47 protein-coding genes and 1 pseudogene (2 of these 48 cut by a window edge) are annotated in these 57,671 nt (G+C 42.1%); 15 read left to right on the forward strand and 33 right to left on the reverse strand.

Annotation, left to right across the window (positions count from 1 at the left end; all coding sequences use genetic code 11):
* Positions 1-78, reverse strand: the start of a protein-coding gene (locus L0B17_RS00275; RefSeq protein WP_235086779.1) for a hypothetical protein. It extends 327 nt beyond the left edge of the window; 78 of the gene's 405 nt are visible here — the first part of the coding sequence; its start codon is at positions 76-78; its stop codon lies beyond the left edge, outside the window.
* Positions 79-587: 509 nt separating this feature from the next.
* Between L0B17_RS00275 and L0B17_RS00280 the strand changes: the two genes are divergently transcribed.
* Positions 588-998 (forward strand): PAS-domain containing protein, encoded by a 411-nt coding sequence (locus L0B17_RS00280; protein ID WP_235086780.1) that lies wholly within the window; start codon positions 588-590, stop codon positions 996-998.
* Positions 998-1,510: a GGDEF domain-containing protein gene (locus L0B17_RS00285; RefSeq protein ID WP_235086781.1), complete on the forward strand. Its 513-nt coding sequence runs from the start codon at positions 998-1,000 to the stop codon at positions 1,508-1,510. The genes L0B17_RS00280 and L0B17_RS00285 overlap by 1 nt, the downstream gene beginning before the upstream one ends.
* 344 nt (positions 1,511-1,854) lie before the next feature.
* Here the strand turns inward: L0B17_RS00285 and L0B17_RS00290 are convergent, their stop codons facing one another.
* Positions 1,855-3,138, reverse strand: coding sequence for an acyltransferase family protein (locus tag L0B17_RS00290; protein WP_235086783.1), 1,284 nt, complete (start codon positions 3,136-3,138; stop codon positions 1,855-1,857).
* Between the two features lie 212 nt (positions 3,139-3,350).
* Between L0B17_RS00290 and L0B17_RS00295 the strand changes: the two genes are divergently transcribed.
* The 3 genes from L0B17_RS00295 (at position 3,351) to L0B17_RS00305 (ending at position 6,095) form a co-directional block, all read left to right on the forward strand.
* Complete coding sequence (locus L0B17_RS00295) at positions 3,351-4,217, forward strand: LytR/AlgR family response regulator transcription factor (RefSeq protein WP_235086784.1); 867 nt, start codon at positions 3,351-3,353, stop codon at positions 4,215-4,217.
* Between the two features lie 207 nt (positions 4,218-4,424).
* Entirely contained in the window at positions 4,425-4,916 is a 492-nt protein-coding gene (locus L0B17_RS00300) for a TIGR00645 family protein (RefSeq protein WP_235086786.1), read from the forward strand.
* Between the two features lie 96 nt (positions 4,917-5,012).
* Entirely contained in the window at positions 5,013-6,095 is a 1,083-nt protein-coding gene (locus L0B17_RS00305) for a GGDEF domain-containing protein (RefSeq protein WP_235086788.1), read from the forward strand.
* A 451-nt stretch (positions 6,096-6,546) separates the two neighbouring features.
* On the opposite strand, the gene L0B17_RS00310 is transcribed toward L0B17_RS00305, so the two are convergent.
* The 4 genes from L0B17_RS00310 to L0B17_RS00325 form a co-directional block, all read right to left on the reverse strand.
* On the reverse strand, positions 6,547-7,032 hold the full coding sequence (locus L0B17_RS00310; RefSeq protein WP_235086790.1) for a hypothetical protein: 486 nt from the start codon (positions 7,030-7,032) through the stop codon (positions 6,547-6,549).
* Positions 7,022-7,720: a glycoside hydrolase family 19 protein gene (locus tag L0B17_RS00315; protein ID WP_235086792.1), complete on the reverse strand. Its 699-nt coding sequence runs from the start codon at positions 7,718-7,720 to the stop codon at positions 7,022-7,024. The genes L0B17_RS00310 and L0B17_RS00315 overlap by 11 nt, the downstream gene beginning before the upstream one ends.
* A 493-nt stretch (positions 7,721-8,213) precedes the next feature.
* Complete coding sequence (gene groL, locus L0B17_RS00320; RefSeq protein ID WP_235086793.1) at positions 8,214-9,851, reverse strand: chaperonin GroEL; 1,638 nt, start codon at positions 9,849-9,851, stop codon at positions 8,214-8,216.
* Positions 9,852-9,907: 56 nt separating this feature from the next.
* Complete coding sequence (locus L0B17_RS00325) at positions 9,908-10,198, reverse strand: co-chaperone GroES (protein ID WP_235086795.1); 291 nt, start codon at positions 10,196-10,198, stop codon at positions 9,908-9,910.
* Positions 10,199-10,404: 206 nt separating this feature from the next.
* Here L0B17_RS00325 and L0B17_RS00330 point away from each other — a divergent pair, with 206 nt between their 5' ends.
* Positions 10,405-11,772: an MATE family efflux transporter gene (locus L0B17_RS00330; RefSeq protein WP_235086797.1), complete on the forward strand. Its 1,368-nt coding sequence runs from the start codon at positions 10,405-10,407 to the stop codon at positions 11,770-11,772.
* 180 nt (positions 11,773-11,952) lie between these two features.
* A complete protein-coding gene (locus L0B17_RS00335) occupies positions 11,953-12,270 on the forward strand; it encodes a hypothetical protein (protein ID WP_235086798.1) in 318 nt (105 codons plus the stop codon).
* 156 nt (positions 12,271-12,426) lie between these two features.
* Here the strand turns inward: L0B17_RS00335 and L0B17_RS00340 are convergent, their stop codons facing one another.
* Positions 12,427-12,981 carry an FxsA family protein gene (locus tag L0B17_RS00340; RefSeq protein ID WP_235086800.1) on the reverse strand — a complete coding sequence of 185 codons (555 nt, stop codon included), beginning with the start codon at positions 12,979-12,981 and terminating at the stop codon, positions 12,427-12,429.
* A gap of 205 nt (positions 12,982-13,186) precedes the next feature.
* Between L0B17_RS00340 and cutA the strand changes: the two genes are divergently transcribed.
* From cutA to L0B17_RS00365, 5 genes and pseudogenes are all read left to right on the forward strand, one after another.
* Entirely contained in the window at positions 13,187-13,510 is a 324-nt protein-coding gene (gene cutA / locus L0B17_RS00345) for a divalent-cation tolerance protein CutA (RefSeq protein ID WP_235086802.1), read from the forward strand.
* Positions 13,507-15,371: pseudogene (locus tag L0B17_RS00350) on the forward strand (protein-disulfide reductase DsbD). The gene cutA and the pseudogene L0B17_RS00350 overlap by 4 nt, the downstream one beginning before the upstream one ends.
* 140 nt (positions 15,372-15,511) lie before the next feature.
* A complete protein-coding gene (locus L0B17_RS00355; protein WP_235086805.1) occupies positions 15,512-17,179 on the forward strand; it encodes a cation:proton antiporter family protein in 1,668 nt (555 codons plus the stop codon).
* 194 nt (positions 17,180-17,373) lie between these two features.
* Entirely contained in the window at positions 17,374-18,519 is a 1,146-nt protein-coding gene (gene galK / locus L0B17_RS00360; protein ID WP_235086807.1) for a galactokinase, read from the forward strand.
* Between the two features lie 52 nt (positions 18,520-18,571).
* Complete coding sequence (locus L0B17_RS00365) at positions 18,572-19,600, forward strand: aldose epimerase family protein (RefSeq protein WP_235086809.1); 1,029 nt, start codon at positions 18,572-18,574, stop codon at positions 19,598-19,600.
* A 99-nt stretch (positions 19,601-19,699) separates the two neighbouring features.
* Here L0B17_RS00365 and pmbA read toward each other — a convergent pair whose 3' ends face one another.
* Entirely contained in the window at positions 19,700-21,058 is a 1,359-nt protein-coding gene (gene pmbA / locus L0B17_RS00370) for a metalloprotease PmbA (RefSeq protein ID WP_235086810.1), read from the reverse strand.
* A 147-nt stretch (positions 21,059-21,205) separates the two neighbouring features.
* Here pmbA and yjgA point away from each other — a divergent pair, with 147 nt between their 5' ends.
* The 3 genes from yjgA (at position 21,206) to L0B17_RS00385 (ending at position 24,930) form a co-directional block, all read left to right on the forward strand.
* Positions 21,206-21,736: a ribosome biogenesis factor YjgA gene (gene yjgA / locus L0B17_RS00375; RefSeq protein ID WP_235086812.1), complete on the forward strand. Its 531-nt coding sequence runs from the start codon at positions 21,206-21,208 to the stop codon at positions 21,734-21,736.
* Positions 21,737-21,882: 146 nt separating this feature from the next.
* On the forward strand, positions 21,883-24,321 hold the full coding sequence (locus tag L0B17_RS00380; protein WP_235089943.1) for an Ig-like domain-containing protein: 2,439 nt from the start codon (positions 21,883-21,885) through the stop codon (positions 24,319-24,321).
* 204 nt (positions 24,322-24,525) lie between these two features.
* The gene (locus tag L0B17_RS00385; protein ID WP_235086814.1) at positions 24,526-24,930 is read left to right on the forward strand and encodes a hypothetical protein; all 405 of its coding nucleotides are present in this window, start codon (positions 24,526-24,528) and stop codon (positions 24,928-24,930) included.
* A gap of 33 nt (positions 24,931-24,963) precedes the next feature.
* Here L0B17_RS00385 and L0B17_RS00390 read toward each other — a convergent pair whose 3' ends face one another.
* The 25 genes from L0B17_RS00390 to mshL all read right to left on the reverse strand — a co-directional run.
* The gene (locus L0B17_RS00390; RefSeq protein ID WP_235086816.1) at positions 24,964-26,109 is read right to left on the reverse strand and encodes an ABC transporter permease; all 1,146 of its coding nucleotides are present in this window, start codon (positions 26,107-26,109) and stop codon (positions 24,964-24,966) included.
* Positions 26,106-27,293, reverse strand: coding sequence for an ABC transporter permease (locus tag L0B17_RS00395; protein ID WP_235086817.1), 1,188 nt, complete (start codon positions 27,291-27,293; stop codon positions 26,106-26,108). The genes L0B17_RS00390 and L0B17_RS00395 overlap by 4 nt, the downstream gene beginning before the upstream one ends.
* 11 nt (positions 27,294-27,304) lie before the next feature.
* On the reverse strand, positions 27,305-28,285 hold the full coding sequence (locus L0B17_RS00400; RefSeq protein WP_235086819.1) for an HlyD family secretion protein: 981 nt from the start codon (positions 28,283-28,285) through the stop codon (positions 27,305-27,307).
* Complete coding sequence (locus tag L0B17_RS00405) at positions 28,285-29,619, reverse strand: TolC family protein (protein ID WP_235089944.1); 1,335 nt, start codon at positions 29,617-29,619, stop codon at positions 28,285-28,287. Before L0B17_RS00405 ends, L0B17_RS00400 begins: the two co-directional genes overlap by 1 nt.
* Positions 29,620-30,150: 531 nt before the next feature.
* A complete protein-coding gene (gene tldD, locus L0B17_RS00410) occupies positions 30,151-31,599 on the reverse strand; it encodes a metalloprotease TldD (protein ID WP_235086821.1) in 1,449 nt (482 codons plus the stop codon).
* 38 nt (positions 31,600-31,637) lie between these two features.
* Complete coding sequence (locus L0B17_RS00415) at positions 31,638-32,471, reverse strand: carbon-nitrogen hydrolase family protein (RefSeq protein ID WP_235086822.1); 834 nt, start codon at positions 32,469-32,471, stop codon at positions 31,638-31,640.
* Positions 32,395-36,672, reverse strand: a complete 4,278-nt coding sequence (locus L0B17_RS00420) for a YhdP family protein (RefSeq protein ID WP_235086824.1) — start codon at positions 36,670-36,672, stop codon at positions 32,395-32,397. The genes L0B17_RS00415 and L0B17_RS00420 overlap by 77 nt, the downstream gene beginning before the upstream one ends.
* Positions 36,672-38,162, reverse strand: a complete 1,491-nt coding sequence (gene rng / locus L0B17_RS00425; RefSeq protein ID WP_235086825.1) for a ribonuclease G — start codon at positions 38,160-38,162, stop codon at positions 36,672-36,674. Before rng ends, L0B17_RS00420 begins: the two co-directional genes overlap by 1 nt.
* A 118-nt stretch (positions 38,163-38,280) precedes the next feature.
* Positions 38,281-38,871, reverse strand: a complete 591-nt coding sequence (locus L0B17_RS00430) for a Maf family protein (RefSeq protein WP_235086828.1) — start codon at positions 38,869-38,871, stop codon at positions 38,281-38,283.
* A 79-nt stretch (positions 38,872-38,950) separates the two neighbouring features.
* Positions 38,951-39,442, reverse strand: coding sequence for a rod shape-determining protein MreD (gene mreD / locus L0B17_RS00435; RefSeq protein WP_235086830.1), 492 nt, complete (start codon positions 39,440-39,442; stop codon positions 38,951-38,953).
* A complete protein-coding gene (gene mreC / locus L0B17_RS00440) occupies positions 39,439-40,467 on the reverse strand; it encodes a rod shape-determining protein MreC (protein ID WP_235086832.1) in 1,029 nt (342 codons plus the stop codon). The genes mreD and mreC overlap by 4 nt, the downstream gene beginning before the upstream one ends.
* 81 nt (positions 40,468-40,548) lie before the next feature.
* On the reverse strand, positions 40,549-41,598 hold the full coding sequence (locus L0B17_RS00445; RefSeq protein ID WP_235086834.1) for a rod shape-determining protein: 1,050 nt from the start codon (positions 41,596-41,598) through the stop codon (positions 40,549-40,551).
* Between the two features lie 182 nt (positions 41,599-41,780).
* Positions 41,781-46,307: a DUF6701 domain-containing protein gene (locus L0B17_RS00450; RefSeq protein ID WP_235086835.1), complete on the reverse strand. Its 4,527-nt coding sequence runs from the start codon at positions 46,305-46,307 to the stop codon at positions 41,781-41,783.
* A 46-nt stretch (positions 46,308-46,353) separates the two neighbouring features.
* Complete coding sequence (locus L0B17_RS00455; protein ID WP_235086837.1) at positions 46,354-46,803, reverse strand: MSHA biogenesis protein MshP; 450 nt, start codon at positions 46,801-46,803, stop codon at positions 46,354-46,356.
* Entirely contained in the window at positions 46,793-47,632 is an 840-nt protein-coding gene (locus L0B17_RS00460) for a PilW family protein (RefSeq protein WP_235086838.1), read from the reverse strand. Before L0B17_RS00460 ends, L0B17_RS00455 begins: the two co-directional genes overlap by 11 nt.
* Positions 47,632-48,216, reverse strand: coding sequence for a type II secretion system protein (locus L0B17_RS00465; protein ID WP_235086840.1), 585 nt, complete (start codon positions 48,214-48,216; stop codon positions 47,632-47,634). Before L0B17_RS00465 ends, L0B17_RS00460 begins: the two co-directional genes overlap by 1 nt.
* Complete coding sequence (locus L0B17_RS00470; protein ID WP_235086842.1) at positions 48,206-48,691, reverse strand: type II secretion system protein; 486 nt, start codon at positions 48,689-48,691, stop codon at positions 48,206-48,208. The genes L0B17_RS00465 and L0B17_RS00470 overlap by 11 nt, the downstream gene beginning before the upstream one ends.
* 378 nt (positions 48,692-49,069) lie before the next feature.
* The gene (locus tag L0B17_RS00475) at positions 49,070-49,573 is read right to left on the reverse strand and encodes a type II secretion system protein (RefSeq protein WP_235089945.1); all 504 of its coding nucleotides are present in this window, start codon (positions 49,571-49,573) and stop codon (positions 49,070-49,072) included.
* Positions 49,574-49,664: 91 nt separating this feature from the next.
* Entirely contained in the window at positions 49,665-50,270 is a 606-nt protein-coding gene (locus L0B17_RS00480) for a pilin (RefSeq protein WP_268834024.1), read from the reverse strand.
* Positions 50,271-50,396: 126 nt separating this feature from the next.
* Positions 50,397-50,954 carry a hypothetical protein gene (locus L0B17_RS00485; RefSeq protein ID WP_235086843.1) on the reverse strand — a complete coding sequence of 186 codons (558 nt, stop codon included), beginning with the start codon at positions 50,952-50,954 and terminating at the stop codon, positions 50,397-50,399.
* Between the two features lie 33 nt (positions 50,955-50,987).
* Positions 50,988-52,202 (reverse strand): type II secretion system F family protein, encoded by a 1,215-nt coding sequence (locus L0B17_RS00490; protein ID WP_235086845.1) that lies wholly within the window; start codon positions 52,200-52,202, stop codon positions 50,988-50,990.
* Positions 52,203-52,204: 2 nt separating this feature from the next.
* The gene (locus tag L0B17_RS00495; protein WP_235086846.1) at positions 52,205-53,965 is read right to left on the reverse strand and encodes a GspE/PulE family protein; all 1,761 of its coding nucleotides are present in this window, start codon (positions 53,963-53,965) and stop codon (positions 52,205-52,207) included.
* Entirely contained in the window at positions 53,962-55,311 is a 1,350-nt protein-coding gene (locus L0B17_RS00500) for a tetratricopeptide repeat protein (protein ID WP_235086848.1), read from the reverse strand. The genes L0B17_RS00495 and L0B17_RS00500 overlap by 4 nt, the downstream gene beginning before the upstream one ends.
* Positions 55,308-56,264, reverse strand: coding sequence for an ExeA family protein (locus L0B17_RS00505; protein WP_235086850.1), 957 nt, complete (start codon positions 56,262-56,264; stop codon positions 55,308-55,310). Before L0B17_RS00505 ends, L0B17_RS00500 begins: the two co-directional genes overlap by 4 nt.
* A gap of 27 nt (positions 56,265-56,291) precedes the next feature.
* Positions 56,292-57,671, reverse strand: partial view of a pilus (MSHA type) biogenesis protein MshL gene (gene mshL / locus L0B17_RS00510; RefSeq protein WP_235086852.1) — the 3' portion only. 291 nt of this gene lie beyond the right edge of the window; only the last 1,380 of its 1,671 coding nucleotides appear in the window; its start codon lies off the right edge, out of view — the gene reads right to left on this strand; it ends in the stop codon at positions 56,292-56,294.

Raw genomic sequence — 57,671 nt, forward strand, 5'->3', positions numbered from 1 at the left:
AACAGCAACGATAGTTGCAATAACACTTATCGAAACCCAAGGCATTTTACCTGGCGAGTTTGAAGTATTTTTATTCATGATGGTAAGCCTCTATTTTTATTGTTGAAATACATAATCACGTTGTGCAGTGTAGTGAGTTAACCTGAGCGCAAGATTAAAAATTGTCGAACCTATTAGGAGAAGCTCATCAATAGGTTATTGATTACAGCAATAACCTTTACTTTGTAGCATCAGTATCTTGTGTCACTCTCGCTAACAGAAAACATTACTCACTCAATTATAACTGCTAAGATTATGATACTTACTGTTAACATTTTACTCTTACTATAAAAAATAACGATAAACTTGCTGAACATTATTTGGCTGAATTGAGTATTACTTGGTTGAGTTGAGCATTACTTGTCTTAATTAAGCTTTAGTTAAGCGTTAGCTAAAAATGAATAAACTAACTTTGCTTTACCTAGGTTGAGGCTGCCACTGTACACAAGGTACTATTTTTGCTTAATATTTAAATAAAATGCACTCAGCAGTAAACCAAACCATGTCTCATCTTTATTTGAACATCATAGTCAACAAGGACTAAATCAGTGGCTCAATTGTTAGATCATCATATTGAACAGATTATTATTGATTCACTATTACTCACAAAAGATGGTGTAGGCATTTTTGATCCCGAAGACAGGTTAATATTTTGCAATCTTGCCTTAGCGATGTTTTTATCCATGCCTGCTGAACAAGCCTTACATAAAACGTTTTCTGAATTGTGTTTTATCTGTTTTAGTAACAAAACAGGGATAAATATTGAAGCAGATTGTTTTGATACTTGGATAGCTGCTACAAATAAAAAAAGAAGACATAGTGATTACCGCACATTTGAAACCGACACAGTAGCAGGCAAGTACTTCATAGTAACCGAACAAATGGTGCAGAATAATTACTTGTATATGTATATCACTGACATTACAGAAAAAAAGAGAATGAAAAAAGGCTCAAGTTAATGTCGCAAAAGCTAGAAAAACTGGCCGCAACAGATTACTTAACCGGTATTCATAACCGTCGTCATTTTTACGAAACCGCCAAAGAGGAATTTAATAGAAGTTTAAGGCAAAATATCACTCTAACAGTACTGATGTTAGACCTAGATAAATTTAAACTTATCAACGATACCTATGGCCATAATGCTGGCGACCTAGTGTTGCAAACGTTTACCAAAACGGTCAGTAAATTGCTCAGGGACTATGATACTTTTGCGCGCATAGGCGGCGAAGAGTTCGCTATTTTACTGCCTTCAACAGACGCTACCATAGGCGCGATGATCGCTGAACGAATTAGAGCCGCGGTAGCAGCAATGACAATTATCTTTGAAAATGACACGCTAATGATTACAACATCGATAGGACTGTTACAACACTCAGATCAAATAACCTGTTTCGATCATATGATGCAAATAGCAGATGAACACCTGAACCTAGCCAAAAAAAATGGACGAAATAGAGTAAAAGTAGGTTAATCTTGGTACTTATGTAACATCCATAACTAACAGCCACTATGCAGCGTTTGCTCCCCACCTTCTACCAAGTAATTCGCAACTAAAACATAAAAAAATCAGCAAAACTGGGGGGAAATAGGCACCATACCGAACGGTACCATTCTGTTATATATGCACTTGAACACGCTACTCGAGAAGCCCTAAAGCTATCATATCCGTAAACCAATAATAAGCGACACTGAGTCAACGTTTATCATTGAATTACACGCAGCAACTTGGTTTGACAAGTGACTCAGTAAAAATTTTATCTTAATGTAGGCTTAGGTCGGCAATGATTTTTGTATTATCGTCGCAGGATAAATTGACTACAGCAGCAGACTTAGCGCCAACGGAAATATTAAAATACCCGCGCTAACGTAACCCAGTTTATTAACACTTTTAGAATACGCTTTTGCTTGTTTCATTCCAAATAACGGCCGCAACAAGGTGCTACGACGAATAAGTTCATAACAAAGCAAGCACCCGACAATAGTAATAACAATGACGGCTAATGGCTCAATAATGGGTCCAGCTGGACCTAAGTCAAATTGAGATAGTTGGTAGGCCGCTATAATAATAATACTTTGGTGCAAAATATAAAAAGCGTACACCCCCTCAGACCAATAACTCAGTTTGCTGGAGGCAACATTTAAATAATGATATGCCAAAGACAATAGCAACAAAGCACCCATTACCCTTGAAAGACTGTAGCTGAGCAAGCCCAGCAATTGCCAAGTATAATGTGCATTGTCACCCTGTGGCAGCCACATAAATTGATAGAAACACACAAAGCTGACGAGTACTAAAGGGGTTAGTTTGGCTAAAAAGGGCAACGCCTCTTTAACTCGTGACCAAAACAGCGGTGACCAACCAATTAAATAGCCGTATAGCATAAAGGCGAACCCAAGCGGGTATCTTACTGTGTCTGGCTCCCAGAACAGTTGCAGTAAAAAAATGGGTAGCGTTGCCATGCCTATAGCCAATGCACCTGGTAAACGAAATATCCAATTCAATACTTGTACTGTTTTATTCGCATTTAACAATGGCAGTAAACAAACCAACAGCAAAGAGAATTGCCATAACGAGCGTAAATACCACAGGTGGTTCACATCGATATGCGGCCATATACCGGCTTGATACTCTTTAAAGATGACGCTGTCTTCAGCAAAAAACTCAATCATAAACTGCCAATACGACATATCTAGTGCTGATTTCTGAGTCATCTCAATATACAGTTGCGGCGGCACAACAACCAAAATACCAAATAACAAAGGCAGCAAAATACGCACCGAACGTAAAAATACAAACCGCTCTACCGACACCTTGACCAGTAAAAATTTTATCGCAATACCAGAAACTAGCCACAATATTGCCATTCGCCAAGGTGACACAAACAACATGACCATCTCAAGACCTTGCCACTGATATTGGCTTTTAAAATGAAACCCCCAATTTTCAACGTATAGCATGCCAATATGAAAAAAGATCAGTAAACCAAAAGCACCAACCCGCAACCAGTCCAAATCAAATCGGCGTGATGGCATATATTCAAAATCGGGTACAAAGTAATACTTGATAATTGCTTTCAGATTACCGATGCTGTTTAACATAAATTCCGCCCCTTAATTTCGCTGACATATTATTTTCTGTATTGTTCAGCGTAATTGTTTCTCAATGTTGAAATAGCAAAGTCTTACACAAATGGGGGCAGATAAAAGCCTAAAGGTCTGTACTGACAGTGCTTAGGGACAAGCGGTGGCTGTGTGGGACGAATAAATTAACAATAAGCCTTCCATCAACTAAATCGTCTAAATGGATCAACATGAATTACTTGTCACATTTTCAGCGCTACAAGTTCAACTATGAAATTATCGTATTGTTCTGCTACTTTTTCATTAATGCGACAGTATTAGCGACCTCAGTTTTAATGGAAGAAAGCCGAGAGTCTAGTTCATTGGTTTTTGATACCCGGGAACCCTTTGTGTGGGAATACTCAAGTGCAGTGAGCTCTATTTTACTGTTCCCACTTATTGTCTATCTGCTACGAAAACATCCATTTCAATGGCAAAACATTAAACAATCATTCGCTGTTTATGGGTTTGCATCTGTGGTCTTTTCACTGGGCCATGTAGGCCTAATGGTGGGCATAAGAGAAGTAGTGTATTTACTAATGGATAGACGCTACGACTTTGGCAATCTTGGTTTTGAGTTACTTTATGAATATCGCAAAGATTTATGGAGCTTCATCTTTTTTGTCATTGTGATAAAGGGTTACCAATTTATCATTATGCGCTTGCAGGGCGAAGCAAACCCGATAGAAATAGGGGAAAGTGAGCATTCAGTCGATAAACCACACACGAATCTAGACCGGCTATTAGTTAAAAAACTAGGTAAAGAATTTATTATTCAAATTCATGATGTCGAATGGCTTGAGGGATCTGGCAACTACGTCAACTTACACATAAAAGAACGTATTTATCCGCTTAGAGCAACATTAACATCATTATCTGCACAGCTTAGTACTCAAGGCTTTTGTCGTATCCACCGCTCACATGCCGTTAGACTTGATATGGTGGAATCGATCACACCGCTAGCTAGCGGCGATAGCGAAGTGAAACTCAGAAATAACAAAACCCTTATGCTTTCAAGACGCTACAAAGATGGATTTAAACAAATGTTTGAACGATGAAAAAGAACAAGCCTAGTGCCTAGCCAGTTTCATATAAAGCTAATATGGTCAAAGTACGCTTTCCATCGCGTACGCAAAGCTTACCAATGAGACTTCATCAAGCTGGTTACTATATGCAATCGCTGTTAAGGTTCATTATGTTATTATGTAACAATAGTTAGCTCGATTGATTTCTAGCGTATTTTGTCCAAAGGATTAAATTTTTTTATGGAAAAAGTGTTTGAAAAATTGATGTATGCATCGCGCTGGATCATGGCACCGATTTATCTGGGGTTAAGCCTAGTGTTATTTGCTTTAGGCATAAAGTTCTTCCAAGAAATCTTTCACCTCATCCCCAATATCTTCAAAATAGCTGAAGTCGATTTAATACTGGTTACGCTATCACTCATCGACATTACCTTAGTGGGTGGTCTGCTCATCATGGTGATGTTTTCAGGCTACGAAAACTTCGTTTCACAGCTTGATGTCAGTGAAGACAGTGAAAAGCTCAACTGGCTTGGCAAAATGGATTCAGGTTCACTTAAAAACAAAGTGGCGGCTTCAATTGTGGCGATTTCATCTATCCACCTGCTTAAAGTCTTTATGAATGCCGAAAATATCGAGAACGACAAGATCATGTGGTATCTGCTAATCCACATCACTTTTGTATTATCTGCATTTGCTATGGGGTATCTGGATAAAATTACCCGTGCAAAATAGCATAAGTAAATCGTGGGGTAGAAAATTATTCTATCCCCACTAATGGCTATCAATGTTGGCCGTACTACGTGAGCTCATCAACCACGGAACGTATCTATGATAAAATACTGGTACAAACAATTCCCTCAATATCCGCCTGATCACCCCGATTACTGGCGCATTCGTTTAATCGAACATTCATTACTCATTACTACCAGCTACTTTCTCATTTTGACCCTAATCAATTTGTTGCATTTCGATAACTTCCAATACGCCTTACTCGATGGTTTCGGCTTATTCTTATCACTGGCTATATACTGCCACTTTCGTAAAACTGGACAGGTTAAGGCAACATCATGGGCGGTGACTATTATGGTAGCCAGTCTAATCATGCTGTTTTTGTTCACAACAAAAGGTTACTCCCACTCATTACTATGGGCAACCTTGATCCCGCCATTTTCATTTTTTCTTGTTGGTCGAACTTGGGGGACGGTTGTCTCATCAATTACATTTAGCCTGTGCGTCATATTGGTTTATCAACAAACACAGAATGCCGAGCCGTTCACATATTCCATGGGGTCATTATTTAACGTTATCGAGGTATGTATTGCGCAAGTATTAATCTTACGATTCTATGAAAAAACCCGATTTTCAGCCTATCAAAAGCTTGCTCTACGCAACATAGAAATCCAAGAAATGGCTGAAACAGATAAACTCACAGGGCTGTATAACCGTGAAAAACTCGATGGGGTTCTTGATAAACTACTCGCTTCACCAAACATAAATACTGCTATGGATACTCATACAATAAGTACTGATGCCATAAGTAATGAGACGATACCGCCTGTGCAATACCCTATTTCGATTGCCATTATCGACATAGATCATTTCAAACTAATTAATGATACTCACGGTCATCTTGTGGGGGATAAAGTTTTACATGAACTAGCACAATTACTGCAAAGCCAAATGCGCAATGATGATTTATTAGCACGCTGGGGCGGCGAAGAATTTGTGGTGGTACTACCCAGCACCACCTTAGACGATGCGATGGAGTTAAGCGAAAGATTACGCCAGTTTATTGCCAGTAAGAATATCCGACAAATGGGGCTAACTATCAGCCTAGGTATCGCACAATATCAGTTAGAAGACTCTGCTCACAGCTTACTCGACCGTGCAGATAAAGCACTGTCTCATTAACCCCCCGCTCATAATAAAATGCGTATGAATGGAATCTGAAAAAATGTTAAAGATTACGTTAAAAACGATGACATAAGTACGCTCTTACAATAAAAAGCCTCAATACAGTTAAGTATTGAGGCTTTTTGCATATCAAAATTCAGATTTCTAATCTTTAAATCAAATCTAAAATTTATGCCTGTAATGCATTTAACAATAAATACCTTGCCCTCTGGCGTTGCCGTTCTGGCAAGTAAAAAGAACACATTATCACCAAGATGATCACGAGCTTCATTCATTTGCTCAGTTTGGGTGATACTCGACACAAGGTTAGGATCGTAGACAAACACAACAGCAGGTTTCCCCAAACAAAAAGCCCTGATACATCGCTGCATCAGGGCTTTCTTTTTTATCGATTAGTACCACACTTTAGGATCAGCCTTATCATTATGCACAGTGTCGAATAATTAGACTAATTAGTATCTAATTTCTGAACCTTTTCTATAGGAGAATCTAGTTCGGATTCAGTATTTATATACTCACATAGTGCAGTCGTATTATTAGATAATTCCTCGGTTAAAATATGCTTAGAAAATATCTCACCACTTTCTCTGTCAACAACATAAAATGAACTAATTGATTTTAAGGCATTAAATCCAGAAGTGATTTTTTCAAATACAAAATATTCGATATGTTCTGAATTCGACTCTGCATTATCAACATACCTTTGAATCACTGGAATAATATATTTTTTATCAAGGCAACTAACTAAAAACTCACCTTTTAAGCTAAGTTCATTTGCTCCTTGCATCTCAACAATAACATTATAATTTAAAGAGTTAGGGGTTTTTAACGTGTATTGATGATCAGATAAAGGCTCGATAGAAAACATGTTTGCGTGAGCATCTGAAAATACAAGTAACAGGATAAAAAACACTTTTAAAAAATTAGAAAACATCACTAAAAACCTGCCTATTCATAATCATTTTTAGATTCTCGTGCCTACTATTATAGCTATTAGTATTCTTGTTAATTACCGATGTAACAGCATCTGTTACTTGTTTAGAAGATCCTTTGTCGGCAATTAAATATAGCTTGTTTTTCACCCAAAATACAAGTGCAGAACGTAAAGCGTATTTGGCCGTTATTAATAATTCTGGATTAGCAACGAAGTTTATAGACTCACTCCATAAGTCGTTGTGTGTCGATTGAATTGATAAGTAATTAGACTTCCCAGTCAATTGAATCATCCCCCTTCCACGGTATTTCCACCCATCACCTGAATCAATTGAGCCATTACCAATTCTAAGTGCATAAGCATGGTTAGCTATTGCTACTTCATCTGCTTTTTTATTCTGATTAAGGTTATATGAATGCGTTTTAGCTAGAGTTGGGTTTTTTCTATAAAATGAAAAGTTCTGTTTCAGCGCCATTTCACTATAAATTAAACTTTCTTCCATAGAGAATGTTGAACCAACTTCTTTTAATATTTGAGCAAAAAAGTGAGATAACCTTAATTCTGAGTCTACTTTACAAAGAGTTGCACTTGAAGTTAGCTCACTTGCAATATCAGACAGGAAACTATTACTAACTTTTGATTCGTTTGGCCACAATACTCGTAACTGCCTTAATGTTATCTTTGTCATTTCAATCCTTTGGGTCGAACATAATATATCCAATACATTATTATTTTACTCACTATCCAAATTAGTGTCTATTATCAAAAGTAATTACAAAGGAGTGATGGCGAGGGGCAAGTAAGCATTCTTAATGATGATGGCTATGCAAAATTATTTAGTTAAAAAATATAAGTTGAGACAGAGTCAGGGCGATCACGTAAGTATGCGTTTTTGTGCAGGATAAAGCGTTTAGTATAAGCGCTACGTTGCTTGTATGTGAGCGGTAAGCAACGCCGTAATCAATATTTTAGACCCGCAGAAAAACAAAAGCCCCGATACTGTTAAGTATCGGGGCTTTCATATTCTTTTACAAGAAGTCTAACTTTAAGCTTTAGGCTTGAAGCAAAATTTGATCTAGCGCAGGATAAATCGTGTTAGAACAAGGCGCTTTACCACGACGTTTAGCTTTCTTAAACGAGTGGTGAAGCAACGCAGTTATCACCGATTTAGACCAGTTAGATTACATCATGCCGCCCATTCCGCCCATTCCACCCATTCCGCCCATATCTGGCGCAGAATCTTGTGGTACTTCAGCTATCATAGCTTCGGTAGTGATCATTAAGCCTGCAATCGATGCGGCGAACTGTAATGCGCTACGAGTCACTTTAGTTGGGTCTAGGATACCCATTTCTAACATGTCACCGTAGGTGTCGTTACCAGCGTTGTAACCGAAGTTACCTGTGCCGTTTTTAACCGTGTTCGCCACTACTGACGCTTCTTGACCTGCGTTAGTTGCGATTTGACGTAAAGGCGCTTCCATTGCACGTAATGCGATTACTACACCGTGCTTTTGGTCTTCGTTCAGTACTTCAACATCTTTAATTTTGCTTGCTACGCGAACAAGGGCTACACCGCCACCAGCTACTACGCCTTCTTCTACCGCTGCGCGAGTAGCATGTAATGCATCTTCAACGCGGGCTTTTTTCTCTTTCATTTCAACTTCTGTTGCTGCGCCAACTTTAATCACTGCAACACCGCCAGCCAACTTAGCCATACGCTCTTGAAGCTTTTCTTTGTCGTAGTCTGAAGTTGATTCTTCAATTTGTTGCTTGATTTGGCTTACGCGGCCAGCGATTTGAACTTGATCGCCGTTACCATCGATGATGGTAGTGTTATCTTTAGTGATGATAACGCGTTTTGCTGTACCTAAATCTTCTAGAGTCGCTTTTTCAAGTTCTAAGCCGATTTCTTCAGCGATAACAGTACCGCCAGTTAGAATTGCCACGTCTTGAAGCATTGCTTTACGACGGTCGCCAAAACCAGGAGCTTTAACAGCTGCCACTTTAACGATGCCACGCATGTTGTTAACAACTAATGTTGCTAATGCTTCGCCTTCAACGTCTTCTGCAACCATAAGCAATGGCTTACCGGTTTTAGCTAGACCTTCAAGAATAGGCAATAACTCACGGATGTTAGACACTTTTTTGTCTACTAATAAAATGTACGGAGCATCTAACTCAACGCTGCCCGTTTCTGGCTTATTGATGAAGTACGGTGATAAGTAACCACGGTCAAACTGCATACCTTCAACAACGTCTAATTCGTTTTCAAGCGCTTGGCCTTCTTCAACTGTGATAACGCCTTCTTTACCGACTTTTTCCATTGCAGTTGCAATGATTTCACCGATTGACTCGTCAGAGTTAGCTGAGATAGTACCGACTTGAGCGATAGCTTTAGTATCAGCACAATCTTGAGAAAGTAGTTTAAGCTCTGCAACGGCTGCGATAACCGCTTTGTCGATGCCGCGCTTAAGATCCATTGGGTTCATACCCGCTGCAACGGCTTTTAGACCTTCAACAACAATAGCTTGTGCTAATACTGTTGCAGTAGTGGTACCGTCACCGGCGGCATCGTTGGCTTTAGAAGCAACTTCTTTCACCATTTGTGCGCCCATGTTTTCAAACTTGTCTGTCAGTTCGATTTCTTTTGCCACTGATACACCGTCTTTGGTGATCATTGGCGAGCCAAAGCTTTTGTCTAAAACAACGTTACGACCTTTAGGGCCTAAAGTGACTTTAACTGCGTTAGCTAAAATGTTAACGCCTGCAAGCATTTTTACGCGTGCGTCGTTACCAAATAATACTTCTTTTGCTGCCATGTTCTGATGTTCCTTTAAATGAGTTTTGAAGTAGAAAGTCTAATAAAACTGGAGGCTTAGCCTACAACAGCCATTAAATCCGCTTCTGACAGGATTAATACTTCTTCACCGTCAATTTTTTCTTTTTTAACGCCGTAACCTTCATTGAAGATCACAACATCACCCACTTTCACGTCAAGCGGAGTCACTGTGCCATTTTCTGAGATACGACCGTTGCCTACTGCAAGGATTCTACCGCGAGTTGACTTTTCTGCTGCACTACCCGTAAGCACGATGCCACCTGCAGATTTTGATTCAACTTCTAAACGTTTAACGATAACACGGTCATGTAATGGACGAATATTCATCTATGAACTCTCCTAATGATTTTATGCCCAATATCGAGGCGGTTTGATGGAAAAGGTTTTTACCCTTTGATGCTTGATATATGGGGGTGTTCAATCACACTTCCAAGGGCTAGCGATAAAAAAACTACAGAATTTTTAAGTCTGTTTTATTAAACCTGTGCAAACCCTGATAGAATTCGCCTCCTTTATTACTAAACGATGTCACCATGAAAGATAAACACGGGTTGCTTAGTGCACCAATTGGTCGTGTTCTGTTTAACATGACCCTACCTAACCTGATTGGTATTCTCACCATTCTGGGTGGCAGCTTAGTGGACATCTATTTTATTAGTCAGCTGGGCACAGAAGCCCTCGCGGCGGTCAGTTTTACTTTTCCAGTCACCTTAGTGATTGCCAGTATCGGCATAGGTATTGGTGCGGGCGTATCAACCAATTTAGGTCGTTTTATTGGCTCTGGTCATGCTGAGCAAGCTAAAGCTTTTTTATTCGATACCTTAGTGCTAACCGCTGTGATCATTATCTTATTATGCTTAATGGGTGGCTTTTTGATTGGGCCATTATTCAGCTTACTGGGCGCGAACAACCACAGTATGCCGTACATTTATGACTATATGATGTGGTGGTATTTGGGCGCCCCCGCTTTGGTATTACTGATGGTAGGAAATCAAGCATTACGTGCCACGGGTGACACACGGTCACCGGCTAAAATTATGATGCTGGCGGCGATTGTCAATTTAGTGCTAGATCCCTTATTAATATTCGGTTTAGGACCTTTCCCCCGCTTAGAAGTACAAGGGGCAGCTATTGCTACCGCCCTGTCTTGGATGATCGCCCTTTTACTGGCGGGTCGATTACTGATTTTTAAACGTAAATTATTACATCGCGCTAACTTGGTTCGTAGCCGTATGGTGGCTAACTGGCGTGCTTTAGCCCATATCGCACGTCCTGCGGCATTAATGAATTTAATCAATCCCATTGCCAATGGTATTTTGATGGCCATGATAGCCCGTATAGACCATGCTGGCGTGGCAGCATTTGGGGCGGGAATGCGCTTAGAGTCGGTATTACTACTGGTGGTAATGGCGTTATCATCAAGCTTGATGCCATTTATTGCCCAAAACTTAGGTGCAGGGCAACATGTTCGCGCTAAAGCAGCGTTACTTAAATCGTTGCAATTTATATTGGTATTTCAAACCCTGCTGTATATTCCAATGTACTTTTTTGCCTATCCTATTGCACAACAATTTTCTAACGACCCTGTCGTTATTGATTGGTTAACATTTTATATTATTGCCTTACCCGCGGCATATGGTCCGTTGGGAATAGTGATTATTTTTGCCACCAGCTTAAATGCGTATCATAGGCCAATGAGTTCTTTGGTGATTAATTTATGCCGCTTAATGCTGTTAATGCTTCCCTTAGCCGCATTAGGCTCGTACATTGGTGGTGTTAAAGGCCTAATGCTGGCACTGCCTATAACAAACACCCTGATGGGTATAGCCTGTTATATATTAGCAACTAAGATTTCAGAGCCAGATCAACAGACACACTCTAGCCCTATTGTTATCGACTAATGTTATCGACTAATGTTATCGACTAATGTTATCGACTAATGTTATCCACTAATATTCTACACGACTGCATAGGCAGACTATGACGACTCAACATACCCCAAAAAATGATCAACCTTTAAGCATAAGGCGCCCTTTTAAAGCGGCATTAATGTCTGCCCTTATTATGCGGGTAGTGGCCAAATGTGGCTGGGGAAAAAGTGGCATGGCATAGGTTTTATGGCAGTATCGCTGGGGTGCGTGCTGGTGTTGATGAACTTTGCTATTGAACGGGCACAGGTCATATCGGCAAAAATTTTGGCAGGCGATGTTCCCTTAGAATACAGTGCGATTTACGCCCAAATAACCCAAGCCCCTGAAGGTGATGCAGCGCAAATAGCTACCTGGATAACCTGGCTGTTTGTCGCTAACTGGTTAAGCAGTATTGTGACGGCCTATATTGCTGGCTCAAAGATTGATGCTAGCTTAAAGGTCGATGCTAGCAAGGTCAGCGACAAATAGCACACTGAATAAAGAGCCACATATTGGGCGACTTAACTCACAAACATTAACAAGCCAGCAATACGCTGGCTTAGTATTAAGTCGCACTTTGATAACCCAGCTTCTTTGCGCTAAATTCTTTGGCTAACGTCTGTTTAGCCAAATAGATTTCGCAAATTACTTTCGCGTATCGTCTTTGTTGTCTATTTGATGACTTTCAGGACGTTTTTGGCTTGGGTCGTCTTTATGCTCAAAATCTCCTTCAAAGGTATTGTCTTGATCACGCGGCGGCTCAAAAGGATTCTGTCCAAATGGGCCCTGATTAAATGGCCCTTGCTGACCGAATCCACCGTGAACGCCGCCATTAGCCATCACTTTAAGCTGCATACGTTTATACATAAATGCCGCAATAGGTGCGCGAGTGAACGGGGTTAACAGTAATAATCCTATCGCATCGGTGACAAAGCCAGGAATTAACAACAGCACACCTGCAGCCGCTAACATCATGCCCTCAACTATTTCTTGCCCTGGCGCTTCACCACGAGCCATTTTTTGTTGCACTGTCATTAGGGTGTTCAATCCTTGGCTTCTAACTAATGACACACCAACAATGGCAGTAAAAAATACTAAGCCGATTGTTGGCCATACACCAAGTGCATCACCAACTTGAATTAATACCGACAGTTCTAAGGCAGGTACAATAATGAACACTAATAATAAAATCAAAAACATGTAAACCTCGATATCAAAATGATGTTTGCCGATTAATTGGCAAATAATCTGCTGTCGATGAAAACTATATTGGGTTTGTCCGGTCTATTTTCAAGAGACGTCACGAATTTCAAACATAACAGTGAAATCTGTTGCTAAAAATCGTACAGTAAGCCGATATTGGCTATTTCTAGCTTAAGCTAACGTTAAGTTTAACCGAGATACAATGAAAGCGGATTATTTACTGATTTTTTCAACCTGTCCCGATAAGGCCACAGCCGACAGTATCGCCCAGGCATTGATTAATACCAAGCTTGCTGCTTGCGTGCAAATTAGCCAACCTATTACGTCGGTTTATTATTGGGACAACCAAGTGTGTCAGTCTCAAGAGGTACAATTGCAGATAAAATGTCTCGCGTTACATTATCAAGCAATAGAAAAATTGGTGATCCAATTGCACCCTTATGAAGTACCAGAGTTAATCGCAACCCCTATTAATCAAGGGTTAGCGCCTTATTTAACATGGATAAAAGAAACCACTCAATCATGAAAAAAATATTCGCCTTTGTTTTAACATCATTACTTTTACTGTCTTCGGCAGCCTTCTCACCACTGGTTCAAAGTGAGGGGGTATTTAGCAAAAGTAAGTTTGATTTTTAAGCAGTGAACCAGAGCTACTATCGGTTAATGAAGCATTCTCATTCGATTTTAAGCAGCAAGGTAATCAATTACTGATTAGCTGGGTCATTGCTGACGGTTACTACATGTACCGCGACAAACTGACCTTTAAAGCCGACGGCGCTGTTATTGGTGAAATTAATTTACCCCGCGGAAAAATTCATAACGACGAATACTTTGGCGAGCAAGAAGTCTTTTACTCGTTTGTTCAAATTCCTGTGGGCATTAAAGAAGCCACTAAAGAAGGTACCTTTAAAGTAACCTTTATGGGCTGTGCTGAAGGGACTTTGTGTTACCCGCCAACCACCCGTGATGTTATTTTAACTGAAGTTGCCGCGAATGATGGCAAAGTGACGCAAGCTAAAAAAGTAATTGGCGCGCCGAACACATCGGCGAATAATGGCACAGAATCAACCGTAAAAAGCCCGATTACTCAGCAAGACACCTTAAGCCAAATGCTTGAAAACGATAGCTTACTGTGGACCTTGGCCATCTTTTTTGGTTTAGGTATTGGCCTGGCGTTAACCCCTTGTGTATTCCCAATGTATCCTATTTTGTCGGGCATTATTGTCGGCCAAGGTGAAAAACTGTCTACCGCAAAAGCGTTCACTTTATCGATGGCTTATGTGCAAGGTATGGCAATTACCTATTCATTATTGGGCTTAGTTGTGGCCAGTGCAGGAATGAAATTCCAAGCGGCGCTGCAACATCCTGCTATTTTGATTTTCTTAGCTGTGATGTTTGTATTGCTGAGTTTATCTATGTTCGGCATGTATGATTTAAAATTGCCGTCAAAGTGGCAAGAAAAAATGAACTCACTGTCAAACAACCAAAAGGGCGGCAACTTGATTGGCGTATTCTTTATGGGAGTGATTTCAGGTTTAGTCGCCTCACCTTGTACTACCGCACCTTTATCAGGCGCACTCATTTACGTTGCCCAAAGCGGTGACTTATTACAAGGCTTCCTCGCCCTTTATGTATTAAGCATGGGCATGGGTGTACCGCTATTAGTATTAGGGACATCTGGCGGCAAAATTCTCCCTCGTGCTGGCGCATGGATGGATGTTATCAAGACAATTTTCGGTTTCTTGCTCATTTCAGTGTCAATTATGATGATTGGTCGTATCTGGGTAGGGCTCGTGTCTGACGTATTGTGGTCGATTTGGGCTGTTAGCCTAGTCGGTTATTTAATGCATCAGAACAAGTTAACCACCTTTAACTGGAAGCAGTCTGTTCGTGGCGTACTACTATTACTCGCCTTACTTGCCAGCTTTTCCTATGGTTTTCAAGCTGTAATGGGTCACTTTGGCTTCCAAGTACCTGGGATTAATCAAACAACCAACAATGGCACTGCACAAGCTGAAGCGCACCACTTTATTAAAATTAAGTCGCTAGATGATTTAGCGGTTGAGTTAGATAAAGCCAGCATCAGTGGTAAAACTGTCATGTTAGATCTTTATGCTGATTGGTGTGTGGCTTGTAAAGAGTTTGAAGCGATTACCTTCGCCAACAGTGATGTGCTTGAACGCATGAATAAAATGGTGATATTGCAAGCCGATGTGACCAAAAGTGATGCGATTGATATTGAGTTACTTGAGCATTATGGTGTGCTTGGTTTGCCAACATTGCTGATGTTTGATAGCAATAGTGATATCCGTGATGATCTTCGCGTAACTGGCTTTATGGGACCTAAAGATTTCGCTAATCACTTAGATTTACTGCTTAAACAATAAATTAATAAAACATTAACCAATAAAAAAAAGCGACTTTTTGAATAAAGTCGCTTTTTTATAATAGAAACATCATTTTTCCCAAATGTTGGTTTTTCTTATACAATGTGACCTATCTTTGCTTTTCGCAATAATGGAGTGCTATGGAACCAGCTATATTAATTATCACCTTACTGTGTGGGCTTTTAGTCAGTAAAGTAGGCCTACCGCCGCTTATTGGTTATTTAGCTGCAGGATTTGTTCTATTCACTTTTGGCATTGAAGACACCAGTCTTCCGCTCTTACAACAGCTCGCTGATTTAGGCGTGACCTTACTGTTATTTTCAATTGGCTTAAAGCTGGATTTAAAAAGCTTATTTAAAGCCGAAGTATTGGCAACCTCGAGTATTCATTTAATTGGCTCAATTATTTTTTTCATTCCAATCCTAAAATTATTGGGTATGGCGGGGTTAGAGCAACTAGAAGGTTACACCCTTAATCAGCTATTACTTATTTCATTCGCGTTAAGCTTTTCCAGTACTGTTTTTGCCGTAAAAGTCATTGAAGACAATGGTGACATGAAGTCTCTTTATGGTCGTGTCGCAATTGGTATCTTGATTATGCAAGATATCTTCGCCGTGATATTTCTAACCATATCAAAAGGCGATGTTCCCTCTATTTGGGCGTTAGGATTATTGTTATTACCCTTTGTTAGACCGCTTATTTATAAAGTGTTCGACAAAGTAGGCCACAGTGAAATGTTAGTCCTGTTTGGCTTAGTGATGGCATTAGTGGTAGGTGCTTGGTTATTTGAAGCGGTAGGTTTGAAACCTGATTTAGGTGCATTGATTATTGGTATTTTACTCGCTGGCCATGCTAAGTCGTCTGAATTAGCTAAATCGATGTACTATTTTAAAGAACTGTTTTTAGTTGCTTTCTTCCTCACCATTGGCTTAAACGGACTCCCTACCTGGTCAGACATTGGCTTGGCTGGCATATTAGTTATGCTAGTGCCAGTAAAAATAGCCATGTTTATGTATTTACTCACTCGTTTTAAGTTGCGTTCGCGTACTTCATTACTTGCCTCGTTCAACTTAGGCAATTACAGTGAGTTTGGCTTAATTGTCGCGGCTGTTGCGGCGCATAAAGGTTGGTTACCATCCTCATGGCTAATTATCATCGCTGTCGCATTAAGTATTAGTTTTTTATTTGCCGCACCGCTTAATAGCAGCGTAAATAAAATTTATAAGCGTTTCCAAAGTCGCTTAGTTAAACTTGAGAAACACCCATTGCACCCTGAAGATCGCCAAATCAAAATTGGTAATCCACGATTTCTAATCTTCGGTATGGGCCGTATTGGTAGTGGTGCTTATGATGAATTACGTTTACGTTTTGATGGCGAAATATTAGGCATTGAACATAAACAAGAATTAGTCGACTTTCACCGTAACCAAGGCCGAAATGTTGTTCAAGGTGACGCTAGCGATACAGACTTTTGGGAAAAGTTAGAGCGCGCCCCTAACCTCGAGTTGGTATTACTCGCTATCCCAAACCACGTCGGCAATGTATTTGCAGTTGAGCAGCTTAAAAAATTGAATTATAAAGGTAAAATTAGTGCCATGGTTCAATATGAAGAAGATGCCGATATTTTAATTGCGGCAGGGGTTAATAGTGCCTATAACCTATATGAAGCAGCCGGTGCTGGTTTTGTTGACCATGTGATTTATGAGTTACTTGATGAGCCTCAAGAACAAGCTAATCGCGCGGAAAAAGTAGCAAATGCCGCCCAACAGGCCCCAACAAGTCACTCAACCACAAGTGGCCAAGTGTAGTGTTAAAAGCTGGCAAGATTTAAGTTAGCAATTGAGCATAAATAACGCCTCGAATTTTTTCGGGGCGTTTTTGTTTTTATCAGCGTATTTTCAATTTTAAAATAGTGAAAAAAATCTCAGTTACAGCAGCTATAAAGTCGTGATATAAATCAAAGTACTAACCTGAATCACTCTCTGTGGGAAATTTTTGAAATATGTCTAACCCTGCTCAACGTGCTACCAAATTATTTGTGCAAACTTTCGGCACAAAAGCGGATGATTTATACCAAGCACCAGGGCGGGTGAACATTATTGGTGAACACACGGACTACAATGAAGGGTTAGTGCTGCCTGCGGCGATTAACTTTCATACCGTGATTGCAGTCAAACACCGGGAAGATGATTTATTTCGCGCGGTAACGGATGCCTTTCCAGGACAAATTAAACAATGGCACTTTGGTCAAGAAGGCACAGTGTCATCTAATGATGATTGGGCTAACTATTTGAAGGGTGTTACCTCAGCGATGCACACCTCAGGTCTGCAAGCAAAAGGGTTAGACTTGGCCATTGTCGGCAATGTGCCATTAGGTGCGGGACTTTCTTCATCGGCAGCATTAGAAGTCGCTTTTGGCACGGCCGTTAGTTACGCCAGCCAATTACATTTATCCCCTCTAGCCATTGCTCAATTATCTCAACGGGGTGAAAGCCAATACATGTGCCATGACTGCGGCATTATGGATCAGATGATCAGCGCGTTAGCCGTTGAAGATCATGCCTTATTAATTGATTGTTTAGAGCTAGAAAGTGAAACCGTATTAATACCTGAAGCATTAAGCATTATCGTGATTGATCCAGGCATTAATCGTAAAGCCTTTATGATGCAGTTTGAGCAACGTAAAAAAGAATGTTCCATCATTACAGATTTATTAGGTTTAGATTCATTACGCGATTTATCCTCAAGCTACCTAGAGCAACGCAGAGACAATTTGTCATCTGAGCAATTTAGACGCGCTCGCCACGTTATCACTGAAAATACCCGTGCTAGCAATGTTGCCCGTGCTTTTCAGCACAATAATATCGCCCGCTTTAGCCAATTAATGGCCCAATCCCATCAGTCATTACGTGATGATTTTGAAGTAATATCACCTGAGGTCGACATATTAGTGTCAATAATAGCCGAACACATTGGTGAACGAGGCGGTGTGCGAATGAGTGATGGCTGTGTTATTGCGTTAATCGAGCATGAATTAACCGATGCTGTGATCAACTTAATTGAACAACAATACCCCCAAAAAACAGGCTTAGAAGCCAAAATACATTTATGTTCAGCCAGTGCTGGCGCAGGCAGGATAAGCAAATAACCCCAAAAATAGCGTAATCTAACGTTACAACATCATTATTAAAGAGGCCTCAATGGTACGTTTTAGTGTGCTTGAATCTTGGCAAGATCCCCGCGGTGGAGAAGTTGAACGTGTCCGTTTAGACAATGGCACTATCGCAGTGGAAATTTTAAGTTTAGGCGGCATTATCCGATCATTATGGGTACCGACAAAAAATGGCGAACGCCAAAACGTGGTACTAGGCTGCGACAGTGTGGCAGATTATTTGGCTCAGTCAGCCCATCTTGGGGCTATTGCTGGTCGATACGCTAATCGCATCGCCAATGGCAAAATGTCCCATAACGGTATTGAATATCAATTAAGTGTGAATCAGGCAAGCAACTGTTTACACGGCGGCGTTGAGGGCTTTAACCGTAAGCATTGGCAACTGGGCACCACAAGCGATGGCGTACGGTTAACTTTGCACAGCCCTGATGGCGATATGGGGTTTCCTGGCAACTGCAGAGTGCAATTAGATTACCGATTAGTGGGTAATAATTTGTATGTGGAAATGTTAGCCACAACAGATAAAGCCTGCCCTGTTAGCCTTACCCAGCACAGTTATTTTAATTTAGACGGCGGTCTGACCAATACCAGCCATCAAATACAAGTTGATGCCCAGCAATACCTGACCATGAATGAGGTAGGTGTACCCACCGCGATGGTGGCGACCGCAGGCAGTGATTTAGATTTAGCTCAAACCACTTCCATGTCAGTACAAACACAACGCCCTACACTTGCGACAACCAATGGGTTTGATCATTGCTATGTAATGGATAATTCTGAGGGTGAATTACAACGCTTTGGTAAGTTATCCAGTACAATCAGCGGTGCCAGTATGACTGTGTATACCAACCAACCTGGGGTACAGTTATACGGTGCTAACTTCCTAAACGGCGTAATCGCAAAAAAACAACAGGTATTAGTATCCCATCAAGCGGTGTGTATTGAACCACAGATGTTACCAGACTCGCCTAACCAACCTGATTTACCAGGTAATGCTTGGCTGATGCCAAATGAAGTTTATCACCATATTTCACGCTATGAATTTTCGGTAGAGTAAGTGCTTAGTTATCAATAAAAACAAACAAGGGGTAAGTCTTCACTTACCCCTTGTTTCATTTACATCAGTTTTGTTAACGGTCACATCTGCCAAGCAGTATTAGTTACCGGCTATTTTCATTTCACTGAGTAAAATGCCACCGGTGCGAATCGACGAGCGTAAATCACGATCCTTACCCACGCCTTGAATCCCCATAAACATGTCTTTTAAATTACCCGCTATGGTAATTTCTTCTACAGGGTACATCACCTGACCGTTCTCAACATAAAATCCTGCTGCACCGCGAGAGTAGTCACCAGTCACACCATTAACACCTTGCCCCATCACTTCAGTGACGATCAAGCCTGTGTTCATCGCTTTGATTAAGTCATCGAAGGTCTGGTCAGTATGGCTAAGCGTCCAGTTATAAATACCGCCGGCGTGACCTGTGTTGATCAAACCTAATTTACGCGCCGAGTAGCTAGTTAATAAATACGTCGCTAATGAACCATTATCAATAATTTTTCGGCTTTGAGTCGCAACACCTTCACTGTCGTAATTAGCTGAGGCTAATGCACCAACTAAGTGAGGTTGTTCTTCAATATTGAACCAATCTGGAAAAATTTGGGTGTTAATTGAATCGAGCAAGAAACTCGACTTACGATGCAAGCTGCTGCCACTAATGGCACCAATTAAATGCCCCATTAAGCCGGTAGCAATTTCAGGTGCAAATAACACCGGCATTTTAGCTGTGGCTATTTTACGTGCATCTAACCGACTGAGGGTTTTATTGGCAGCTTGTTTACCTACCGCTTCTGGACTTAATAAATCTTGATACCTACGGGCTACGGTATAGTCATAATCGCGCTGCATATTGCCATCAGACTCTTCACCAATCGCCACACAACTTAAACTGTAACGCGAACTACAATAACCATTTAAAAAGCCATGACTATTACCATACACTTTGGCACTGGTGTGCGCATTGGCTGTGGCACCATCGGAGCTTTTTATACGGCTATCGGTTGATAAGCTGGCTTCTTCTGCGCGAATCGCTAACTCAGCTAATTCTTCAGCAGTTAATGTCTGCGGATGATACAGCTGTAAATCGCGAATATCTTGTGCCATTAAGGCTTTATCAGCCAAACCACTGAATGGGTCTTCAGAGGTATATTTGGCAATATCATCGGCCGCTTTAACCGCTTGTCTAATTGCCTCTGGGCTTAAGTCTGAAGTAGAAGAGTTACCTTTACGGCCATCACGAAATACGGTAATGCCTAAAGCACCATCTTTGTTAAACTCGACGGTTTCAACTTCTTTATTACGGGTAGAAACTGACAGGCCTTGTTGTTTACTGATGGCAACTTCGGCCGCAGTAGAGCCTAATTCTTTGGCGTATTCAAGCGCAACTCTGACCGCTTGCTTTAATGCCGATAATTCACTGTCAATAGTGGCTGGAGGTGCTTGATGAGAAGTCACAAATAGTCTCTTAAATGGCCTAAATTATCGCTAGCATAGCAAATTCATTTCACGATTGATAACAACACGTTTTCCTGATCTTTTTTACAAGATACAACTGCAAAATAAATGCTATCATTAGCAGATATTTATTTGAGGTTTAAGATTATGAAAATTGTTGGTGATTCTGAGCACTTTCAGCAACCGTATGACAACGATGAAGAATACGTCAGCCGTACTGGATTTAAAAAAGAAAGTGAAGAAGCGCAGGCGTTAGGCATGCGTTTGGTGGCATTAAGTAAAACTCAGTTAGACAGAATGGGACTAGATGAGTTTTTGTACGATGCGGTGTTAAAAAGTAAAGTGATTAAGCAAAAAACAGAAGCTTATCGCCGTCATTTGCAGTATATAGGCAAATTAATGCGTAACTATGATCACGAACCTATTGCCGCTGCATTAGATAAAGTATTGAATAAAAACAACAATGAAGCTGGGCAAATACAGCTGTTTGAAAAAATGCGCGATCGCTTACTTAATAATGGCGACACTGAAATTCAAACATTGATGGATGACCATCCACAACTTGATCGTCAAAAGTTACGTCAATTTGTGCGCCAAGCTAACAAAGAGCTGACCCAAGGCACTGAGTCTAAATCAGCCAAAGAACTGTTTAAATATTTACGCAGTGAAATAACTTAGTCATTTTTGGCTGGGATGTTATCAAACAGACTGAGTAGTAAGCAGCAATATACTTTAGATTCTGAATAACAATAGTACTAGGATGTTACCCATGCGAATAATGACATTGAGTCGCTGTATTCCATTTTTTTGCTTTATCTTTACTTATCAGCGGTTGCAATGGCGCCGCTGATGATACTGAAACAGGAACAACCACTGAAGATTATGCAATTAGCTTGAGTTTTCAGGCTATAGTGGATGGAAAATGTAATGATGCTACTAGCCAGCAATCATTTTATCTCAATGAGCAATTTTGTGCGGTTGCCACCCTCAAAAATGGCAACACTGTCGCATCGGGACAACTAGTTGAGTTTGTTTTACCTTTTGGCAGCGCCTCACCTGCCTCAAAGCTAACAAACACCAATGGCCAAGCAAGTTCTATCATTAGCTCAACCGTGACCAATGCGGGTGAGTTAAGCGTACGATTTACCCCAGCCAATAGCAGTGTGGTGAGTGCCAGCCGTAACTTCGAGTTTTTAGCCTTAAGCACAACAGCCCCTACAGAGTCTGTCACTATTGCCGCCAGTATTGCCCATGCTGCGGGTACAGTTACACGCTTTAAGGTTGATCAGGCAGTACAATTACAAGCCACCTTACTAGACAGCAATAACCAAGGTATCGCAGACCAATTGGTGACCTTTGCAGCAGGCAGCGCCAGCTTAGCCCCCGCAGCGGCATTAACCAATAGTAGCGGTAAAGCTGTGGTAGCCTATACACCAAAGCACACTGAATTGGGTGCTAGCACGTTAGTCGTCAGCACCAATTACCAAGGTAAGGCTGTTACCGGCTCAAGTTTTTATGAAGTATTATCAGCAGATGAAGTCACCCCCACAGGTTTATTAAAAATGGGCCGCTGGGTATCTAATACTGAATTTTATGAAGGTGAGCTGAGTACCACACTACCCGTTGATTCTAACGGTATTTATCAAGTCAGCGCCGGTGGCACATTTGGAGTAACGGCGACTATTGTTACTGATAATAGCGACGGTACCTTTAGTCGTTTACAAACACCCACTAGCGTCACGTTTAGTTCTGACTGCTCAGCGAACAACAAAGCCAGTTTAGATTCCCCGGTAACCACTTTATCAGGCAGTGCTGGTTCGACGTTTTCTGATACCAGCTGCAGTGGCAATAGTGAACGTAGTGACCAAATTATTGCCACTGCTATGGTAGGCACCACTGCATTAACAGCAAATATTGATTTCACCTTAAGCCGCCAAACGCTAGCCAGTCTTAGTTTTATCTCAGCTGAGCCCGATCAAATTCGAATTAAAGGCGCCGGTGGTACTGGCTCAAGTGAATCATCATTAGTGACCTTTATGGTGACCAGTGCCAATGGCCAACCAACCGCGCAGCAAACGGTTAACTTTAATCTTGATACGGTTATAGGCGGCCTCAGCTTTGCAAATGGCCAGCCAACAGATAAAAGTATTACCAATGCCCAGGGCTTGGTTAGTGTGCGAGTTTTATCGGGCACTGTACCTACCCTGGTACGCGTCGTCGCTAAGGCGACCGATATTGATACCAATGAAATCATTACCAGTCAATCTGAGCAGTTAACCGTTAATACTGGATTACCGCAGCAGCTTGGCTTTAGTATTTCTCCCTCTGAATATAATCCTGAGGCGGGCAGTCAAAATGGTAAACAGGTCACTATTACTGTCTACGCATCAGACAGCTTTGGTAACCCTGCCCCCGATGACACTGTGGTTAACTTCACCGCAGAAGGCGGCCAAATACAGCCTTCATGTTTAATGCAAGGTGGCAGCTGTAATGTCACTTGGACATCTTCAAACCCACGCGTAGCAGATAACCGCATTACGATTTTGGCTTATGCTTTAGGTCATGAAACCTTCTTTGATACCGATGGCGATAATATGTTTGGTGAGGAAGATGGCGGCGCAATTGCACTAGCTTGTTTAGACATCAACAGTAATCCTGCGGCCTGTACAGGCAATGGTATGGACATTGAAACCTATCACCCAACTGGTTTTGTCGATTTAGGCGATGCCTTTAGAGATGATGATGAGACCGGGAGTTATACCCCAGGAGAAAAATTCTTTAATGCATCGGCAGGTTCAAGCTACGGTGGCCCAGACACTCAATTTAACGGCCCACAATGCCTGCGAACTGACGGTATATGTGGCACAGATCAAGCCAATAAAACCTATATCCGTAAAGCTTTTGTGCTCACCATGTCAGGTTCTACTGCGGTGATGCAATTTAACCAGGATGGCACGCCGTTAAATGCTAACTTTAGTAATATAACGCCTATCGCTGCTAATGGCCGTTCAACATTTACCATTAAACTTACCGATAATGCCAATCAAATATTACCAGCCAAGACAACCGTCAATGTCACTGCGACTGAAGGCGAGGTATTATTTAGCGGTTATACCGTGCCTAACCGCACACTTGCCGATGGTACTCACACTTCATTCATATTAAAACATGCCGGCGTAACAGGTGTAAGCATAGTCACAGTGACGGCCACAACGCCTAGCGGTATTGAAACAAAAGTCAGCTTTAATGTGACTTTGCTGTAGTCCGCATTGTTCAATCAGACAACGGTTTTCTTAGCAAAATCAGTTGTTGAACTGATGATTTAAAACACTATTTTGCCACGATTACACAACATAAAGCCCACTTAAGTGGGCTTTTTTCTTGGCTTTTAGTGACAACACGATACAATACCCGCAACAGGGCTAGTTATTTCGAGTTAAATGATTAACTCACTCAAAGGAATTGAAATGTATAAAATTCTACTTATTACCATTTTCAGCAGCTTACTATTAAGCGCATGTAGCAATACCCCACCACCGCCAATTGTGGCACAAAATAAAACGGTCGTTATTGAAGGCCAGACTATCGTGTTAGGTGGTCAGTATGACCAGCAAAAAAATAAGCTTCAGCTGATGATTAACGGCGAAGTGTTAATGCAAGGTAAATTCCCACCTTACACACCAACTCAGAACTTAAAAGCAACTTATAAAGATATGTCTTTTGCTGGTGAATGTTATTTTGGTTCAGTACTGGGTGATCAAGGCGGATCGTTTGGTATTGTTGCAGGTCTAGTTCAAGCGGCTAAATCTAGCACTGCTGATAAATGTGAAATGTTCATCAACAATGAGCCTGTTGACGTTCTATTCTTCTAGCCAATACGGCTTAAATTAATCGACATGGCCCTGTTAATTAATTTTGCTTAGTTCATTTTGTCTATTTCGAATCCCAATCAAGGCGAATCCGCTAAACACCACAAACATCAACCACATTTGTAGCCATTGTGGCATTATTGCCGACCAGTCAGCCCCCATTTGATTCAATTTAAGCATGCTATTGATAGCCGGAATAGCCGGAATAACCTGTGACACCCACACGAGTGGCTCGGGAATTAATGCTATTGGCCACACAAAACCGGCAACAAACAGAATTGGCATCGATGACAGTAAAAAGATTTGCGTAGGCAAGTCTCGCCAGGTAAACAAACAACTCAGTGCAATACCTGCTGCGCTAGTGGCCAATAAAAATGGCAGCATCATTAGCGCTGTTTCAGCCAGAGAGCCGAGTAAACTGACCTGATAAGCATAAAAACAATAACCAATATAAAAGCTGCTAAACACACTATAAAGACTGACAAACATCGCCATTCTCGCGCTGAATATCGCCATAGGCGAAACTTGCTGCCAGTAGCCTTTATTACGCCATTGCCCCGCCCCTAAAATAGCAGTGCCAATGAGTAATGTTTGATGCAAAATTAATAAAAACAACCCCGGCACGACATAGGGCGTATAACCCAAACTGGGATTAAAAACAGGCACAGCATTAATATTAACCGAGTTAATGCTTTGTTCGGCAAGTGCAGGATTTTCGCCACGGGCTAATAAACCAATCAATTGCACTTGCTTGCCAGCATCCATACCCGCCGCAACTAAGCCTTCAGCAACGGCTGAGTAAATTAAAAAGTAACTGGCATCACCGCCATAACTTAAGGTAACGCCTTTACCTAATAATAAATTGCGTCTAAAGCCATCGGGAATAACTAATAGGCCGTGGGCATGTCCCTGCTGAATCAGCTGCTTCGCTTCATCAATACTATTAGCATGGGCAACAATATCAATTTTAGCACTGGCATCAGCATGACGGGTTAACATGCGACTCAGTGAAGAGTTGTCATGATCCACCACCACAATGGTTTGCTCTGTAGGGACTTGATGCAAATAAGGCAGCGGATACAGCACAGAGTAAAATACCACGCCACCAAATAGGGTCACCACAATGGCTTTATCGGCTAATAATGCTCGCCATTCGGCAAAATAAAGCGCCCAAAATGTCATATGACCTCCTGCTGCGAAGATGCTCTGTCATTCAAATTGCCTGCATCAAGTGAGTCATCTACCGCTTTAGGGGCAAGATGCCATAAACCCATGATTAACGGAATAACCAAAATAAACATCCAGTAGGAAGATAATTGCTGCAGAACTAACATGCTGTCTGCGCCGTAGCTCACTACGCTAACATGGGAATCAATATAATGGCTCGACGGCATTAACAAACGCCAGTATTGAGCCAGCTGTGGCATTTCATTGACCGGAAAGGTTATGCCCATAAAAGCAAATGCCGGAGCAAACAGTGCAGTGCAAAAACTGACACAACGCGCCGAATCCTTCATTAGCAAGAAAATTAATGTCACTAGCAACCATAACGCGATAATCATTACGGCCTGGGCGATAATAAGTACTCCTAATGAGCCCGCATAAGGTAACTGTAAATATTGGTACAATAACAACAAAATAAAACTACTGTGCAATAACATAATAGGTAAAAACACGGCGCACTTAGCCAATACTTTTATCCATAAATCCTGCGGTAATATCACTTGGTTATTAATGGTCATTAACTCTCGATTTAGCGTATTAGAAAACACCATCATCGCCAATAATTGCCATAACGCGATTAACACTGGCGGCACGAGAAAACCAACATAGTTATTATTGCGGTTGAACAAAGCTGTGGTTTGACTTGATACAGGCGATAGACTGACGGCTATGCTGGCATGATTAACGCCGCTCATTAATAGCTTTTGTTCAGCACTTTTTAATAGTCCAGCGCCTAAACTCATTTGTATTTGGCTAGATAATAGTTTGCCCACCAGCAAATATTGGCTGTTATAACGAATATCGATTGTGGGAGATTTTGATGTTAGTAATTGGTATTTAAACTGCGACGGAATAATCACAATGGCGTATACCTTAGCTTCGCGCATGTCATTCACCGCTTGATCTAACTGCCCATATGACTCTAGCTTCATTACTGAATTAGCTGCCATTTGGCGGGTGAGCATTCTGGAAATTTGGCTATTATCTTGATCAACAATCGCAACCGGTAATTGCCTTGGTAATCCGGCGCTGAATAACCACCACAAGCACAATACACTCACTATAGGAATGTAGCTTACTAGCGCTAACTGCCAGGGCGATTGCCACAGTGCTCGCCACTCTCGCTTAATAAAAGCCATCATGGTTAGCCTGTTTACTCAGCGTCGTATTGATACAATACCGACATACCGACACGAAGATCGGCTATTGGCGTTACTGGGGTTAATTCAACCTCAAAGGTTCGCATATCAAAGTCATGGCCACTTTCTGTTGAACGCCAAGTGGCAAAATGCCCCATAACGCTGACATGATCGACAGTAAAGTCATAGGTTTGCTGTAAAGCAGGCAGAGTCAGCTTGACCTGTTGTCCTTGTTTAAAATCGACTAATTGATCTTCTCTGACCTGCAGAATTGCCCAGGCATCTTGCATATCAATTAAGCTCACAACAGGAAAACCACTTGGGGCTAACTCACCCGGTTGCAATAACACTTCGCTGACCTCGGCATTTTTTGGCGAACGCATTTGGCTGTCGGCCATAATGGCGTTGACCTCACGTACCGCACCTTCGGCCATACGCGCATTACCCGCTGCAGCGGCCTTGGTTTCTACCCGCGCGCCCTCTTGTGCCATTTGAAACATAGCTTGGGCAGCTTGCTGAGTATATTTTGCCGCTTGCCATTGTGTATAAGCTTCATCACGTTTTTGCCTAGCGACTACGCCTTCAGTGAATAGATTCTCTATCCTTTGATAAGTCGCGTACATCAATTCAGTCGCAGCTTTGGCTTTGCGCCATTGCTCTTCTGCTGCGGTAATTTCTTGTTGTCTAGCACCATTTTGCGCTTCAGTTTGCATCGCTTTCGCCGCATCTCTACCGCCCTCAGCCTGCATTAATTTTGCATCCAGCTCAGGGCTGCTAATGGCAAATAACAAATCACCTTGGGTGACTTTATCACCGCGGCGAACCATGACTTGCTCTACCCGCCCAGGCACTTTAGACGACACATTATATTCACGCGCTTCAATTTGCCCCTGTAGTGTTTGCGGTTTAGGCGTATAAGCCAGCCAAAGGCCATAGGCTAAAAATGCCCCAAGAAAACATAACGCGATGACCGCTAAAAACTTATTTACTCGCATTATTTTTGCTCCTGTAAAGTAACAACCTGACTGGTTCGTGCAATAAACTCATCTAACTGACCACTAATCGCCATCAACTTGGCGTAAGTTTGTAAGTAGCGATATTTAGCGCCTAATTGCTGGGTTTTAACAGCGGCTAATTTAAGTTCGGCATCGACCCTGTCAATAGATGTCGATAGCCCTTGGTTAAAGGCCAGTTCACGTAAACGTAGATTTTCTTCGGCGAGTGCCAATGAGGTGTCTAATGCATCGATTTCCTCAATCGCTTGCATCATTTGACGATACTGCTGTTCAACTAGTAAACTTAAATCAAGTTGGGTTTGTGCCTTAGTGTGCCTAGCTTGTAATAAGGCACTTTTGGCAGCTTGTACCTTGCCACTGTGGCCGTCACGGCTTAATAGTGGCACCTTTATGCCAACACCTACCATCCAGTCAGGTTCCACCTGCGAAAATAAGCTGTCATCTTCATATAAGGTGTAATTGCCGTAGAGAAATACCGTTGGGTAATAACTGCCTTTCTCTAAATCCACTAGACCATTTGCTTGCACTTCTTTAGCCTCCAGCAACTTTAGCGCCGGATGAGTCGATAAAGTTAATTGGCTAATGCGGGATAATGCCGGCTGAGTGTTAAGGGTAAACAAAGCCGATGTCGGTGATACTTGGCGCTGGTGCATCATGCTGGCTAAGGCTATTTCGGTCATTTCATATTGACGCTTAGCACGGGTCCAATTAACTTTAGCATTCTCTAATGCAACCTGGGCATTTAAGCGTTCAACTTTAGCTATTTGGCCTTGTTGCTCTAATTTTCTTGCATGCTCTGCATGCATAGTGAGGGATTCAACTAACTGATACTGGGTATCAGCCAACGCTTGTGTCACTGCAACCGCGTAATAACGATCAACTAACTGGGTGAATAAATCACGCTGACTTAATGCTAGTTGCTGTTGCTCTTCTACAACTTGGGCGGCTTGAATACCTTGCGCTGCGGTAATTCGACCACCGGTATAAATTGGCCACATTGCTTGTAAACTTGAGCGAAACACATCTTGTTCAGTAAAAGGAGTCACAAACGATGACGCTGGCATAGTAGCTAATATACCGCCGATAGCGGGCGGCAATTGCGCTGGATCAAGGCCTGCTATTGGATTTAAGTCCATTAAATCTAGCTCAATTGGCTTTTCTAAATGAGTATAAGAGCCAGCAATATCGACAGCAGGATAGTTTAATGATTTACCCGCATCTTGCTTCGCTTGGGCGCGATTAACTTGCTGTTGTTTGGCTTGTAGAGTATCGCTAACGGTTAATAAGTTTTGCCACGCCTGCTTAAAGCTCATGGTTGGCGAAGCTTGCGTGGATAAAGCTTGTGTGGGCAAAGCTTGAGTTTGAGTAATATTGCTATCAGTCGCTTCGTGAGTATGGGGAGTATTTTTTGGCAGTGAGATTTGTGCCGCATTAACATAGTTTATGCTGGCCGCCAGTAACATAATTATCGCCATGATGGCACTGAACAAACGGGTCTGTGTTGAAGTCGCGCAAACTTGCTGTGAGCTAATCTTTAATTTCATGTCGTTCATCACCATGTAGAGTTTTTACTCTATGAATATAAATGAATTATAACTGACTCTTTGGTTACTGCCACTCTCTTATGGCTATTGATGTTAAATCTGTGCTGTTAACGGCTTTGAGGCGTGGTTTATGTTTAAGTCTTACACCTGAATGTAACGCTAAGCTTAAGTGCTAACGGCTAAGCTTAAGTGTTCAGGTTAAGCCAGAATGGTAACAATTAAGCTTGCTGCAATGAAAATGTCCCACCTCAACATCATAATGTTTGCGGAGGGACATAAGTACTGGCTAATAAAGATTAACTAAGCGGTACCACCAACGGTGAGTTTATCTAACTTTAATGTCGGCTGACCTACGCCCACAGGCACGCTTTGGCCGTCTTTACCACACACGCCAACACCTTTATCTAACGCAAGATCATTACCCACCATAGATATCTGGCTCATGGCTTCAGGACCATTACCAATTAAGGTGGCACCTTTAATTGCTTTGGTCACTTCACCATTTTCAATTAAATAGGCTTCAGAAGCCGAGAACACAAATTTACCAGAGGTAATATCCACCTGACCGCCGCCAAAGTTAGGCGCATAAATGCCTTTTTTAACTGATTTGATGATGTCTGCTGGATTAGATTGACCCGCTTCCATATAGGTATTGGTCATACGCGGCATAGGCAAGTGTGCATAGGATTCACGTCGACCGTTGCCGGTAGACTTTTCACCCATTAATCGAGCATTCAGCTTGTCTTGCATATAGCCTTTTAAGATACCATTTTCAATCAAGGTGGTTTTTTGCGTTGGCACACCTTCATCATCAATACTTAATGAACCACGACGATTTTTTATGGTGCCATCATCAACAACGGTCACTAAACTTGATGCAACTGACTGACCTATTTTGCCACTAAAAGCACTGCTGCCTTTACGGTTAAAGTCACCCTCTAAACCGTGGCCTATTGCTTCATGTAGCAATACTCCAGGCCAACCATTGCCAAGTACCACGGTCATTTCACCTGCGGGGGCATCAACGGCATTAATATTCACCTGTGCCTGGCGTACCGCTTCACGGGCGAATTCAAAGCTGTGTGGCAACCCAGCATCGTCTGTGGTTAAAAATACGCTGTAATCGTGTCGACCACCGCCGCCGGCACTGCCGCGCTCACGTTTGCCGTTTTCTTCTAAAATAACACTGCAGTTAAAACGCACTAATGGACGCACATCAGCCGCTAAAGTGCCATCACTGGCTGCAACTAAAATTTCTTCATGCACCCCAGATAAACTGACTACGGCTTGAATAACTCGGCTATCTAAGCTACGAATATATGCATCCGCTTGCTTTAATAATTCAATTTTTTTAACTTCATCCATCGCTGCGATAGGGTCTGCACTATCGTACAGTTGAATGGTTTTAGTGCGACTAAAGGCTTTGACTTTATGCTGTTCACCGGCAATCGCAATGCCGCGGGCTGCTCTTGCCGCCGCATCTAACGCAGCCAGGCTAATTTCATCAGCATAGGCAAAACCAGTTTTTTCACCGGTAATGGCACGCACACCTACGCCGCGCTCGATATGAAAACTGCCTTCTTTAATAATGCCATCTTCTAGTACCCATGACTCATGGCGACTGCCTTGAAAATACAGATCAGAGAAGTCAATTTGATGTTGGTGAATAATGGCTAAATAATCTTGCAGGCCATCTATTGTCAGTTCACCTTGAAATAAGCTTTGCTCAACTTGCGATAAAAAAGGCATTCATATTCTCTTTATTCAATCTAATCAACCCGCAGCTTCTATTTAGCCAGCGCGGGAGCAATAAAACGATTATGCCCTAACACAGGCATTTGTTGGCGAATTTCTGTTATTTGTTTTAAATCTATCTCGGCTTGCACCCAACCTAAACCTTCTGGCAGTTCGGCAATGATTTTACCCCAAGGGTCAACAATCATGCTGTGGCCCCAGGTTTCACGGCTACCTTGGTTATGTTGGCCCCACTGCCCTGCACCCAGCAGATAACATTGAGTTTCTATCGCCCTAGCCTGTAACAATACTTGCCAATGCGCCTCTCCAGTCACTTTAGTAAAGGCTGAAGGTAATGCAATGATATCGGCTCCAGCTAAGCGCAGCGCGCGAAACACATCGGCAAAACGAATATCATAACAAATGGCTAAGCCAACTTTACCAAAGGGAGTGTCGACAACCGTTATACGAGATCCCGGATGAAAGGTATCACTTTCGCGGTAAGTCTTAGTACCATCGGCAACATCTACATCAAATAAATGCAGCTTATCGTATGATCCTAGAGTCTCACCACTGTCACTGAACAAGTAACTGCGACTATAAACTCTATGATCATCTGCGCGCATTGGAATGGTTCCGGCGACCATATAAACCTGATGCTTTTTAGCTAAATCGGCTAATGCTTGCTTAAGCTCTCCGTTGTCATCAGTGCCCGCATATTGTAATTGTTGCGACTCATGACCGCCAAACAACAAACTGCATTCAGGTAACACTACCAGCTGCGGTTGTGAAGGCTGTCGAGGTAATAAATTAAGCTGCGCGTTGATAAAAGCCAGATTGGCTTGAACGTCTCGACTGCTTTGACACTGTAACAAACTGATTTGCATAACTGTCCCTTTTCAAATATCGCAGATTACTGACATTAACACCAGGGGCGGTTAATGATTTATCGCCGGTATCGCTTTCTAATTTAGTGTCAGCGTCTTTGGTGGCTGGCGCTTGAGGCACGGTAATATTCGCTTTATCCGTTGATGACGGTTTCTGTGCCGCTTTATCATTGGGAGCAGCATCTTTAGCACTCGGAAAAATACCCTTTTCACGTAATATCGATTCTGGAATAACAATCTCTTTGCTTTTGCGCTCTAGCTCTTGTAACTCAGGGTTATCCATAGTGCCGTTTAAGCGAAATCGAATTTCAGAAATAATCTCAATGACAGGCTCTAATACTTTGGTCAGGGCGAAAGCGCCAATCCCTAATGTCCATGCACTGGTACTTAAAAATACCACGGTTGGTACACTGGATGCCAACTGAGGCATAAAGCGGATGTCGTAATTTAGACTTTGAGTGGTTAAGTCTGTGTAGCCGCGCACTTTCATGTTACCTGCCACAGCATCCATTTCAGTGTCGGTGGTTTGAACCACGCCATCTTTAATGTCTAAATTACCGGTAAAACTATTAAAATATAAACCTGAGCCAAACACATCTGAGAAATCAAATGACAGTTTGCGTAAAATAGAATCTAGGCTGAACAATGAAAATATTCTCGCTCCTTTGTCACTTATTTCAGATAAATGCCCTTTACCCATATCAAATTTAATCTTGCCATTTAGGGTTTCAAGCGAAAAGTTATAAGGTGCACCTTGCCATGAAAAATCACCCACCAATCCTAAAGGTGCATCTTGTAAACCCGGATTAATGCCTAACATAGTCGATAAATCATCAAATTTATCGGCATTTAATTTAACATCAAATTGGGTCATAGTGCCTATGCTATTTTTTGTCCACGCGCCTTTCGCCTGTAAACTAACATTAGACACAGGATGCGTTAATGACACAGTTTGAAAGCGATAGCCTTGATCATAAGGGTTGGCTTGCATTTGCAGATGACCTAATTGCATATCAAACACTTTAAAGTCGTCAACATCAACAGCCAGCGGTGGCAAACTATCAAGTAAAGTGTCGGGGCTATATTGTGCATCTTGGCTGTCTTTTACTGCGGGTGATAAATGCAGTTTATCTGCTACAATTTTCAGCCCTTGCTCACGCCAGTTTTTATAAAAATCGACTCGGCCATCAAACTGGGTAGAGGTGACATTAAATCGCCATACTTCATCTACCGGATTGGCTATCACTTTTAGCTGTTCAAAATTTTGTGCCAACAAATTGAACTGACTAATACTGGCATTAATTTGTTTCAAAGTGGGAAAAGTAGACGGTGATACTACCAATGGGCGACTTGGGTTTAAATTTGGGGCAGAACTCGCATTAGCATTAGCGTTTACTGCAGCATCGGCGTCAGATGCAGTAAACCCGCTAATAATTGGCAACCACTCGCTAAAATTGGCTTGCTTAATGTCAATATGAATTGTGCCATCTTGCTGGCTCAATTTGTCACCAAACTTAAAGTTTCGGCCTAACATTAAGTCATAAAACGGCAATGCGCTACCGTCTTTATTACCTAAGCCCCCCCAAAACTCCGCTTGGTTACCCAGCTTAACATTCACGGTAATTTGTTTGTTATCACCCGCTATGTTCGTCGACAGTTTTTGCGGCTGTTCAACTGTTTTAGCAAAGGGAGCGGGTAACGAAAAACTGACCCCTTGAAGGTCTGTTTCTGCTTGGGCTCGCAAACTATAACCTTGATCACCAAACATCATCCTTAACTGGCCAGCCCAATCAAAATCACCTTGGTAATAGTCACTCAGTGGATGATTAAAAGATGCAGGTAAAGAGGCAATATCCACATGCCCGCTAAAGTCGACGTCTAACGCTAACTGACGGCCTTTTTCTTTAGTGGCAAAGCTAAATTGCAGCGGCTGACCAAACAGCTTAGCTTGTAAGTTTTTTCCTGTGACTAAGTTATTTTCAAAACTTAAATCACCGTTAACTTGGGTTAAGTTAACGCCAGGGTGGCTAATAAACACCGGATTATTATCGAAATAAACAGCGCCTTTAATTAACGGTTTTTCACCTTTAAATAACGGGATCGACAAATCCAACAAAGTATTAAGATCTTGCTTTACTTGTACGACCGCAAGAGTGGAACCTACACTGGATTTTAGGGGTGAGGCATTAATAACTTGCACTGCCGCTTGTGCGTCCATCAGTAAATCAGCTTCGACCCGCAACAAAGACTTAGCGCCGAGTTCAGGGATCCACACTTTAGCGCCATCAACAGCGACTTGACCTAATTGACCTGAGTTAATCGTGAGGTCCATTAGCTTATTTTCAAAAAAAGCATTTAAATCTAATTGCTTTACCGCAGGCCAATCGGGCTGAAACTTAAACTCTGCTTGGTTAATATTGAATTCAGCTTGAAATACCCCGTCAAAATCCACATAGGGATACCGATTAAACGCGCCTCGCCACAGCACATTCGCCTGTTCAATATGCCCTGCCTGTAACCCACTTTTCAAATACTCGACCAGATTGGGTGACATCGCCATTAAAGGAAAGTAATAACTGGCTTTAGTCACATCGGTAATATCAAGATTAGCCGCTAATGCCATATAAGGATTATCGGCAAAATGAAGGTTAAGCGCTGCCTGTAAACGAATATCATCATTATAAAATGTAATATTGGGTGCAGTTAAGCGCATATCACTTAAGTTAAAACTAACCGATAACGCCTGACCTGTTAACTGTAAAGGCTGATTAAAACCACCTGCGAAATCAATTTTGTAGTCTTGCTCGGGCAACTCAGCCTTGAGGGTATTATTTGCCCAAGACAAATGTAAATCAATAGGACTTAACCCTGGCACCTGCTCAAACGGTTGCCATGCTAGCTGACTTAGGCTGGCTGATGCCACCCAAGGTTTATCTTTGGCTTTATAAAGCTTAATAGGGCCTATATCGCCCTGCACATTAGTATCACGCCACAGCAACACATCGTCATGGCCTACGCTGGGGATCAACGGTAGTAACGGGGCAAGATTATTTAAGTTAATTTTATTCAGTTGACCAAATAATTGCGCATTGTGATACGCCAGCGATAAGCTCAACTCAGGCCAAGTTTGTTGATTTGACTCTATCACTAACTGATGACTTTGAACCTGCCATCCTTGAGGGGTATTTAGCCAGGTGAGTAAACCGTCTTTAATATCAAAGCGTTGTGTACTGGGGGCTGCAACTGCATTCTGCGTTATATCAGACGCTTTATCAGGTTGTGTATTCGATGCTACATCGATACTGATGCCTGAGGATACTGGAGTGTTAGGGCGTTTATCATCCCACTCTAGCCAACTTGGTTTAAATATTAGCTGGCCATCTTGAATATTACGCTGGGCAAAACTGAACCAAGCTTCAAAATTAACTACGCCCTGAAAACTGATATTATCTAAATCGCTTGATGGATTGATATGTCTTGATGCCCACTCTCCGATATCGAGTGCGGCGGCGGCAATATAAATATCACCCTTTATCGATTCTGGCTTATAGCCATTACCTTGTAATGCAATTTGTAATGATAGCGACTCTTTATCAGATGCTTGATCATCAACAAATAAACTCCCTTCGCCCCAGTGCTCGTCGCCTTGATTAAGCCAAACGAGGTTTTCAATAAAAATAGGCCGAAATTGATGTAAAGAACTGTTCAGTTGTACCGAAACATCATTAACAGAAAAGTGACCTAATTGTTCGAGTAAAAAAGCATACAACCAATCCATATTGGTTACAGGTGTGGATGAGGTGGCTTGATTGGATAAATTATCGACATCGATTGCGATACGGACTTTATCAAAGCTAACTGTTTCTATTTGTGGCGCTAATGTCAGTAATGATTGCCAAAAATCGAGTTTGATATTGACCTGTTCACTGACTAAGGTCATCGGCAGATTAGCTTGCGGTGGTAACACCAAATTAGTGACAGTTAACGCTGGACCATAGGCTTGCCATTTTGCTGACAATTCCTCCATCTGTAGCGTTACACCATAGTTTTTTTCCACGTAAACCAGTATTTCTTGGCGCACCTCTGGAATATGGGGCAATAAGCCACGGATAAGACTGACACCCAGCGCAAAAAGTACTAACAAAATGGCTAATACTTGTAAGCTGGTGCGTCCAATCGTTGTTAAACGTGCTAACCACACTACATCATCACCACATCATATTTATTCTGGGTGTACAAAGGTTCATTTTGCAGGCGAATACGTTTACCGATATACACTTCAAGCTCAGCTAATAAATGACTTTCATCACCACTGAAGCTCATATATACCGCTGGTGAACAATACAATAAAAACTCATCTGCCTTGTATGCTCGATTGAGACGAATGATTTCTCTGAAAATTTCATAGGAGACGGTTTCTACGGTTTTCATTGACCCTGTGCCTAAACACGCAGGGCACTCCCCACACACCACATGCTCTAAGCTCTCGCGGGTGCGTTTACGGGTCATTTCCACCAGGCCAAGCCCTGAAAAACCACTGACACTGGTTTTTACTCTGTCTAACGCGAGTGCGGCATTTAAACTTTCTAATACCCGAGCTTGGTGATCACTACTCAGCATATCAATAAAATCGATAATGATAATGCCGCCTAAGTTCCGTAACCTGAGCTGCTTAGCGATAGCTTGAGTGGCTTCAAGATTAGTATTGAAGATAGTTTCTTCAAGATTGCGATGCCCAACAAATGCACCGGTATTAATGTCGACGGTTGTCATGGCTTCAGTTTGATCGATAATCAAATACCCGCCGGATTTAAGCTCAACCTTACGCCCTAAAGCCCGCTGAATTTCATTTTCAACATCGTACAGTTCAAAAATAGGCGCTGGACCTTCATAAAGCTCAATTTTTTGCGCAATTTCAGGCATAAACTCCTGTGCGAATTGCTGTAGCTCCGCAAAAGTGCGTCTAGAATCGACTTTAATATTGTCAAGATCCGTGCCGACAAAGTCACGAATAATGCGCACTGGCAAGGCTAAGTCTTGATACAGTAAACACGCACCTTTGCGCTTACGGCGCTCACTGACTTTGGCCCACACTCGACGTAAAAAAGCCGCATCTTGCGCCAGTTCGTCTTCACCTATATTTTCAGCCGCGGTGCGAATAATAAAACCGCCATCTTCATCGACATAGGGTAAGGTAATATTCTTCAGGCGGGCGCGTTCCTCCTCAAGCTCAATCCGTTGTGATACACCCACATGGCTTGAACCTGGCATAAAGACTAAATAACGTGACGGTAAGGTGATGTCTGTGGTTAACCGAGCCCCTTTGGTGCCAAGTGGATCTTTAACCACTTGCACCATAATATCTTGACCCTGGCGGACAAGTTCAGCGATATCACGCACGACAAAGTTGCCTTTTTCAACATCGGCAACACATTCGGTGTGTGGCACTATGTCTGAGGCATGTAAAAAAGCGGCTTTATCTAAGCCAATATCCACAAAAGCGGCTTGCATGCCGGGTAACACTCGGCTGATTTTACCTTTATAGATATTACCGACCAAACCTCGCTTCATGCGGCGTTCAATATGCACTTCTTGTAACACACCATGTTCAATTAAGGCTACGCGCGCCTCTGTTGGTGTGACATTTATCAGTAATTCCGATCCTTTCTTACGCTGTGCTTTGATATTCATAAGCCACCAGTATTCAGGTCACATGCTTGCTCTTGTTCAATTTAATGATGAATAAGAGATCCCATGAAAATTTAAAATAATTTGTGTGTTATCGCTGTGCGAATCATTACGCTAATAGCTAGATTAACGCTTGAGCCATTAGCTGCATTAATTGTCGTGTTTCCACTAACGGCAAGCCAACAACAGCAGAATAACTGCCTTTAATTGACTCGACAAAACAGCCTCCAAGTGCTTGAATGCCGTAAGCTCCGGCTTTATCCATTGGCTCTTGAGTGGCGATATAAGCATCAATTTCTGCATCGGTAATATGGCAAAAAGTCACATCGGTAACACAAAGTCGACTATACGCATGTGTACCATCGGTCATTGCTACACCTGTCATCACTTGATGGGTATGACCTGAAAGTTGTCGTAAAATATGTTTAGCATCAGCTGCATTTTGCGGTTTACCTAAAATCTTTCCCTCAAGTACCACAGACGTATCAGATCCTAACACCTTGGCATCGGTTAACGTTGGCACTAATAGTAAACCTGCTTGCGCTTTTTCTAGCGCAAGACGAACCACATAATCTGCAGCAGGCTCGTTCGCTAGTGGGGTTTCATCAATATCAGGAGACACTTGCTCAAAGGAAAAGTCCGCAATTGAAAATCCGGCCTGGGCAAACAATTGTTTTCGTCTAGGTGAAGTAGAAGCTAAAACCCAAGTCATTTGAATTATACTCTCTTTAAAATCAGGCTCTAATGAACAGCTACAGTATCAAAAAATCAATTACGTTAACATGAACCAACTAGTGTACTTTATACCTACGGCGAACATTTCTGAGTATCCAAAATACCCACCACCAAATTAGTACGCTTGAAAATGCGGGTAAAAACATATCTGTTTTGAAAGGAGTTTTGCCAACAAGCACATACTCAGCCCAATAAACCACAAAATGATAGATGCAAATAAAGACCGCTATAAGCAGTGTTTGTTGCCAGCGGGGAAAATTACGTAAGCGTTGAAAATGTAGCACGACCACATAAGTTACAAGTGCGAACGCTAACCCCCGAATCCCTAAAGTTGCACCAAGTAATACATCTAGTAATACCCCTAATACCCAGGCAGTCAAAATACTATAACGATACGGCAATGCCATTGCCCAATATATCATGACCATCAACAGCCAATCGGGACGCCATGCAGCAACTACATGTGGCAATGGCATAATTTGGAACATCATGCCAATGAATAAAGTAATCCAAACGACCACACGGCCATTGGGTATGTGAGCACTCATTGTCTCACCTCTGTGGTTGACTGTGCCTGAGTTGATTGCACAGGAGTAGATTGTGTTTGAGTTTGTTGTGCTTGATTAGGCTGCACTTCGCTTGAAGGTATATGCTGCGTCCCGTTAACGGAAGCTGGATCGACAGCCCCTGAATCAATCGCCGCATCGACACCATCATTAATACTATCAGGCTGTAAAATAGGCCAAAAAGGTTTATCATCAACTTCACCAGGCCAGATTAATAACACATAACGGATACGATCCAAAGCCGCTAACGGTTGAGCAGTTATGACTGAATAACTCTGGCCATCATCCCGTGACACTGCCGTCACTCTGGCAACAGGGTAGCCTTCAGGAAAACGGTTACCGAGCCCAGAAGTCACCAATAAATCACCTGCAATAATATTGGTACTTTTTGCCACATGGCGTAATTCAATTTCATCAATGTCACCAGTACCATTGGCAATAGCACGTACATCATTACGAGTTACACGCACTGGGATACCATGGCTAGTATCTGAAACTAATAGCACCCGACTGGTTAACTCACTAACCTCGATGACCTGACCAACAACCCCTTTTGCATCAACGACAGGCTGCCCGACAAAAACACCGGTTCGTTGACCATGATTAAGTACCACCAACTGACGAAATGGGTCGCTAGCAACTTCCATCACTTCTGCAACCACTTTGCGTGAGTCCATATGTACTGGCGATCCTAAAAGTGCTCTTAAACGAACATTTTCTTGGCGTAAATGTTCAAAACGTTGTAAACGCTCTGACATCAATAATTGTTGATCCATTAAAATTTTATTTTGTACCGCCAGCATATTGCGGGTAGCAAGAGCCTCTGCAGACCAATCAAGCATCATGCCGGGGACATTGGCTAAATATTGTAATGGACTTAATAAAGAGGAAAGGGATTGGCGCACAGGCTCAAGGCGATCGTTGCCTACAAATAATACCACCGACAAAATAATGGCCAGTGTCAGACGAAATTGATGGGAAATACCACGAACAAAAATTGGTTTCATAAAAAATTAGGCGGCAAAGCCAAATAGTCCTTCTTGCCAATGGCCAAAAGCTAATACACTTCGCCGCTTAATGAGGGATGATTAGCTCTCTTCAGAGAACAAATCGCCACCATGCATATCGATCATTTCTAACGCTTTACCACCGCCACGTGCAACACACGTTAGTGGATCATCAGCTACCATGACTGGAATACCGGTTTCTTGCATTAATAAGCGATCTAAATCACGAAGTAACGCGCCACCACCTGTTAATACCATACCGCGCTCGGAAATATCTGACGCTAATTCTGGTGGTGATTGCTCAAGGGCTACCATAACCGCACTGACAATACCCGATAATGGCTCTTGCAATGCTTCTAAAATCTCGTTGCTGTTCAACGTAAAGCTTCTTGGTACGCCTTCAGCCAAGTTGCGACCGCGCACTTCGATTTCAAGCACTTCATCACCTGGGTAGGCAGTACCAATAGAGTGCTTAATACGTTCAGCGGTAGCTTCACCAATTAAAGAGCCATAATTACGACGAACATAATTAATGATGGCATCATCAAATTTATCGCCGCCAATGCGTACCGATGATGAATACACCACACCGTTTAATGAAATGATCGCCACTTCAGTAGTACCACCGCCGATATCGACAACCATAGAGCCGGTTGCTTCTGATACGGGTAAGCCTGCACCAATTGCGGCAGCCATAGGCTCTTCAATTAAATAAACCTCGCGAGCACCTGCGCCCATCGCCGATTCACGTATTGCACGACGCTCAACTTGCGTTGCCCCTACAGGTACACAAACGAGTACCCGTGGGCTTGGACGAAAAAAGCTGTTGTTATGCACCTGTTTAATAAAGTGCTGTAACATTTTTTCTGTTACATAAAAATCTGCGATTACGCCATCTTTCATTGGACGAATAGCTTGAATATTGCCAGGTGTTCGGCCAAGCATTTGTTTTGCTTCAGTTCCGACTGCTGCCACTGATTTGGGCCCGTTACCATTTCGTTCACCACGAATAGCAACTACGGAGGGTTCGTTTAGCACGATACCTTCATCGCGAACATAAATAAGAGTGTTTGCCGTACCTAAATCGATCGATAGGTCGTTAGAAAAAATGCCGCGCAGCTTTTTGAACATGTATCAGGCCTGTATTCTGTGAAGTCAGAAGAAAGAAAAATCAGCTAACTTTATCAATCACACCCACAATCCACAAGACCGAGAGGGTTAACAATTGCTAATCTGACTATATTTTTTTAAAAAGAGCCCTTAAATAGGCTAAATGGTCCAGTGAAAACAGTAAATCGACACATTAAGCGTCTTTATTGACTAATCTCTTCCCAGTAAATAATTCTATCATGGCCTCGATAACGACCAAAAAAGGCACTTGCTTGGGGGTTAACCAATAAATTGACCGAACTCGTGTCGTAATTCCAATACCATTGTAGCCAACTATCAACTTGCACTGGCGAGTTCACTTGACCACGATAATTATTTGTCCCAGTATTTTGCCAGAACAAGGTCATCTTCCCTACAGAAATATTGCTACTATTATTAGTTCTTGCCACCGTTTGCCCTGCAACCTTAGTTGGAGTGTAAATTTCTGTCCCTGGTAAACTGCCATTAATCACGGTACAACTATCGCCAACATTAACAACCCACTGACTCCCGTTCCAATATTGTGCGTAAGTTGGCATGCGTAATATTTCATTTTCGGGGCCATAGGTATTATCCATAATCACCCTGCCATGGCGTAAATCCTGCGTAGTAATACGTTTGGCACTGCAAGTATTGGACGGGGTTGTGCAGTTTCCTGCCGTATCAGCACGCATGTCAGGATCAGCAACAAACGCGATATTAGTGTCATTATCAAATACCTTCACGCCAATATCTAAAGCACTAAATGGGCCGTCGGCATTTGGTGCTGTTGTTCGAGAAAATTTAGCACGATAACTTGCGTCTACCGCAGCGATGCCAGCAACCCATGATGCTGCATTTACAGGTAAGCTAGTTAACCGGTTTGACCGTTCAATACCGTCATTATTATTTTCGCCGACTAACTGTGCCGTCCCTTTTGCAAAGGCGGCTTGATAATTTTTAGTCACACTCGAAAATGTATTGTAGGCAGTAATATTCATCGACAGTGGAAACGACTGATCCATATAACTGAATGCCCCACACGCTGGCAATACACTCACACCACTGATGACAAATCTGTCTGGTACAAAACGGCCAATATTTGGCGATTGCGCTAACGGAATATCATAGAAACTGGAGCCTAAATAGTTAGTCTCAGGTTTAGCTGTGAACTTAAACACACCCACTTCACTAATAGATTGTGGCACAATATTGGTATTGGTAGCTTGCGCGACTTGGGCATAACTCACATTAGATACAGTACCGAGCTCACCACCTGCTGGTGCAACAATGCTGCGGCCTAATGCAATACCACTATGGGCATAATTAGGCGTGTTGAGATTGTCACAGTAATTAGTATCGCCATCAATTTGCCATGCTTTCCCCTGAATGAGTAAGTTAAATGACTCACCGGCTTTTTTATACACATTACAACTGCTGTTACCTGCCACACATTGGGCACCAGTATCCTGCGGCGTAATACATAAACCAACCGGAAAACTCACAAAGGGATCATTACCTAACATGATTAAGCCTTGCTCATTACCCGAGCCGGTATACCTAGCATCGAGTTGAAGCTGACCAGCATCAGGATAATTCACCGAAATTCTTGCCTTGCCTAAGGCATCAAATGCGAGCGCGATGTTGGTTGCCGTGGCACTCGTTTTACCCACACTGGTACCATTTACTGACACACTTTGACCATTAATTGGTGTGGAGGGGCTAGTATAAGTACTCCAAAACGCGACATTTTTAGACACATTAGCAAAACTTGGAATACATTGTTTGGTGATGTCACTCTTTTTCACCGCACTAACCACTATGTCAGACACAGGTTTGTTGGCTAACTTATCAGGTACATCAAAGATAAAGCCGCTGTCAGCAAAACTCAGTGTACAGTTAGCGGCAGATGCAGTCCCACCAGCAATACGGCATAAGGTTTTGCTAAAAGGTTTAGCGCCAGGTGTTGAGCCTGTTACGTCTACCGTAACTGTGCCCGCAGTATTTCGATTCAATTGTAGTGTAGTCGAACCACCACTAAAACTAACAACATTACCGCCAATCCAGCCTCCGCCGCCTGCCACTGTCGCAGGACTTAGCGTGGCAGTGACATAGTCTGGTACTGTTTGGCTACAATCGGCATTAGCACAAGCTTTAAGGGTAAGCGTTTCTGGCCCACAGGTTAACCCGCTACCACTGTGGGTAAACTCAAAATGATCAATAACCACGCCTATGGGTCTTGAATTGAGCGCACAAATTTCCACATTGTCTATTTCATGGTTGTTAGTCGAGCCACCAGTCGAGCCTGTTAAAGATAATAAGAAATCAGCAGGAATAGCTGCCTGAGTACTAATAGCTGCGGCATTAAAAGCAGGGATAATCTCAATGAATCCTGTTCCACTATTACGTTCAACTTTCACCATAGATTGTCCAGCTACTTTTGAATCAATAGTAATGCGATATCGGTGGGCAGGATCCACGTTGTTATTATCTACTGTAGGCGAAAGACAATTACCTGTGGTGTTAGTAGTGCCATTACTGCAAGAACCACGTAAATATGGATACCCACCCGTACCGGAGCCCGATCCCCTAACCGCTACAGACTGACGTCGACGCCCGGGCCCGCTTGGACCACCTTCAGTTGAAAAATTACCGAACTCATCAATGCCAAATCCTAACCAGCCACCGGCAAAACCATTGACGTTCGATCTAGCCCCATAACCCAAGGGGCCGCCATAAGCACCTGCTTGAGGTGTAATCGATGCATCTGATAGCACAAAGGCGATGCCATCAGCACCGCTACCACCATAGGCATAGTGATCAAACTCAATTTCAACTAGGTTGTTTGCCGCAGGAAATAAGCGCTGATAGGTTGAAGAGGTGGCTTGGTTTGTGACAGCTTGAGTCACACGCAAACGATTATTCACAATCGAAGGAGTAAAATTACCACCACTATTTGATACCACCCAGTCATTACCCAAACTACTACGCTGGAAGTCATCGGTAAAACATTGTTTCACTTGAATTAATCTTTCGATGGCTACAAAGCTATAGTTCTCAAAAATATGCCTTCTATCTGTATCTCGATAAGTGTCTTCATCATCGACCATACTGACCAAACTGTTGGTCAATTGACAACGACGTAACCAACCGCCATCACCACCCTTACGGCTGTTTTTCCCTGCTACCAATACCGGAATATTGCTAAACCCTGTAAGAGGCGTAGTAAAACCACATTGATACGCCAGGTCTTGTACACCACTTTCGGTAAAGGTTTGCGACTTTCCAAAATGGTAATTAGTATTTTCACCAGCTAACACCATTGCACCGCTGCCGGATTTTAGTGATAAATAGCCAATGGTTTCATTTTTAACTTGGTTATTATTCAAGCCTTCGGGCTGACATCGATTGTTATTATCTCTGACTTCTGATGCATCTAACGCAAGCTCAATACCTGTTGAAGTAAATTGTGATGTACTGGTAAGCCAGCAGTTATTATTACGAGTTTGAATTTGATTCAACAATACATCTTGGCTTGATGGCAAAGTGACCTGTGTGTATGGCGAATTAGAACCAAACAATGCTTGATTATAATTAACAGAACCGGCTATCAGCTTAGTGCCATTGGGTAAATCATGACTACCAGGTGTCACGGCTATCCAATGAACCTCTGGCATATTATTAGACGGAATATATTGATTGCTGGGTGATTCAGGCTCTTGCTTTGACCAGGTAAAACCTTGTGCAGTCACACTACCAAGCCCCACCGATGCGGGACCATCATTATTACTATTACTGGTTGACACAGTCGGCATTAAAAATACCAAGGGCGTGACCCCCGTAGGAAAGGCCGTGGTGAAACTAATGCTAGTCGATGTTGCTTTACCATATTGAATATGAAAAGGCACTGTCGGCGCAGCATCATTAATTTTTCCGTTAGAATTAATGGTTAAGTATCTTGATGTGACTCGGCCATTAATAATTGAATTATTATCAAGGGTTAGCGTTTCATCACTATAAACCCTAGCCCCAATGATAGCACCAGAGGTTAAGCTCAAATTATTATAAGCAATTAATTGTAATCCATTAGAGTATGAAGCATTAATTTTGCCACCATTTAACTGCGAACTGGTGCCAATAAAAATACGAGCATTACCTTGAAGTACAATTTCTGAATTTTGATTTAATTTGAGGGAATTTATCCAGTAGTCACCTGCAGAGAAAATTAATTTTGCACCACCGCCAACTTCAATCGTTTGAAAACGGTATTCCTGCTGCGAAGAAGACATGGTTAATGTGCAGGCAGAATTAAGCGAAATACTGCTGAATTGATTTTGGCCAGTATTCCCCAACGTAATATTTTGATTTGCGGTACAAGAACCTAAGCCACCACCTGCACCATTACTGGTTTTAAATGCATTATTACCGTTTAAGTTCAAACCTCGAGTATCACTGCCTGTAACCGTACAAAAACGATCACCACCAGATGCGGTATCGCAGCTATTATTCGGTAAACCTGAACCACTATTATTAGAACAATAGGCCAGATTTTCACCTAAAGTGCCATTAATACGAGAGCCAAATTGCATAGATAATTGGGGGTTATCAATTTTATGACAGCTATTATTACTGTTTTGATGGTGGCCTTGAGCCACTTTAGGCCAAGTAACCGACTCATCAATCACATCAAATGCCAAAACAGGGTTCATCATCAGGACAAGCGCAATGAATGAGCGGATAATAAAATAACAAAACCCTTTAATTTCCACGTGCTTCTACCTCAATTTGTCTTTGCACTCTTAAACAGTCAGTACTGGTGTTAGCACCGCAGGCGCCGGTCTGACATACCGCTTTACTACTAATACGATACTGAGTCAGAGAGCTGACTGTCGCACTAGTGCAGGTGATAGTGACACTACAACCATGAAATCCAACTTCATTAGCGGGTGGCGTCCAGGTTGAGCTAACATTAGTGCATGTAGCACTTACGCCATTAAGCGGGAAAAGTTGCCCTAAAGCAGCATCTGCACCACTGTTGGCACTATTTAATGCACGCGCGCCCCACACTTCCATCGAAATAGAGGCATCAGAATCTTCAACAATGCGCAGCAAGCTTGCCGCCAACATAAACATCACTATCAGCACAAAAATGCCAATCACCAATGCGCTGCCTTGCTGATGTGATTTTATCGACAATTTAAGGAACATTGATCACCTGCACCTGATGCTGATATTTAAACGACTCACCATTAACACTAAACCTAGGCTCAATATGCACAATCGCATTAGTCACTAAACTTGACGGTGTTAAGGTTATGGCGGGTTCAATTAATAAATTATTAATAATATTTTGCGCCATGATCACCCTATTTGCCATTGCTGTCGGGGCTGGCTGACTGTTTTGATAACCATAATTGGTATAGCGGGTTAAGTCAGAGGTACCATTAGTTTGGTTTTCAATACAATAGCTAACAGGCTGCGCTGTTATATAAAGTCGCTTTAGCGGTGAGGCCTCGGTAAACCGAATTGAGCTGCCAAAAGTTAAGCTAACTTGATCGCCACTGGTACCGACATTCGATATTAAAAACCGTTTTGCAGTGCTGCCTATAGGATTATAGATTTCACTTGTGGTAAGCGGATACATAACTGCCCATTGTCCTGCCAGTATGGTTTGGTTTATCACAATCGCACTCAGGGTGTTACTTGTCGCTGCGGGCGCAATAGGGGCATTAACATAAGAGGTGCTAGCAGTGATAGGCACAAACTCAATACATTGATAACGGCCATCTGTCGCTGTCAGTAAACGGGTTGAATTAGGCAGTGCACTGCGTATGTCTCGTGTCATGCGCTCAACCCCAAAACGACTTTGGCTTAATACTTGATCCACCGCACTCGATTCAACAAAAATACGCGTGCCAAAAATGATAAAACCACTCACACCAACTACAATTATCCCTAAAATAAGAATAACGGTCACCATTTCTACTAACGTAAAACCAACTTGCCTAGCCGATTTAAACCGAGTAAAAGTACGCATTAGTAATTACTCCTAACAGCTTGGTACTTAATCTCTTCACCACCGGGCGTAGTCACATTGACCGAAATAAGCTTAGCAGCTTGAGTGGTGGGGTTAACATACTTCACCTCAACACTCAGCCCAAAATTACGATAAACAGAAGCGTAAGTTTGGCTTGAATTAAACATCAAAGAAGTAATGCTTAATCCTTGGTAATCATCTACATCATTAAAACTGTCACGCGCCTCACCATCTGGTCCTAATGTAACTGAACACGTTAACCCTAAAGGACTATTGCACGCAGGCACCCCGCCATTAGGATTGGTATTTTGATCATAGCGTTTGCCCCAAATCTCATTCATCACTGAGTGGGCTAATTCAGCAGAGCGCATCCGCTGCAGTGACTCAACGGATCTGTCAGCTTGAGGGAAAAACATCGATGTCATCATCACAATGGCGATGCTTATCACTAACATGCCCACCACTAGCTCAATCAGTGAAAAACCTTTGCTGTACCTATTGATATAGTCCCGATTTTTCGACTTTGAGTGCGAGCGCGCTAAACACTGCAACGACTGACTTAAAGGACTCGAGTTATAAAGCATAAATATAACCCTCAGATTCAACCGCCACTTTTAAAATTTCATCGGCATTGATGTTAAAACACACGCCAGCGCAGTTAGGTGACAACATTCTGCCTAAACTATCAAAAGTGATGTTAAATGACTGGCTAGCCGATGCGACTAAACTGATGGAAGCGCCGCCACTATAGTGTTGAACTGCCTCGGTGCGAATAAGGGTGGCGCAGCTATTACCTGCGCGAGCACTATAATGGCGTAACTGATAACCCGTTGCAGTAACATTAACCTCATAGCATCGGTCGGTATTATTTAATGCCCTTAATTGAGCCTGACGGAGTTCTGAAATGAATTCATTGCGTAACGTATATGCACTAAAGCTCGAGCTGGAAAAAAAACGCGGCAACACCACAACCGAAACAATACCAATCAGTATTATAGTGGTCACAAGCTCGACTAAACTAAAGCCGTTTAGTCTTAGTGTTGAACGGTTTAAATCCATATTGCCCTTTCGATAAATTCAGCAAAAAAATAGCCATTAGCACTTGATAGTATGGCAAATTTTTTAAGTACTTGTCTGCCTATTTATTATCGGCAACGTAAATCCACTTTAATGATAAACCGTTAGTAAGCAACTACTCATGTCAGCAAGCTCGATTAGTGGATATAACATGGAGTTAAGTAAGGGGAATCTATAGGTGACTCTTTCTCAGCAGCGAGTGAAAATCATCAATATTAAAGTCAATAGTGCAACAACTGAACCTATTGTGGATAACTCACTTAAACGACCATGTGAGTCCTAGTTTCATTAATCTCAGATGAAATGAGCAGCAATAAAAAAGCCTGCTAAATGCAGGCTTTAGTTCATTACCTTTTAGCTTTAACAAGCAGAAGCATCAGGTATAGCTGTATACGTAGGAGCGGTTGTCGCTGTTGCTGCACCATATGTAAAGAAACAAGTTGAAGGAGCTCCTACTTGCCTAAATGTAGCTGGTGTTGTTGTAGTATCAACAATCCAGTCAGTAGTTAGACCTGTCGCAGCTGGATCATCCCCTTCAGCAATACTAACTTCTAATACATTTTGAAAATCTGCTAATACACCTGCGGTTAAATAACCGAAATCAGCAGTAACAGTTATAGGTACCGCAACTGTTCCACCAATTCTTACAGTTTGGGTTGCAGTTTTCTCTTGCCCTGCAAGTGCAGATTTTGAATAAATTAATGTATTAGCTCCCTGCAAAGAAGCTTTTAATCCATTTAACGCTGCCACGCGCGCATCGCCTTGCAAATTAATAAACTTAGGCGCAGCAGTAACCGCTAAAATACCTAAAATAATGATCACCACGACTAATTCGATTAGGGTAAAACCTTGTTGTTTTTGCATCAATTTTTGCATTGTAAGCCTCTATAAATAAAATAAATAAATGTTTATTTTGCTGTTATTTTCTCAATATAACCTAACAGCAAACTTTAAATTAGTTGTTGGTGAACGACAACACTTGTCCTGTACCTGGATTGTATGTCACACCATTTGCGCCAGCAGTACTTAAATCCGGTGCCGGAGTCGCGATGCCAGTGGTTTGATTTACCGTCAAGGACGCTATTTGATGATAAACACATAAATCTATACCAGTGACATTAATACCATTAATACCAGTGGCCGAACCGCCGACATTGTCTAATGCTCTAACCGTATAGCGTTGCTCTCTGGCATCTGCGGTATACAGTACATTACGCGGCGCACTTTGCAATACACTGTTAAACACTTCTTGACAGGTCGCATCAGTCATTGAAGCCACATCAGTATTAGTTGTGCCTGTAGGAAAACCAAAGCGAGTATCTAAAGAAACACTGGTACCGTCTAAAATCACCGACGAGTTACGACGACCATCAACTTCCCACTGCGCCCTAACAAAACCAACCGCGGTAGCTAAGCCGCCCGATACGCCATCAACACTGGCATTTTCAGCATCTTCTGTCACGTTTAAAAAACGCGGAATAGCTGTTGCGGCAAGTAAACCAAGGATCACAATAACAATGACCAACTCGATTAATGAAAAGCCTTTTTGATTCAACTTCATAAGTTATACACTCTTTCAATTGTTGCATCGATTTATCTGCATAGCTAGCATTACACTATCATTGCGATATCTCCACTAATATTAGCAGCTTATTGCAACTTGCTAAAATTTATTTACTTTCTGTATCTACTTTTTAAAAAAAAGCACTCTTCCGGAGGTAAATTGATAACTGATATTAGCGAAATCTCCCGCGGTATATCGACATATTCTATCATCGGCATCATAGCTCACCTCAATGTCGGTTAGTTGAGTCGCTAATAATTGATACCACAAACGTTTACACCCTTGAACATCTAAACTGTCAATTATCGGCCACCCTTTATCTGACAGACTAATCCAGTTATCTGCAGCAAAAAACTGATTATCTAAATCATCTGTCGCGTTTTGTCGCTCTGCTTTAGCAGCGCCTATGTCACCATTATTGCCGGCTACCTTGGGTGCCATACTTTGCCAGTTAAGCAGTAATTGTTTCGGTCTACCACTTGATAGCCACTGGCTTTTTATCATGGTTGTGATATTAAGAAAACGAGTATGCTCAAGGGCTAAGCTTTTGCCAGCGATAGTGGGTATAGCGTTAAAATACTTAAATCCTAACATAGCCAACACCAATAAAAATATGCTGATTGCCACTATACGGCCGTAAATTTTAAGCAGATCGTCATCGGCTTTTTGTTGTTTCAGCATAAATGTTCCTCACCTATTGAGGTCATTGATTATCTAGCCTTTAACCACATTTAGCATATCCCACATAGGGAGATAAATGCCTAGCGCGAGGATTAATACGATACAAGCAACAAAACCAATCAATATAGGTTCTAATTTAGCGGTAAGATTTTTTAAATCGTAATCAACCTCGCCTTCATAAAAATCAGCTGCATCAGTTAACAACTGGTCAATCTGACCCGTCTCTTCACCAACAGCAACCATTTGCAGCACTAATGGTGTAAATAACTGGCTTTGATTCGAGACTCTTAACATTGATTCGCCAGACTCTATTCCTCGTCGCATGCCAACGATTTTATCATGCATATATGCATTATCTACCGCATCAGCAACTAAGCTAAGTGCTTGTGTCATTGGCACGCCAGCACTTAGCATCATCGAAAAACTGCGGCAATAACGCGCCAGTGTCGAACGTTCAATAATTGACCCTACAGCTGGAATATGTAACTTCCATTTATCCCACTGTTTTTCGCCTTTCTCGCTGTGCAACCAATATCGAATACCCACTATTATGCCAATTAAACCAACTATCATATGCGGCCAAAAATTAACAAATAGGCTAGACGTTGCCATTAAAATTTTTGTGGCCCAGGGCAATTCGGCACCAAAGCGTGAAAACATATCGGCAAATTTAGGGATAACCATAATATTGAGTATCACCATGGCGATACCGATAGCGATTAACACAAACATGGGGTAGCGCATAGCTGATTTTATCCGACGACGTGTTTCTTGCTCACGTTCGATATAACCAGATAATTGAATAAAAGCGTCTTCTAACTTACCGGTATTCTCGCCAACATGAACCATAGAAATAAATAAAGAATCGAATACATCTTGATGTTGATTCATCGCCGACGACAAAGGTCTACCTGCGGTTAACTGCGATGATATATCGTCTAGCGCCTGTTTCATTCGCACTGAATGAGTGGTTTCTGACAGTCCTGCTATCGCCCTTAAAATAGGTATACCTGACCGCGTAAGTGAGTACATTTGCCGTGAAAAAATTTGTAACTCTTCTAATGACACTTTACTGCCAAACAAGCTATTAATGGAGAATGTCTTTTGAGGTTTTACTTCTCTAAGTTCTAACGGAATAATACCACGGCTCATCAAGGCGTCCGCGGCTGAGTTTTCATCCGCTGATTCCAGTTGCGCCGTCACTGACTGACCTTGCGCATTTCTACCTCGATAATGATAAATGGGCATAATTACGCCTCAGCTGTTGGTTGGTTGATAACATCTTGTGATAACGCAATTGAAGATTCACTGACATCTTCAACCAACTTAGACACCTCTTCCAGAGTGGTAGTCCCCTGAAATAAATATTCCATCGCGGATCTTGCCAAAGGAACAAAATTAGGACTTTTTAATGCTGCGCGAGCGAAATCCTGTGGATTACCTGTTCGCATTGCATCAATCATGTTTTCATCCAGTTCTAGTATTTCAAAAATACCGATACGGCCACGGTAACCTGAACCGTTACAGGTTTGACAGCCCGTTCCCACTTTAAAGGTGGCCTGTGAAAAATCTTGTTTAGACACACTTTTTAACCAGCTAGTATCGGCTGGGGTTAATTGATAATCGACACTGCAATTATGGCACACTCGGCGCACAAGACGCTGGGCAATGATCACTCTTAAAGCACTGGCTACCAAATAACTGGCCGCGCCCATATCCAGCAAACGTAATGCACTGGTCACCGCATCATTGGTATGTAAAGTCGATAATACAAAGTGACCGGTTAATGCGCCTCGTAAACCAATTTCAACGGTTTCTTGGTCACGCATTTCGCCCACCATAATAATGTCAGGGTCTTGACGTAAGGTGGTGCGAAGCACGTTAGAGAAATCCAAACCAATCTTATGGTTCACCTGCACTTGGTTAATGCGGGGTAATTGATATTCCACCGGATCTTCTACGGTAATAATTTTACGGTCGGCAGTATTCAGCTCTCTTAGAATACCGTACAAAGTGGTGGTTTTACCGCTACCTGTTGGGCCTGTGACCAACAACATGCCATGGGGGCGTTTAATTTGTTTACGAATGCGGGCGACAATGTGTGGCGGCATCCCTGTTTCATCGAGTGTGCGCAAACCGGCGGTTTGATCGAGTAGACGCATTACCACTGATTCACCATGATAAATCGGCATAGTCGACATACGAACATCAATCTTATGGCCCTTTATTTCCATGTGAAAACGACCATCTTGAGGTAAACGTTTTTCTGAAATATCGAGTCCTGCCATTAACTTTAAGCGCAACACTAAAGCGGAAGCAATATTCACCTCGTTTAAAATATTTTCATGTAATTGGCCATCAACACGCTGGCGAATACGTAACACTTTCTCACCTGGCTCAATATGAATATCTGAGGCCCGCATTTGCACTGCATCCTCAAATATTGACTGCAGTAACTTAACCACTGTGGTTTCATTATCACTGTCACCTTGGGTTAAATTTGCCAAATCGAACATGTCATCAGCGGCATATTCTTCTTCTAACTTACCGGCAATTTGAGCAATTTGTTCGGTACGGCGATATAAATTATCAAACGCATCTAATAATTGCTGTTCTGGCGCCACCGCAATTCTGAGTTGTTTAGGTGCGACAAGAATTTCTAAATTATCAATTGCTTGAAGATCCGCAGGATCACTCATTGCCACTAACACACTGTCGCTGTTGCTTTCTACAACCAGTGCACGATGTCGACGAGCCTGCACTTCTGGAAGAATATTAACCACTTCAGGGGTAATAGGCAGGCGGCTAATATCTAAAAAAGGTAAGTTTAATTGTTGTGACAAAAACTTCAGTAATTGATTTTCACTAATACTTTTTAGATCGATTAAGGTACGGCCGAGTTTTTTACCTGAACTACGTTGCTCTGCTAACGCTTGTTGAAGTTCAGCTTCCGAAATAATGTGTTCTTGGACTAAAAGATCACCTAAACGCATCTTTAACTTAGGTTTCATTGGTTTTCTCCTAGTTGTGCTAAACGCTGCTCAACAAATTCAATCGCAGTGTTTGATAACCCTGGATAGTTTAATGCAGACCGATAAGCTTCTGCGGCTTTAGCATATTGCTGCTGAGAATCTAATGCATATGCTAAGCCCATCCACCATTTTGCCTGCGTTGATTCAAGGGTTAACAGTGAGCGATAAGCCGATTCAGCCAAACTATATTGAGCTACTTTCTGGGCCACCTCACCTTGAAATACCCACTTATCTTTTACATAGCCACTGTTATCATCAATATAACTTAATGACTGCAAAGCGGTGCTATATTCTTGCAAAGCGTTTTCAATATTGGCTTTGATTAAATAAAATTCCCAGTGGGACGGAAACATACCAACACCACTTTCAAGTAATCTAATCGCGGTATTAACATTATTTTGAGCATAATAAATGCCCACTAACTGTTTACGCGCCGAGTGTAAGCTAGGGTCGAGTATTATCGCTTCCAAATACCCGCTAGATGCATCGCTCAAACGTTTTTCCTTTTCGGCCACTTGTGCCTTTTGAAATAACACCTTAGCTAATTGCGCTTTGGTCAGAGTGACTTCCGTTACCTTCATATTACTTGCCACAGCTTGTTGACTTGCAGGCCTATTATTGGCCCCTTGCTGTGGTGATTGTGGCTGCGATGACTGGGGTGATTGAACCTGTACGGTCGAGTTAGGCTGCGTAGAGCTTGCCACTGTCGCGGCTTCATTCTCGGGGGTAATCGCTGCAACGGACACATTATCTGAGCTGGCAACAACATTGGTTATATCTGGCTGTGCCACCGGCTCTGATGACAGAATGACTTGTGATGGCAAGTCATTTTGCTTAACCATAATAGTCTTAGCGGACTGTGACTCAATATTTTTTTCATGCGGTATTTCAGCGGCAATAGAGTCAGGCTCGAGAGCATTACCCTGTTCCGCTGATAACGCCAGTGGGGTCAATTGTTCGTCCGACATACCCAGCTTTAGGTTAATCTCTTCATCTTGCTGAGTATCCGCTTTTACCACCGGCGATACCGTTGATGAGATAAGTGATTGTTCTGACTGATTGGCATTCTTGGTCGATATTTCAGGCGCGAATTCTGCCTTATCGTCAAGCATCTCACCTTGCTGAAGCAAACTATAGCCAAACCACGTCATTGGAAGCATCAACACCAGTATCAATACTCTTAATGGTGATTTTTTAGGTTGCTCAACTTGGCTGTTAAACGCGACTTGAGGGCGAATAAATTGACTTGTGGGCGCTTTATCAGCACTCGCTTCACTTTGCTGACGCTGCTCTAAATCCTGCAGCATTTTATTGATTACGCTCATAACCACTCACCTATTCGCGCGAGCCAATGACCGCAACATGAAATCGAACTAAAATGTAATCCAGCCAAAACACTTAACGCTAACCCAATAAAGATGAGTACGGGTTTAAGGGTAAATAATTGTGATGAAGCCACAATGCTCTTACTGGTATCCTCGGTATCGTTAATTGCCGCTTTACAATGTGCTAAGGTGACTTTTGCAGCGCCTTCGCCATAAGCAAGCAATAACGCTTTATGGGCAAGTATATTCACCAATCGGGGAATGCCTCGTGCACCAGAGGCAATTAACTGTGATTCTTTTACGCTAAAAATTGTCTGACCTTGGTAACCCGCTACAGTTAAACGGTGGTTCATATAGGCTTGAACTTCATCCCAATTTAATGACCGTAAGTGGTAACTAAAAGTAATACGTTGTCTCAGTTGGCGTAAGTTAGCTTGATTTAATCTTTCATCAAGCTCTTGCTGACCAAATAACACCACCTGCAATAACTTGCGGCTTTCTGTTTCAAGGTTGGTAAATAATCGCAGCGCCTCTAAGCTTTCATCGGGTAAAGCTTGTGCTTCATCAATCACTAACACAACTTGAAAACCTTGCTCATTTAACGCTAGTAGCTTTTCATGAATTAAGCGGGTCAATTGCTGTTGATCAAGTTTGTCGGTGACATCAATACCTAAATCAGCCGCAACCGCCCAACGTAACTCAGCGGGGGTTAAGTAAGGATTAGGAATATACGCACATTGAAACTGCGAAGGTAGCTCATTCAATAACTTGCGACAAACTAAGGTCTTGCCAGTACCAACTTCACCTGTGACCTTAATAAACCCCTCACCTGTTTCTAATGCCATTTGCAGCACTTGCAACGCTTCCACATGCGGCGTTAAGCCGAAAAAGAATCCGGTGTTTGGTGTTAATGTAAAAGGCAGTTGTCGTAAACCAAAGTGTTGCAAATACATAGCTATTAGCCTCCTTTCAGCAAATAATTACTGCTGAGTAGGATACCAACGTTCAATTAAATCTTGCGAACGTTTCAACTCATTTGTCCAAGTATCATCACCAATTACGGTAGGTTTTAGCATAATAATTAACTCGGTTTTTCTGGTTGAACGGCTACGGTTAGTAAATGCTTCACCAATAAAGGGAATATCACCTAAAAGTGGCACTTTAGAGACAATTTCAATGTTATCGCTTTTCATCAAGCCACCAATTACCACTACATCACCCGACGCCGCTTTAATGACAGTGTCAGATTCACGTATCTCACTTTGTGCTAACGGTAATTCTAAGGTTGACTCGCTAATTTTAATTAATTTAGTTTGCTCTTTTACATCAATAACAGAGGGATGCACATGTAACAACACATTACCATCGTCATCAATTTGCGGGGTAACATCTAACGCAATACCGGAAAAGAAAGGGGTTAATTCAACCTGCGGAGTCGTCACCGGAGTTGTGCCGGCAACAGTGGTTGATGACACATCGGTGACAAAATACTCGTCACTGCCCACTTTAATCACCGCTTTTTGATTATTAGAGGCTGTAACTCTTGGACTTGACAGCACATTAACATCACCTTGCGTATCTAGCAGACTGATCATCGCCGCAAAATCTGTGCCTTTGATATTAATAGATGTCACACCACCAACTACACTGGTTATCGCGTTACTTAATCCTTGGCCTGCACCCGTGCCAAAATCAATGTTAGTGCTGCCTACATGGCCCATAACATTATCCCACTGGATCCCTTGTTGGTATCCGTCAGACAAGGTCACTTCAATAATTTTAGCTTCTAAAATAACCTGTCGATGTAAATGGGTTTCTGCTTTTTCGATAAAATAGCGTACCTGACGTAACTCATTTGGAAATGCGCGAATAGTCACTAAGCCAGCTTGTGGAGTGACAACTACTTGACGTCCGCCGCCAGTTTCACCAATGATAGCGGTGAGGGTTTCTTTTAGCTCCCCCCAAAAATCCGTTTTTGTTTTCGAACGAATAAACGTGCCGTTTGTGTTATCGCTGCTATTACTACTATTGTTACTGCTGTTATTGCTAGAGTTGCTATTGTTACCGGAGTTAGAATTACCGCTATTACCAGAGTTTGAACTATTGTCGTTATCTGAAATACGACCAGAGCTGACTGACGTTAACGACAAACCCTCACGTTCCATATACAAATAATTTAATGAAAAAGTCTCGGTGCGCATTCCTGAAGGGAAAACACGTAATATCCGGCCTTCACGACTCACTTCATAGCCATAAATATCTTCTACAACCTGAATAGCTTCAGCTAACGTGACACTTTTTAAAGATAATGAAATTTTGCCTTGTACTTCAGGGTGCACAGCAACACTAAGTGGTGTCCC

The sequence above is a fragment of the Shewanella sp. OMA3-2 genome (assembly GCF_021513195.1).
GTDB lineage: Bacteria > Pseudomonadota > Gammaproteobacteria > Enterobacterales > Shewanellaceae > Shewanella.

Coding starts and splice junctions, on each gene's coding strand:
- L0B17_RS00285 (WP_235086781.1), top strand. CDS start 998: ATGTCGCAAAAGCTAGAAAAACTGGCCGCAACAGATTACTTAACCGGT.
- L0B17_RS00290 (WP_235086783.1), bottom strand. CDS start 3,138: ATGTTAAACAGCATCGGTAATCTGAAAGCAATTATCAAGTATTACTTT.
- L0B17_RS00295 (WP_235086784.1), top strand. CDS start 3,351: ATGAATTACTTGTCACATTTTCAGCGCTACAAGTTCAACTATGAAATT.
- L0B17_RS00300 (WP_235086786.1), top strand. CDS start 4,425: ATGGAAAAAGTGTTTGAAAAATTGATGTATGCATCGCGCTGGATCATG.
- L0B17_RS00305 (WP_235086788.1), top strand. CDS start 5,013: ATGATAAAATACTGGTACAAACAATTCCCTCAATATCCGCCTGATCAC.
- L0B17_RS00310 (WP_235086790.1), bottom strand. CDS start 7,032: ATGTTTTCTAATTTTTTAAAAGTGTTTTTTATCCTGTTACTTGTATTT.
- L0B17_RS00315 (WP_235086792.1), bottom strand. CDS start 7,720: ATGACAAAGATAACATTAAGGCAGTTACGAGTATTGTGGCCAAACGAA.
- groL (WP_235086793.1), bottom strand. CDS start 9,851: ATGGCAGCAAAAGAAGTATTATTTGGTAACGACGCACGCGTAAAAATG.
- L0B17_RS00325 (WP_235086795.1), bottom strand. CDS start 10,198: ATGAATATTCGTCCATTACATGACCGTGTTATCGTTAAACGTTTAGAA.
- L0B17_RS00330 (WP_235086797.1), top strand. CDS start 10,405: ATGAAAGATAAACACGGGTTGCTTAGTGCACCAATTGGTCGTGTTCTG.
- L0B17_RS00335 (WP_235086798.1), top strand. CDS start 11,953: ATGTGGCTGGGGAAAAAGTGGCATGGCATAGGTTTTATGGCAGTATCG.
- L0B17_RS00340 (WP_235086800.1), bottom strand. CDS start 12,981: ATGTTTTTGATTTTATTATTAGTGTTCATTATTGTACCTGCCTTAGAA.
- cutA (WP_235086802.1), top strand. CDS start 13,187: ATGAAAGCGGATTATTTACTGATTTTTTCAACCTGTCCCGATAAGGCC.
- L0B17_RS00355 (WP_235086805.1), top strand. CDS start 15,512: ATGGAACCAGCTATATTAATTATCACCTTACTGTGTGGGCTTTTAGTC.
- galK (WP_235086807.1), top strand. CDS start 17,374: ATGTCTAACCCTGCTCAACGTGCTACCAAATTATTTGTGCAAACTTTC.
- L0B17_RS00365 (WP_235086809.1), top strand. CDS start 18,572: ATGGTACGTTTTAGTGTGCTTGAATCTTGGCAAGATCCCCGCGGTGGA.
- yjgA (WP_235086812.1), top strand. CDS start 21,206: ATGAAAATTGTTGGTGATTCTGAGCACTTTCAGCAACCGTATGACAAC.
- L0B17_RS00385 (WP_235086814.1), top strand. CDS start 24,526: ATGTATAAAATTCTACTTATTACCATTTTCAGCAGCTTACTATTAAGC.
- L0B17_RS00390 (WP_235086816.1), bottom strand. CDS start 26,109: ATGACATTTTGGGCGCTTTATTTTGCCGAATGGCGAGCATTATTAGCC.
- L0B17_RS00395 (WP_235086817.1), bottom strand. CDS start 27,293: ATGATGGCTTTTATTAAGCGAGAGTGGCGAGCACTGTGGCAATCGCCC.
- L0B17_RS00400 (WP_235086819.1), bottom strand. CDS start 28,285: ATGCGAGTAAATAAGTTTTTAGCGGTCATCGCGTTATGTTTTCTTGGG.
- L0B17_RS00405 (WP_235089944.1), bottom strand. CDS start 29,619: ATGAGCTTTAAGCAGGCGTGGCAAAACTTATTAACCGTTAGCGATACT.
- tldD (WP_235086821.1), bottom strand. CDS start 31,599: ATGCCTTTTTTATCGCAAGTTGAGCAAAGCTTATTTCAAGGTGAACTG.
- L0B17_RS00415 (WP_235086822.1), bottom strand. CDS start 32,471: ATGCAAATCAGTTTGTTACAGTGTCAAAGCAGTCGAGACGTTCAAGCC.
- rng (WP_235086825.1), bottom strand. CDS start 38,162: ATGAATATCAAAGCACAGCGTAAGAAAGGATCGGAATTACTGATAAAT.
- L0B17_RS00430 (WP_235086828.1), bottom strand. CDS start 38,871: ATGACTTGGGTTTTAGCTTCTACTTCACCTAGACGAAAACAATTGTTT.
- mreD (WP_235086830.1), bottom strand. CDS start 39,442: ATGAGTGCTCACATACCCAATGGCCGTGTGGTCGTTTGGATTACTTTA.
- mreC (WP_235086832.1), bottom strand. CDS start 40,467: ATGAAACCAATTTTTGTTCGTGGTATTTCCCATCAATTTCGTCTGACA.
- L0B17_RS00445 (WP_235086834.1), bottom strand. CDS start 41,598: ATGTTCAAAAAGCTGCGCGGCATTTTTTCTAACGACCTATCGATCGAT.
- L0B17_RS00450 (WP_235086835.1), bottom strand. CDS start 46,307: ATGATGAACCCTGTTTTGGCATTTGATGTGATTGATGAGTCGGTTACT.
- L0B17_RS00455 (WP_235086837.1), bottom strand. CDS start 46,803: ATGTTCCTTAAATTGTCGATAAAATCACATCAGCAAGGCAGCGCATTG.
- L0B17_RS00460 (WP_235086838.1), bottom strand. CDS start 47,632: ATGCGTACTTTTACTCGGTTTAAATCGGCTAGGCAAGTTGGTTTTACG.
- L0B17_RS00465 (WP_235086840.1), bottom strand. CDS start 48,216: ATGCTTTATAACTCGAGTCCTTTAAGTCAGTCGTTGCAGTGTTTAGCG.
- L0B17_RS00470 (WP_235086842.1), bottom strand. CDS start 48,691: ATGGATTTAAACCGTTCAACACTAAGACTAAACGGCTTTAGTTTAGTC.
- L0B17_RS00475 (WP_235089945.1), bottom strand. CDS start 49,573: ATGCAAAAACAACAAGGTTTTACCCTAATCGAATTAGTCGTGGTGATC.
- L0B17_RS00480 (WP_268834024.1), bottom strand. CDS start 50,270: ATGAAGTTGAATCAAAAAGGCTTTTCATTAATCGAGTTGGTCATTGTT.
- L0B17_RS00485 (WP_235086843.1), bottom strand. CDS start 50,954: ATGCTGAAACAACAAAAAGCCGATGACGATCTGCTTAAAATTTACGGC.
- L0B17_RS00490 (WP_235086845.1), bottom strand. CDS start 52,202: ATGCCCATTTATCATTATCGAGGTAGAAATGCGCAAGGTCAGTCAGTG.
- L0B17_RS00495 (WP_235086846.1), bottom strand. CDS start 53,965: ATGAAACCTAAGTTAAAGATGCGTTTAGGTGATCTTTTAGTCCAAGAA.
- L0B17_RS00500 (WP_235086848.1), bottom strand. CDS start 55,311: ATGAGCGTAATCAATAAAATGCTGCAGGATTTAGAGCAGCGTCAGCAA.
- L0B17_RS00505 (WP_235086850.1), bottom strand. CDS start 56,264: ATGTATTTGCAACACTTTGGTTTACGACAACTGCCTTTTACATTAACA.